Below are 57214 nucleotides of genomic sequence, written 5' to 3' on the forward strand. Positions count from 1 at the left end.
CACTCAACGCCTTCGACATCACCTTCGACGGCCGCCTCTCAGCAGCCCGGCAGTAACTCCAACAACCCCAGTTACACCGCTCGTTTGACAGACCCCTCAGATGCCGCTCTGATCGTTGCTGCGGGGTGATGCGGACACCGCCGCTCTGATGCAGGAACCGACGAGCGCTCTGCACCGGTGCCCCGAGCGCCCGCCCGATCAAGCTGAACGACTGCCCCTCGCGCCAGCGTCTCCAGATCTCATCCTGCTGAGCTGGCGAAAACCCGCAGTCATGCACCTGTGCCTCCACGATCACATGATCATCCATGGGTGGTGCGTTGATCACTTGAGGGTGCCATCCGCCGTCCGCGCACGCACGGCAACGGCGCACGGCATCACCAGCTCACTGAGGAGGAGCCGCTCCCAAGTAGCCGTTGCCCAGGGTGCACAGACTCCCGCAGGCGTTCCTCGGCGGGGTCGTAGCTTCGTACTCCCACAGCAGTCCCGGCACTCGGGCGGTTCCCCTTCCGGTGTCCCTCGTCGCGGTCGTCACCGTTCGGCCAGCAGGCCGGTGAGGACGCGGTCCGGGGTGAGGGGGAGTTCGCGGAAGCGGATGCCGGTGGCGTGGTGGACGGCGTTGCCGAGGGCGGCGGCGGTCCCGACGATGCCGATCTCGCCGATGCCCTTGCTGCCCATGGGGTTGAGGTGCGGGTCGTCTTCCTCGATCCAGTCGGCCTCGATGTCGGGGACGTCGGCGTGGGCGGGCACGTGGTAGGAGGCGAGGTCGGCCTCGGTGAAGTCGCCGAACGGGGCGTCCATGGTGCTGCCCTCGGTCAGGGCCATGCCCAGGCCCATGATCATGCCGCCGACGAACTGGGAGCGTGCGGTGCGGGCGTTGAGGATCCGCCCGGCGGCGAAGACGCCGAGCATCCTGCGGGCCCGTACCTCGCCGGTGACGGTGTCGACGGCGACCTCGGCGAAGTGGGCGCCGAAGGCGTGCCGGGCGTACGGGGAGTCGGTGTCCGCCCGGCCTGCGGTGTCGGAACGGACCAGGAGACCCTCGGCGGGCAGCGGACCCGGATGCTCGGCGAGCCGGGCCGCCAGGGCGGCGCACGCCTCGTGCACGGCCCAGCCCCATGAGGCGGTGCCGGAGGAGTCGCCGGCCAGCGATGCCGGGGGCAGGTCGCTGCGGCCCACCTCGGTGCGCACCCGGTCCAGGGGCGCGCCGAGGGTGTCGGCGGCGACCTGGGCGAGGACGGTGCGCGCGCCGGTGCCGATGTCGGCCGCGTTCACCCTGATGAGAAAGGTGCCGTCGGGCAGGGCCTGGGCGGTGGCGGTCGACGGCCGGATCAGGACCGGGTAGGTCGCCGCGGCCACTCCGGTGCCGATGAGCAGTGGGCCCTCGGTCCGGGAGCGCGGGCGCGGGTCGCGCCGGTCCCAGCCGAAGCGGCGGGCGCCCTCGCGCAGGCACTCGGCGAGGTGCCGGCTGCTGAACGGCTTGCCGCTGCCGGGTTCCCTCTCCGGCTCGTTGCGGATCCGCAGCTCGACAGGGTCCACGCCGAGGGCCCCGGCGAGTTCGTCGACCGCCGACTCCAGGGCGTACATGCCGGGGGCCTCGCCGGGGGCGCGCATCCAGGACGGGCTGGGGACGTCCAGCGGCACCACCCGGTGGGAGCTGAGCAGGTGCTGGGCGGTGTACATGACGCGGGACGGCACTGCGGCCTGCTCCACGAACTCCCTGACGTGCGAGGTGTGCGTGGTGACCTCGTGCAGCACCGCGGTGAGGTGTCCGTCGGCGGTGGCGCCGAGGCGCAGCCGGTGCAGGGTGGGGGCCCGGTGGCCGACGACGGTGGGCATGTACCGGCGGGGGTAGGCCACCGTGACCGGCCGGCCGGTGTGCCGTGCGGCCATGGCGGCGAGGACGACGTCGGGGCGCGGGGTGCCCTTGGAGCCGAAGCCGCCGCCGACGTGCTCGGCCACCACGGTGACGTGCTCCTCGGGCAGGTCGAAGAGACCGGCGAGCACGGACTGGACGGTCGTGCTGCCCTGGCTGGAGGTGTACACGGTCAGCCGGTCGCCGTCCCAGTGCGCGGTGCTCGCGTGCGGTTCCATGGGGTGGTTGTGCAGGGGCGGCACCCGGTACTCGGTGTCCAGGCGGACGTCGGCGTCGGCGAAGGCGCCGTACGGGTCGCCGTGTTCGAGGCGGCCCGGCTGAGCGCCCCCTTGGGGCTCGTAGGCGTCCGGGTGGTCGGGGCGGAGTACGACGTCGTGGTGCTCGGTGGCGTAGCCGACGCGGACGGCCCGGGCGGCGGCGCGGGCCGCCTCCAGGGTTTCGGCGACAGCCAGGGCTACGCACCAGCCCCGGTGCGGCACGTGGCGGTTCTGCAGGACGGCGAGGGTGGCGTCGTCCGTCTCGCCGAGGCGCGGGGCGTCGCCGGGGGTCAGCACGGCGAGGACGCCGGGCAGTGCGAGCGCGGCCGAGGTGTCCACGTCGGTGACCCGGCCCCGGGCCACGGCCGCCGGCACGGGCCAGGCGTGGACGCGGCCGGGCACCGGGTACTCGGCGGCGTAACGGGCGTTACCGGTGACCTTCTCCCGCCCTTCCCGTCGCCCGGCGGGCGCCCCGAGGGCGGTGCCCGGGCGCGGGGTGGGGTGGGGGTCCTGCTCCAGGGCGCCGGTACGGGGCTGCCGGCCCTCGCCGGACTCACCCCAGGCGGCGGAGGCGGCGCGGGTGACGAGGTCGTCGTGCGGCAGAGCAGCGCCGGCCCGCGGATCGTCCCGGGCCGGTCCGGTGGCGGCCATCGGATCGGCGTGCGGCAGACCGGTCCCGGGCAGCGGGCCGCCGTGCTCCAGTGGGTCGTTCGCCATCGGTTCTCCTGGGGTCGGCCGGGTCCGGAAGAGGTCAGGCCGTCGCGGGTGCGGGGGCGAGGCGGTTCAGGACGTCCAGGGCGAGGTTTCGGGCGAGGGGCACCTTGTAGGCGTTGTCGCGCAACGGCTCGGCGCGGTCCAGTTCCAGGGCCACGGCGCCCTCGAAGGCCTCGGGGGTCGCCGCCGCGCCCAGCAGCGCCGTCTCCGCATGGTGGGCTCGCCAGGGCCGGTGGGCGAGGCCGCCGAAGGCGAGCCCCACCTGGTCCACGACGCCGTCCGCGACCCGCAGGACGACGGCCACGGAGGCCAGGGCGAAGGCGTACGAGGCACGGTCGCGGGCCTTGCGGTAGGCGGAGGGCACACCGGCCCGGGCGGCCGGCAGCAGGATGCCGGTGATCAGCTCACCGGGGCGGATCTCGGTGTCCCGTTCCGGACGGGACCCGGGCAGCCGGTGGAAGTCGGCTACCGGGATGCTGCGCCGGCCCTCGGCGCCGTACAGCTCGACCCGGGCGTCGAGGGCCGCCAGGGCGACGGCCATGTCGGAGGGGTGGGTGGCGATGCAGTGCGGGGAGTGGCCCAGCACGGCGTGGTCGCGGTGCACGCCGTCGCGGGCGCCACAGCCGCTGCCCGGCTGCCGCTTGTTACAGGGTTTGTCGAGGTCCTGGAAGTAGGGGCAGCGGGTGCGCTGGAGCAGGTTGCCGCCGGTCGTGGCGGCGTTGCGGAGCTGTCCGGAGGCGCCCGCGAGGAGCGCCTGGGACAGCACCGGATAGCGGTCGCGGACCAGCGGGTGGGCGGCGAGATCGCTGTTGCGGACGGTGGCGCCTACGCGCAGCGCGCCGTCCGGCAGTTCCTCGACCGAATCCAGCGGCAGCCGGCCGACGTCGATGAGGACGCCAGGGGTCTCCACGCCGAGTTTCATGAGGTCGACGAGGTTGGTGCCGCCGGCGAGGTAGTGGGCGCCAGGGTGGGCCACGTAGGCCTCGACGGCCTCCTCGACGCCGGTGGGCCTGAGGTATTCGAAGCCTTTCACCCGATCACGTCCTCCACCGCCTCGACGATGCGCGGATAGGCGCCGCACCGGCACAGGTTGCCGCTGAGCCGCTCGCGGATCTCGGCCCCGTCCAGCGGCACGGGCCTGCCGGAGGGCTCCGCCGGGTCGGTGACGTGGGACGGGTGACCGGCAGCGGCCTCGGCGATCATGCCCACGGCGGAGCAGATCTGCCCGGGTGTGCAGTAGCCGCACTGGAAGGCGTCGCGTTCCAGGAAGGCCCGCTGGAGGGGGTGCGGGTGCTCGCCGTCGCCGCCGAGGCCCTCGATGGTGGTGACCTCGCTGCCGTCGAGGGTGACGGCGAGCAGCAGACAGCCGTTGACGCGGCGCCCGTCCACCAGGACGGTGCAGGCGCCGCACTGGCCGTGGTCGCAGCCCTTCTTGGACCCGGTGAGTCCCAGGTCCTGGCGGAGCAGGTCCAGCAGGACCCGTCGGTGGTCGACGAGCAGGGTATGGGGTTTGCCGTTGACCCGGAGGGTGATCTCCGAGTGCGGGTCGAGCGGTTTTTCGCTGGTCATGGCAGGGAGAGTCTTCCGGACGGGTCGTGGTGTCCGTGCACACGCGTATCCAGGCTGCGACGCCTCACACGTCCCGGCCACTCCAAGGCACCCCGCGGCCCCCGTCGCCGGGCCGGCCGGCCCGGCGACAGGAGCGGGAAGGGCTCGGTCATCGTCCAGCAGCGACGCGGCGGACTCGACCTCGTCCCTCGGCCCGATCTCCGTCTCCAGCGCCGCCACATCGTCGCCGCGTCCAGGTCGGAGCCGTGCTCGGTGACGAGGTTCAGCTGCTCGCTCCACAGCCGGTAGACCGCCGTGACCGTACGGGACGCCTTCGCCAGCCGCGGCTTCGCCGCCAGGCAGTCCTTGTCTGTGGCCCGCTCCGCCACGCTGATCAGCTTCACCTGCATCAGCAGCGTCAACAGCTCCAGCGCGTCATCGATCGCGGACGCCTCCAGATGCCGGACCACCGACGCCAGCAGCGCGGTGCGCTTTGGCTCCGGGGTGCGCTCCAGGTTCGGCGCCTTCCCCCAGCCCCGTACGGCCAGCGCCGCCAGCCGGTTCGGCGGGACCTTGTCGACCTTCACCCGGCCCAGGTGGAAGGAGGAGATCTCATCGACCCGTTCCATGGCCTTCGCCATGCCCGTGCTCGTCGTCCGCGTCGGAGGCCGGCGCAGCCGCTCCAGCTCCGAAATCCGACGGCCTTCCGGAACGTCCCGCAACGCCACCAGGTCGCCGGGCAAGGAGGCATCCGCGCGGCGCGCGGCCCTCGCCCCCGTGGCGCACAGCCGCTTCTCCGCCGTCCCGCGCCCTTCCGCCACCTGTCGGGCCAGCACCGGAGGGCGGTGGTTTTCCCGGCTGCGGCGGGTCCGGTGACGATCAGGGAGGGCCGTGCGGTGGTCTGTTGGTGGCGGCCGAGGATCATCAGGGTGCGGACCTGGGTGGCGAGCTGGCTGATGGTGGGGGTGCGGATGGTGACGAACGCGGAGTTGGTAGGCCAGGCGTTCTTCGCGGCTGCGGGGCGGGTTGGCTGGCCGGAGCGCAGCCGGCGGTGCCGCCAACAGGGTTGAACGGACAGGGTCGGGCGGCCAGCCGTGGAAGAACCGCGGCCCCGGCCGGTTGACTTCGGTCATGCGAGCCATCATCACCAACCGCTACGGCGGTCCGGAAACGCTTGAATTCGCGGAGACCGATGACCCCAAGGTCAGCCCGGACCAGGTACTCGTCCGGGTGAAGGCCGCTGGCGTCAACCCTGTCGACTGGAAGATCGTCGCCGGGCACCTCGACCCGATCATGTACGTCCACTTCCCGCTCGTGCCCGGCTGGGACGTCGCAGGCGTCGTGGAGGCCGTCGGCCTGGACACCCCCGAGTTCTCGGTCGGCGACGAGGTCTTCGGCTACGTCCGCAAGGATGAGGTGCAGCACGGCACCTACGCGGAGCTCGTCGCCGCGCCGGTGCGCACCCTCGCGCGCAAGCCCGCCTCGCTGGACTGGCGGCAGGCGGCCGGCGTGCCTCTAGCGGGGCTGATGGCCTTGCAGTCACTGCGCCGAGTAGGCGTCAGCAAGGGCGACACAGTCCTGGTGCACGCGGCAGCCGGCGGTGTGGGGTCATTCGCCGTCCAGATCGCCGTGGCCATGGGAGCCCGCGTGATCGGCACCGCCAGCGAGCGCAATCACGACTACCTGAGCTCCCTAGGCGCCGAACCGGTCGCCTACGGGGACGGCCACCGCCTGATCGACCGGGTGCGGCAGCTCGCGCCGGAGGGCGTCGACGCCGCGGTGGACAACGTCGGCGGTGACGCGGTCGCCGCCTCCCAGGACCTGCTGAAGGACTCCAGCCGACTGGCCTCGATCGTCGACCCCGGCGTGACACAGCGGGGCGGCCACCACGTCTGGGTGCGGCCCGACAGCGCGGACCTCGCCGAACTCGCCGAACTCGCCGATGCGGGCAAGCTCAAGGTCCACGTCGACCGGGCCCTGCCGCTGGCCGAGGCCGCTGAGGCGTTCCGCCTGAGTCAGAGCGGTAAGACTCGCGGCAAGCTGGTCCTCGAGGTCGGCTAGGGACATCCAGTGCGAAGGCACGCCGTGCGGACTACCGGCGGGCGCCGCGACGATGCCGTCCAAGGGCAATCTGTGCGCCGACCGAATGGCCCACGGAGAAGAGCCGGCTGCCGGCCGGAGGAGCCCGCCCGTGCGCCCGGCCCTGCCCCCAAGCTCCTGCGCCCTCCTCGACACGTGGAGGGCGCAGACTCATCAGTCGCTGTCTGCGATATCGGTCTCTGCGAGGAGGCGGGCCGCGAGGTCGTCGGCCCACCGCAGGGCCCAGGCGCGCAGTGCGGTGATGGTGGCAGGGTCGAGCCCGTAGGCGGCGAAGGCTTCGTCGTCGGTCCACTCGGCGCCCGTGAGGCTCGCCTGCAGATCCTCACGCTCGAAGCGGCCGCGGGCGTGACGGCGGCCAAACTCCACGAGCTCGACATTGCTCCAGCGGGGGGAGGCTGCATAGACATCGATCAGGTCACGGGGCGCCCCGCGGTCGGCGAGGGCACGGACCTTCGTGCCGATCACGTCCTCCTCCGCGAGGACAGGCCCATAGGGACTCTGGGTTACAGGCCGCGAAAAGATCTCCTTGAGGACATCGACTTCGCAGTCCTGCCCGGTGACCGGGTCGGTCACAGTGAAGCGGGCGGACAGCGGAGCCGTCTCGAGCGCGTGCACCGTCCAGCCCCGGGCTTCCAAGCCGGCGCGGAGCGTGGCCGGGATGTCGGCCATGGGCGCCGGGTTCTCGGTAGCGACATCGAGATCCTGACTGGGGCGGTTCACGAGGCGGTGCGCTCGCACGGCGTAGCCGCCGGTGAGAACCAGCAGATACTGGGAGCCGAGCGCGATCACATCCGCCAGGAGCCGCGTGTGCAGCTCCGGCATCTCCGTCACGCGGCCGCCCGGGCGCGGGCGGCGAGCTGGGGGACGAGATCGTGACTGCTCCTCGCACCCGCGGGGATGGTCCCGGGGCCGCCAGAAGGGCGGCTGACAGAGGCGTCTGCTCCCCGCCCCTGCGGGGATGGTCCCTCGGCCGGGCGGCCGGACGTGTTCCACCGGGCCTGCTCCCCGCACCCGCGGGGATGGTCCCAGCACAGGAATCACGGCGTGCATACCCACACCCTGCTCCCTGCACCTGCGGGCATGGTCCCAGCGACACCGCACCGGAGATGGGCCCGGACACCTGCTCCCCGCACCTGCGGGGATGACCCCTGCTGGAGCGTGAGCGCCAGCGTCTCGGTCCGCTGCTCCCTGCACCTGCGGGGATGGTCCCGTCTACGACCGGAATTTGCCCCACCCCTGAGCACCACGTGGGGAGATTCAAGGTTCAGGCAAGATTTTCGTGAAGCGTGACGGAGCATCATCTGCCTGGCATCGTCATCTATGTGTGACGAGTTTCTGGACATCGTGTTTCCGCACCTGAAGACGGTGCTGGTGGAGCGGGTGTTTGTCGAGGGTGGCCGGTGCACGTCGTCGCGCGTACTCGGGACGACCTCGTGGTGGATTGCCCCGGCTGCGGCACGGCCGCGCGTCGTGTCCATAGCCGCTACGAGCGGCATCTCGCCGACATCGGTCTCGCCGGGCGTCCAGTGGTCATTGATCTGTCAGTGCGCCGCCTGGTGTGCGACTGGCCAACCTGCCCCCGTCGTACCTTCGTTGAGCAGGTCGAGGGACTGACCATCCGCTACGGCCGGAGAACACCCCCATTGCACCGCCTGCTGGTGGCAATCGCGCTGGCCCTGGTCGGCCGGGCCGGAGCCCGGATGGCATCGGTGCTCGCGGTGCCAGTGAGCCGGGTGACACTGATCAGGATGCTGATGGCGCTGCCCGACCCGCCCGCCACTGGTTCGGCGTGCAGCCCACGGGCACTGGGCGTGGACGACTTCGCCTTTCGAAAGGGCCGGGCCTACGGCACCATCGTGGTCGACGTCGATACCTCGACGGTGATCGACCTGCTTCCCGACCGTTCGTCCGACACACTCGCCGCGTGGCTGACCGCGCACCCCGGCGCCGAGATCATCTGCCGTGACCGAGACAGCAGTTACAGCCGCGCCGCGACCAAAGCCTGCCCGGACGCGGTGCAAGTTGCCGATCGATGGCACCTACTCCAGAGCCTGTCCCGGGCGGTCGAGCAGGTCTGCCACCAGCACCGAGACTGCCTGAAGAAGCACGCCGAGCGGGGGCGCGACTGTCCCGCTCAGATGTCGGTGCTCGATGCCCTGCCGCCGACGCTGATGGTCCAGCGGGTCCTGAACCGGCACGTGGAGATCAACCGCATGGTTGCCACTGGCTGCCCAGTGAGCGAGATCGCCCGCCGCCTGGGCCTGGACCGCAAGACCGTCCGCCACTGCCGCGACACCGACCTCGATGCCCTGCTCGCCTCCGCCCGCGACCGCCGCAGCGTCCCCCTCAACCGCTTCAAGCCCTTTCTGCAGGCCGAGTTCGCCGCCGGCCGCACCATCGGCACCGAGCTGTTCCCACACCTTCGTACACAGGGCTACCGAGGAGGCTACTCCACCCTCACCCGCTACCTCCGCACCGTGCAAACCGGCACCGCACCGCCAGTCCCCGCCGAGATACCCAGCCCGCGCCGGATCACCGGATGGATCATGCAGGCCGCCGAAAACCTGTCGCCACGCGGCACCGAAGGGCTGGATGAGGTGCGACTCGCGTGCCCAGACATCACCGCAGCCTGCGACTACGCTCGCGCGTTCACCGACCTGCTCCGCCACCGTCGCGGCTTTCTGCTGAAGGCCTGGATACGCCAGGCAGAGCAAACCGCACCGCCGCCGATCAAGGGCTTCGCGGGATTCCTGCGCCAGGACCTCGATGCGGTACTGGCCGGAATGACCCTGGGCTACAGCTCCGGCGTCGTCGAAGGGCACGTCAACCGACTCAAGACGCTGAAGCGGCAGATGTTCAACCGGGCCGAACTCCCATTGCTGCGCAAGCGTGTTCTTCTACCCTGTCTCCCGGACTCTTGTCAGTAGCGTCGTCTACTGTCTCGCGCCATGGGCTACGACATCCACATCACCCGGCGTGAAGACTGGTGGGACGAAGACGGACCGGAGATCGCCACTCATGAATGGGAGGCACTCGTTGAGAGTGACGCCGACCTGTCCATGATTCCTCCACCGTCTGAATGGAGCGGGCCCTCTCAGCGGTCTGCAGTGATGACCACACATCCTGACGAAGAGCGGCTCGGAACCGCCTTGCACTGGGCGTCGGGAGAGATCAGCGCCAAGAACCCGAGCGACATTCTGATCGCGAAGATGCGCCAGGTCGCGAAAGCTTTCAATGCGCGGGTTCAGGGCGACGACGGCGAGTACTACGACGAGTGACATCCGGACGACGTCACAGCCCGTGAACCGTTCACGAAAATCTTGCCTGAACCAGATTCAAAGAGCGCCATCACTTCAGGGAGATCACGCCCGCAGGCGCGGGGGACAGGTGCTCACGACTGCCGTACTGCGGCAAGGTCTGCTGAGGGGAGAGCATGCCGGCGACGGTTTGGGCGGTGTCGTTCATGCAGGCCCCTCACTCTCTGGGTGCGCAGCTGACGCTCGCCGTCGGTTGCGCGCCCAGAGTCGATGGTCTGCGCAAGGGGTGTCCGGCACAAGCCGGGCTGCGTAATCGGCTGTGCAATGCTGTGACTTGCATGGTCGGGTCTTTGGTCGGGGTCTGCGCCATCGTGGTCGAGTTCATGGTCGGGGGTGAGGGCGATGGTCGACGACACCCTTGGCCGGGGTCCTGCGCAGACCTGCCGCGGGCGGTGCGCAATCGAAGGCGGGGCGGGCGGCCGGCGTGCGCACCAGCTGCCCGCGCCGCTCTTCGGCAGGGGCGGTGAGCGCCGCGCTTGAGCTGTTGTGCGCAGCTGTTGCCCACCGGTTGTGCAATCCGCTGCGCAGGACTGTGACCTGCCGTGGTCGGGGTCGGTGGTCGGGGTCTGGCTACGTAGGTCATATGCGAGAACGGTTGTTGGCGCTGCTCAGGAACACTTCGTGATCACTGTCCTCCGTGATGTCGGCGAGAAGTAGGGACACCCTTCACGGGAAGGAGCGGTCGGTGCAGGACATGTCAGAGCCAAGTGGCACTCTGGGCTCGTGTTGATCGATGGATACGAGAACGACCCCCTCGTTGCAGCGGAGGAGTTCCTGGCTCTGCCGGGGTTCTGGGCCGCCTACCTGCTGTGGATGTGCCAGACCGAGGAGAGCGACCCGGATCCGCTGTGGTTCGGTGTTGACGAGGCCGACACGGACGCAGCGTACGAGGCGCTCACCGACGAGGAACGCTGGCCAGTCTTCCGCATCCCGTTCGCCGACAACCACAGTGTGGTCATCGTGGGCCGCAACATCACCGATGACCTGGGGACCGAGTATTTCGTCTCCCACCCTGAGTGGGATCGGCACGGCTGCCTGGCCACCATCGACGGCCACCAAGCCGGCCCCGGACTGTCCTGGCGGGAGCTGACGCACATCGCCGGCACACCCGACCCCGAAGCTCCCGGGATCCACACGCCCCACGTCCGCCTGCTGCTCCTGCTTCCGACTCTCGGCGACAGCAACCTGCCCGCGGACGCGGCCGCGCTGGTCGGCGACGCGCTCGTCCAGGTGGGCATCGGCGAAGACATGGCGCCTGTACTGGCAGATGCCCTCCTGCGGGACCACCCCCTGTGGGAGCCGGCCGAGTGGGCCCTGCCCTCCTTCTCACCGCTTTCCGGTAGCCAGCAGCACTTTCCCGGCATCCTGCATTGCGACGAGCCCGGCAGCCCACGGTGCGGAATCCGCCTCGCCCAAGGAATCACCCGCGCGCAGAACGACCGGCTGGCCCGAGCACTCGGCACCTGGCCCACTCCATGACCACGTCGCCCCGAGCCTGCCAGCACAGGAACAGCCAGAGGCAAAGACCGGCGCGTTTCCAGAACTCGGCAACATGTCTCCTGGGTGTCTACGTGTCCCGGAGATGGAACCAGGGGACGTGCTGGTTGGGGGTCTGGACGGGCCGCCATACGGGTGCTGAGAGCCCGTTGTGCTCGGTTCCGCAGCCGCGGCCCGCCGCGCAGGACTCTCTGTCAGATGCTGATGCCGCGCTTCCCGGAGCGGCGGGTGGTAGGCGTCCTTGGGCAGAGTGATCACCCTGCGCTGTGTGAGACAGCGCTGTACGAACTCTGAGCGATTCATTCACCTGTACGCCATGGCCCCCTGCCGTGGAGGTGCCACACACCCAGTCCGCCAGGTCGATCGCATCCGGCGGGGCGTGAATGGTGGCTTCGGCCACCGATTCGGCGATGATGCGGTCGGTCATTTTCGATCTTCTTGGTCGTCAGGCGGAAAGCTTTTTGACGATCTCGTCGGTCGAGACGATGGCGCTCGCGTACTCGGGCATGTTGAACCGCAGTGACGCTTCCATTTCGGGGGCCCCGAAGCTGCCGATGGCGTCCTTCACCACCGTGACCTCGTAGCCGAGCTCGGCGGCGAAGCGGACGGTGGACTCGATGCAGGTGTTGGCGCGCATGCCGATCACGACAAGCTTGCGGACGGCCGTCTTCTTGAGCTGCAGGTCGAGGTCCGTGTTGGCGAATCCGCTGGAGAGCCAGTGCTCCTGTGCGACGATGTCGCCGGGGAGCGGCTTGAAATCGGGGTGGAAGGTTCCGCCCCAGGTACCGTCGGCGAACACGTGCGCCTTCGCGGCGGACGCCTGGACGGGGGGCATCGTCTTCCAGCGGCTGTACGGGTCGCTTTCACGCCACCGATGGTGCGGGGCGATGAAGACCTGCACGCCGGCCGCCCGCGCGGCGGCGAGGACCTGGCGCATGTGATCGACGACGTCGAGCGCTTCGAGAGTCGAGCGGCCGTAGTTGTAGAGCTTGCCGCCCTCCGACAGGAAGTCGTTGTACGGGTCGACGATCAGCAGCCCCGTCAGTTCGGGGTCGTAGTTCATCTCGGATGACATATCGATCACTTTCCATGGCTGTTCGAAGTTCTCGCGGACAGGGGTCGGGGATCAGCCGGAAGGGTGCCTTCGAGGCCGCTGTCGGCCTGGGAGCACCCTCGGCGCGGTACGCGGCCTTCGCATGGTCCGTCCGCGACGGGATGCCTCGTAGGCACCGCTTTCGCTGTGCGGAGTGTCTGTTGCCGGAGGGCCGGATGCGGTGCGGCGGGGGCAGGGGCGGGATGCGCCGTTGGTCGGATGGCGGGGTTAGGGTCGACGGCGGCAGATCGTCAGCAGCGGGAGACTTCATGTCGTCAGGGGATGCACGGCAGGACATCGGGCGCGTCAGGCCGAGCGGGCCCCGCCCGCTCGCGCCGATGCCCTTCGACGTCGAGGCCGTCTTTCCGGGGCTGGCCGGCACTGCCCGCGAGGTGACTCTCCTCTACCCCCGGGCAGGGCAGCCCGGCCCGGAGGAAAGCTCCATCGGTGGGCCGCTGATGTGGCCGGCCGACGAACCCTGGCCGATGTGCGCCGAGCCGGGCCACTCCAAGCCGCTCAGTGCACCCGTCGGCCCCGAGCCGGTCGCCATGGTTCCGGTGGTCCAGCTGTATGCACGGGATGTGCCCGGCCTAGTCTTCCCCGCCGGCACCGATCTGCTGCAGATCCTGTGGTGCCCGCTCGTGCACGAGGACGGCCCGTGCGCGGCCAACCCCCGACTTTATTGGCGCAGCACGGTGCTGACGGCCGCCGACGGCGCCGCCGGAGAGCCGCCCTGCCCGCACACCGCGGAGGAGGACTTCCTGCCGCGCCCGTGCACCGTGTCCCCGACCCCGGCCGTGGAGTACCCGAACTGGGATCTGCCGGAGGGACTCGGCGACCTGCTCGGCGAGCGGTTCGAGGCACTGCAGAGGGAACAGGGCTTTGACTACTTCGAGGTGGCCACCACGCAGCAGAGCAAGGTCGGCGGCTACCCGGGGTGGACCCAAAAGCCGGACTGGCCCGACTGCGCGGGCTGCGGCACCCGTATGGAACACCTGCTCAGCATCACCGCGACCGAACCGGGTGGCGGCCGGTGGCTCCCCCTGGACGACCAGGATCCCCGCCAGGACAAAGCCTCGACCCCCTCCTGGCAGGCCGAGGCCGACCCCGCTGCCCTCGACACGTTCGGGCACACCATGGACCTGGGCGACCTCGGCGGTATGTACTTCTTCGTCTGCCGCATCTGCCCCGACACCCCATTCACCCACCGCTACGACTGCTGAGCCCCACCCGGCCGGCCCGCGCTGGCGTCCCTACGAAACGGCCGACCACCGGAGCCTGAGGGGGCGGTGAGCGGCGGACAGTCTCGGCCACTGCACCGGTCTGCACACCGGCGCTGGTCAGTTGACGACTTGCACTTCGCGTAGAGGGACCTGGACCTGGTCGTGCGCGATAGATGCGCAATCGGTGCGCAGTCCCTCGCGCAGCTCTGTGACCTGGGTGGTCGGGCTCACGGTCGGGGTCCGGGCGGCGGCGGACGACACCCTTGGTCGGGCTGCTGCGCAGACGTGCTGCGGAGAGTGCACGCCGGCGACGGTGCGGACGGTGTCGCGCATGCAGGCCCCTCACTCCTTTGGTGCGCAGTCGGGTGCGCACGAAGGGGCGGTGGCTGCGCATTCGGTACGCGATTCGGCTACGCAGCGTCTGGCCTGCATGGTCCGACTCGTGGTCGGGGCGTGCGCAATCGTGGTCGGGACGCTGCGCTGGTCTGTGCGGCCCACGGTCACAGATGCGCGGAGTGCATCCAGCCGACTGTGCGGTCGGGGTCGCGCAGGGGCCGCCATACGGGTGCTGAGGGCCCGTCGCGCAGCAGGTCGGCCAGCGGGGCTGCCATGGCCGGAACCTGTCGCAGGAACGCCGCGACAGAGGGTTCCCCGGTGGCTGTGTGCAGGGCGGTGATGCGGGTCTCGATGCTGGTGGAGCCGGTGGTGTCCAGGACGAACAACAGCCGGGGGAAGAAGGGGTAGGTGCGCCGCCACGCCTCATGCCGTTCCTGGTGGAAGTCCGGTCGCCGGCTGGCCGGCTGGGGCGTGTCGGTGTGCAGGCGGGCGTAGGTGGCGAGTTTGGTGGCGAGGCGCTCCGGGCCCGTGGCGGCTCGGTCGATCTCCACGAACGCCTGCAGCATCGCGCCCGCGTCCCCGTCGCCGTCGGCGGGGCCGCGCTGGTAGTACATCAACGCGTCGGGGATGACGGTCTCTTCGCCCCCGACGGGGCGGTGGGCCTCCGGTATCCAGTCCAGCGGCTGGCATACGTCCCTGCGGCGGCGGGCGTCCTTCAGGAACGCGAGCCCGGTCTCGGTCACCGTCAGCGCGTGTCCGACCCGTAGCCGCGCGGCGGTCCGGTCGAGCACGGGCCTCGGCGGCCGCCCGCGCAGCTCCGGCCATTCGGAGGCGATCTGCGCCCCGTACTGGGTGGGAAACCATACCCTCAGTCGCCCGGCCTGCGGCAGAGTGATCCGCTCGAGCAGACCCTCGTCGCGCAGCTTGGCCAGTCGGCGCCTGGTCTGCTCGATCCGCACCTGTGGTGCGATCGCCAGATGCATCTGCTCGGTCGTGGCCATCCGGTACTGGACCAGCACGGCCAACGCCAGCCGGTCCCCGACTCCCGCGTTCACGTTCGTCATCGTCATGGTCGACTGGTCACGCCCCTTTGTCCGTACGAGAGCGGCACCGTTCTGTCCGGCGCCGCGCGTACGAACCACGGCAGCAGCCGGCCCCGACCAGAGGACCGACCACGAAGAAGCGACCACGGTCACGATGCGACAACGCCGCCCCCGACCAGGCTGGAATCCTCATCGACATCCCTCGTCGCTGCCTTGTCGGTCGCCTGCGCGGGGGTGGCAGGTTGGGAAGGGGTGATGGGTTCCTAAGCAGGGCAGGATGGCCGGGTGCGGGCATCGGGTGGGGGTATGGACGCTGTCGAAGGGGGATGCGGTGCGCGTTGATGTGTATATCGACGAGAAGCGCTCTGAGGGTGAACTGCGCTTGTTGTACGACTGGTTGGGGCAGGAGCCGGCGGTGCGCAGGGCGGCTGCGCTCACGCTGCGGGAGAGGTCGGCGCAGCCCGGATCGATGGGTGGCGTCCTCGATGTTCTGCAGCTGGTGACTGGCAACGGCTGGAGCGCCGCTTCGTTCGTGCTGTCCGTTGCCGCGTGGCGTCAGACCCGCCCGCGTGCGCCGCAGATCACGATCCGGCGAGGGGACACCGAGATCAGCATCAGCGACGGGACGGAGACCGAACTGCGCCATGTCCTTGCCGTGTTGGAGGGCCGGAGCGGCGCGGGGGAGTCGGACGGGCCGGAAGCGGGGCAGGGGCCGCGGCCGTGAGAGCGCTGCCCGACCCGGCCGCATCGCGGGCCGTTCTGATCGGGGTCAGCCGTTACACGGTGCTGGAGTCGCTGCCCGCCGTAGCGAACAACCTGCCTGCCCTTGCCCGGGCGTTGACCGGCCCCATCTCGTGGAACCTGCCTGCCGGACACTGCACCGTGGTCGCCGAGCCGGACACGCCCCGCGACATGTTGGACCCGGTCAAAGAGGCGGCTGAGGCCACCAGCGACACGCTGCTGGTGTACTTCGCAGGCCACGGCCTCCTCGACGGCCGCGGCGAACTCTTCTTCGGCCTGCCCCGCTCCGTCCAAGGTCGCAGCTACACCGGCGTCACCTACCAAGCGCTGCGCGAGATCATCACGGACTGCGCTGCTCGACGCTTCGTCGTCATCCTCGACTGCTGCATGAGTGGGCGGGCCCTGGGGATGATGGGCGGCGAAGACCTGCTGGCCGACCAGGCGGAGATCGACGGCAGCTACCTGTTGGCCGCCGCTCCTGAGAACGGACGGGCCCTCGCACCGCCGGGAGAGACCCATACCGCCTTCACCGGCGAACTGCTCAGCACCCTGCAGCACGGCATCCCTGGCCGGTCGCGCGAACTGGACCTCAACACTGTCTACCACCACCTTCGCAGCGAACTTGCCGCGAAGGGGCGGCCCACGCCGCAAAAGCGCGACCGCAACACTGTCGGCCGGCTCGTCCTGGCCGCCAATCAGGCCTACCGTCCAGCTACCGCCCCCGCTCGCCCGGCCGAGACGAACTGGCCCGACCCGGGCGACTGCCACACTCCGCTCGCCTTTCTTGAGGCACTTGCCGAGACGAGAGCGCACACCGGTCTGACCATCCAAGCCATCAGCCGGCGCGCCGACCCGCCGCTGGCACCCAAGACGGTCAGCCGGTTGCTCAACGCAACGACGTTGCCCGCGACCTGGAAGACCACCGGCCGCTACCTCGCCGCCTGCGGACTCACCCCCGACCAGCTCGACGTGTGGCATAGCGCCTGGCAACGCCTGCGCGTCCAGGAGCAGGAACCGGCACTGCCTGAGCCGCCCGCGTCGGCTGCCGAGCCGCCACGAAGGCTCTCTTTCTGGGACCGTCTGGCAGGACGCGAAGATGGCCCCAGACGGTACCGCGGAACATAGACGACAAGGCATCCCGCCTCGGTGCGGAGCAGGACGCCAAAAGGTCAGTGCCCGGAGGGCGACGAGACTGGCGAGACGGGCGCCGGCTGGTCGTTGCTGGAGTCGGGGGAGAAGAACCCCATCCAGGCCCCTACGACCAGCAGTCCCACGACCACGACTCCCGTTCCGGACTTCTTCGCCCGTGTCCCCTTGCCGTCCGACCGGTTCACCCAGTGACCCGCCCGGTAGTACTGGCCAGAACGACCCGCCACGTAACACCCCCGAGGTCCTTTTCCAACGGCAGGCCGTCCGCCGCAGTCACAGAGTGTGGCAGCACCCTTGGGGAAGAGGTGGAAGATGAACCCCAATTGGCTGATATGAGACATGACATAGAGTGACTATATGGATACGAGCCCGACACTCGCGAGGCGACAGACCGCTGTGGGGCTCATGGGGCATTTAAGGAGGCGGCCTTCGGGGGTGTGGAGCGGGCGGGCCACGGAGAGTTTGACGGCTTATCGGCATGCATGCCGCATGGACCGGGGCCCGTGTCGTGTGGGTACTGCCGGCCCGTCCGTCTGGTGCGTGAGTGTCGTTTTGGCCTGTGTCACAGTTCGGTCCATGGTTTCGGACTGCCGCCGGTCAGAGGCGTCCAGACGTCGCCGGTGGGTCCTTGGTGTTCGAGGTCGTCGAGGGTTGCCGCGCCGAGCGGTACCTGTCGTGCGAGTGTGGCCACGTGGGGGTGCTGGGCGGCCATGGCTTGCAGGTCGCTGATCCGGTTGTGCAGGACGTACCGGGTGGCTCCGGTGAGCACGGACAGGATGCGGGGGAAGACGGGGTGCCAGCGCAGCCAGGCGGCGCCGGGAGCGACCGGCTGCCGTGTGCGCTGCCGTCCCACCTGTTGCGGTTCGTAGGACCACAGTCGTGCATATTCGATCAGTTTCGCTGCGAGGCGTTCGCTGCTCATGGTCGTCCGGTCGACCTCGACGAACGCCCTGAGTTTCGTCCGTCGGTCCTCGCCGGTGAGTGTGTAGTTGGGCTTGATCCGCTTTGATGTACATCCGAGATCAGGTGTTCTGCCCCGGGAGGATGTCCATCATGGAGAGCATGGGGAAGAAGAAGCCTCGCCCTCGCCGATCGTTCACGCCGGAGTTCAAGGCCGAGATCGTCGAGTTGTGCCGGCACGGTGACCGTTCGGTCGGTCAGATTGAATCGTTCCGGGTTTGATCGAGACTCTAGGTTGTGACTGTGACCTGGGGTTTCGTGGTTGATCGGTAGTAATTGGTCTCGTATTCGGTGGGCGGGATGTGCCCGATCTCACCGTGCAGTCGGCGGTGGCAGTACCAGTCGATCCACTCAGCGGTGGCCAACTCGACCTCGGAGAGTGTCTTCCAGGGCCGACGGGGCTTGATCAACTCGGTCTTGAACAGGCCGATCGTGGACTCCATCAGGGCATTGTCATAGGCGTCGCCGACCGATCCGATCGACGCGGCGATGCCTGCCCGGTCGAGGTGCTCGGCGAGCGCGAACGATGTGTACTGCGACCCGGCATCGGAATGATGTATCAACTCGCCTTTCTGGTAGGGGTGTTGGTCTCGGTCGCGTTGCCGCAAGGCCATCTCGAGGGCGTCCAGGACGAGCCGTGTCTCCTTCGAGGTGGCTGCTGACCAGCCGACGATGCGGCGGGAGAAGGTGTCCACGACGAAGGCGACGTAGACGACGCCGGCGAACGTGGCGACGTGAGTGAAGTCGGCGACCCAGCAGCGGTTCGGGGCGGGGGCGACGAAGTCGCGGTCCACGAGGTCCGGGGCCCGCTCCGCGCTCGCGTCGGTGATGGTAGTGATCACCTTCTTGCCGCGGACCGCTCCGCTGATGCCGAGTTCACGCATGAGGCGCTCGACGGTGCAGCGAGCCACCGCGACATCCTGGCGGTTCAGGTGCCGCCAGATCTTCCGGGCGCCGTAGACACGGTAGTTGGCCTCGTACGCCTCTGCGATGAGGGTTTTCAGTTCGGCATCGCGGACGGTGCGGGCAGCGGGTGCGGCCTGGCGTTTGTGGTGGGCGTAGTAGGTGGACGGGGCGATCTTGCAGTCGTGGTCGGTAAGGACCCGGCAGATCGGCTCGACGCCGCCGAAGCGGTCCTTGTGCTCGTCGATGAACGCTACGAGCGTGTGTGTGGCCGGTCGAGCTCGGCCGCGAAGAAAGACGCCTTAGATTCAACCGGTCAGAGCAACAGTGCTGGTTGAGGACGATTTACGTGGCGAGAATGGGTCGGCCGGGGATGTCGGACGAGATGAAGGCCGACTTGTGGCGGCGGTGGAGGGCCGGGGAGTCGATCAGCGTCATCTCAAGGCAGATCGGCAAGCCGCCCGGCTCGGTGTTCACCGTCCTCAAGCATTACGGAGGGATCGCTCCCGAACCCCGCAAAGCGCGCGCCGGAAGCTTGACCATGGGCGAGCGGGAGGAGATCTCGCGCGGGCTTTGTGCCGGAGAGTCCTACCGGGCCATCGCCGGCCTCCTGGGGCGTGCGGTGTCGACGATCAGCCGTGAAGTCAGCAACAACGGCGGACGCGATGTTTACCGGGCGATCGCCGCGCAGGAACGGGCACTTGACCGCGCCCGGCGCCCGAAGCAGTGCCTGCTCGCCCGCAGGCCCGCGTTGAGGCAGACGGTGCTGACCCTGCTGAAGGAGGAGTGGTCGCCGGAACAGATCGTCGGCCACCTGCGTCTGTACCACGGTGGCGACCCGGCGATGGAGATCAGCCACGAGACGATCTACCGATCGGTCTACACCACCCGCTGGAAGGTGGTCCCCCGCGAGCTGTGCAAGCGCCTGCGAACCGGCCGCCCGATCCGGAAGAACAAGCGCCACACGGTGAAGAGACAGTGGCGCTCACAGATCATCGATGCCCGACCGATCGAGGAGCGGCCCCAGGCGGCGGGAGACCGCAGCGAGTTCGGGCATCTGGAAGGCGATCTGGTGATCGGCTCGAACAACAGCCAGGTCGCCACGCTGGTCGACCGGAAGTCACGGTTCCTCACGGTCGTGAAACTCGCCAGCCGCCACACCACCGTGGTCGTTCCCGCTCTGACCCAGACCTACGAACGCATGGATCCTCGACTGCGCAGCACGCTGACCTGGGATCGCGGCATGGAACTGGCAGCTCACAAGCGGTTCACCGATGACACCGGTGTCGACGTGTTCTTCGCAGCCCCGCGCAGCCCCTGGCAACGTGGCACCAACGAGAACACCAACAAGCTGCTCCGGCAGTACCTGCCCAAAGGCACGAACCTGTCGACGTTCAGCCAGGACGACCTTGACGCCATCGCGGCGAAGCTCAACAACCGTCCGCGCAAGTGTCTGGGATTCCGCACACCAGCCGAGAGTGTTGCCTTGACCGGTTGAATCTAAGGCCCGGCTGTTCGCCGAGGGCACGGCACGGCGGCTGATCGCCGTCCACCTCCCTGCTGCCCGGGCCTACATGCACCTCGACACCGTGCTGACGATGATCGACCGCGACACCTTCGTCATCTACCCGGGCCTGGCCGACTCCCTGCGCTCCTGGACACTCACGCCCAGCGGCACCCGCGAGTGCGGCTTCGACGTCGCCACTAACTCCGACCTCGCTACTGCCCTGGCCGAGTCCCTCGACCTCGACAAGGTCCGGATGCTCTCCGCCCCGCAGGACATCCGCAACGCCGAGCGCGAACAGTGGGACGACGGCAGCAACTTCCTCGCCCTCGCCCCCGGCGTGATCGTCGGCTACGAGCGCAACGTCGCCACCAACACCTACCTGCGCAAGCAGGGCATCGAGATCGTCACCATCGCCGGCGCCGAACTCGGCCGCGGCCGCGGCGGCCCGCGCTGCCCCATCGAACGCGACCCGGCCGCCTGAACCCCCAGGGGAACCACCATGACCATCGACCTGCGCGGCCGCTCCTACCTGAGTGAACTCGACTTCAGCGCAGCCGAGATCCACCACCTCCTCGACCTCGCCGCCACCCTGAAGGCCGCCAAGCGAGCCGACACCGAGCAGCCCCGGCTGACCGGCCGGAACCTCGCGCTGATCTTCGAGAAGACCTCCACCCGCACCCGCTGTGCCTTCGAGGTCGCAGCCGCCGACCAGGGTGCCGCCACCACCTACCTGGGCCCCGGCGACACCCACATCGGCGTCAAGGAGTCCATCGCCGACACCGCCCGCGTGCTGGGCCGCATGTTCGACGCCATCGAGTACCGCGGCTCCGCCCAGTCCCTCGTCGCCGCCCTCGCCACCCATTCCGGCGTTCCCGTATACAACGGGCTCACCGACACAGCGCACCCCACTCAGAGCCTGTGCGACGTGCTCACCATGCACGAGCACAGTCTCAAGCCCGTGCCCGACATCGCCTACTGCTACCTCGGCGACGCGCGCAACAACATGGGCAACTCGCTGCTGTCCATGGGTGCGCTCCTCGGCATGGACGTGCGCATCGCCGCCCCTGCCCCGCTGTGGCCCGACCCCGCGCTGGTCACCAAGTGCCGGGAGGTGGCCGAGCGTAGCGGTGCCCGAATCCTCCTCACCGAGGACGCCGAGACCGCCGTACGCGGCGCCGACTTCCTGCACACCGACGTCTGGGTGTCCATGGGCGAGCCCGCCGACACCTGGCGGGAGCGGATCGAACTGCTGCTGCCGTACCAGGTCAACGGCAAGACGCTCGTCGCCACCGGCAACCCGGACGTGAAGTTCATGCACTGCCTGCCGGCCCTGCACGACCGCCGCACCCGTCTCGGAGACGACCTCTTCGACCGCTATGGCCTGAACGGACTCGAAGTCGCCGACGACGTCTTCTCCTCGCCCGCGTCGATCGTCTTCGACCAGGCCGAGAACCGGCTGCACACCATCAAGGCCGTACTCGTCGCCACCCTGGAGGACTGAAGCCATGCGCATCGTCGTCGCTCTCGGCGGCAACGCCCTGCTCCATCGCGGCGAACGCCCCGACGCCGCCGTCCAGCAAGCAAACATCGACCGGGTCGCCACCGCGCTGGCCGCTCTGGCCCATGAGCACGAGATCGTCCTCACGCATGGCAACGGCCCGCAGATCGGCCTGCCCGCCGTGGAGAGTTCGAGCGACCCGGCCCTCAGCGCCCCCTACCCTCTTCATCTGCTTGGCGCGCAGACCCAGGGCATGATCGGCTCCCTGCTGGCCTGCACGCTGCACGACGCCCTGCCCGGCCGCCACATCGCCACCCTCGTCACCCACACCCTGGTACGGGCCGACGACCCGGCGTTCGGCTGGCCCACCAAGTTCGTCGGCCAGGTCCACCCGCGGGAGGCGGCCGGCGCCCTCGCCCGCAAGCGCGGCTGGCACATCGCGCAGGACACCACCGGCTGGCGCCGCGTCGTCCCCTCCCCGGTGCCGGAGCGCATCCTGGAGACCGACACCGTCCACGAGCTGCTGAACAGCGGCACCCTCGTGATCTACGCGGGAGGCGGAGGCGTCCCCGTCACGGCGGACAACGACACCGGCGCGCTGACCGGCGTCGAGGCCGTCGTCGACAAGGACCTCACGGCAGCTCTGCTCGCCGAAGATCTGAAGGCCGACTTCCTGCTCATCCTCACCGACGTCCCGTGCGTGTACGAGGACTATGGGACCCCCGCTCAGCAGCCCGTCCTCGACGCCACCCCCGCCGAACTGCGCCGCAAGGCCTTTCCCGAGGGCTCCATGGGGCCGAAGGCCGAAGCCGCCGCCCGGTTCGTCGAGCGGACCGGAGGGCTCGCAGCCATCGGGGCGCTGGACGCGGCGTACGAGATCGTGCACGGCCGCTCGGGCACCCTGATCCGCCCTGAACTCGCGGCCGGCTGACGGGCGGGAGTGGGCAGCGCCGGGGCCGGACGGCCCCAGCGCCGGGGCCGGACGGCCCGCCCGTGGGCGCTGTCCGGCACCTCCCCGTGACGATCACGAACGACAAGCATCGAAGTGCAGGACACGAACCGAGGAGAGGAACGGCGATGACCGCAACCGTGACAGTCGGCGACCAGGTCACCGCGGCCTGGCGAGGCTTCGCCGGAACCCGCTGGCGCGAGCTGATCGACGTGCGCGACTTCATCCAGGCCAACTACACCCCGTACGACGGTGACGCGTCCTTCCTGGCCGACGCCACGGACCGCACCCGCACCGTCTGGGACAAGGTCAGCTCGCTGTACCCCGAGGAGCGGTCGCGCGGGATCCTCGACGTGGACACCGTGACGCCGTCGACGATCACCTCGCACGCCCCCGGCTTCATCGACCGTGACCGGGAACTGATCGTCGGCCTCCAGACCGACGCCCCGCTCAAGCGCGCGATCATGCCGAACGGCGGTCTGCGCATGGTGGAGAACAGCCTGAAGGCGTACGGCTACGAGGCCGACCCGTTTGTGACGAAGGTCTTCGGGACCTACCGCAAGACCCACAACGACGGTGTCTTCGACGCGTACACGCCCGAGATGCGGACCGCTCGCAAGGTCGGCATCATCACGGGGCTGCCCGACGCCTACGGTCGCGGCCGGATCATCGGCGACTACCGTCGCGTCGCCCTGTACGGCACCGACCGGCTGATCGCGGCCAAGCGTGCCGAGCGGGCCCGGCTGGACGCCGAGCCGTCCACCGAGCACGTCATCCGCGACCGTGAGGAACTCGCCGAGCAGATCAAGGCCCTGGGGGAGCTGACCCGCATGGCGGCGACCTACGGCTTCGACGTCTCACGCCCCGCGGCCACCGCGCACGAGGCGGTGCAGTGGCTCTACCTCGGCTACCTCGCCGCGGTGAAGGAGCAGAACGGCGCCGCGATGTCGTTGGGACGCACCTCGACCTTCCTCGACGTCTACCTCCAGCGGGACCTGGACGAAGGGATCATCGACGAGTCCCGCGCCCAGGAGCTGATCGACGACTTCGTGATCAAGCTGCGGATCGTCCGGTTCCTACGGACGCCCGAGTACGACGCCCTGTTCTCCGGCGACCCCACGTGGGTCACCGAGTCGATCGGCGGCATCGGTAATGACGGCCGCCCCCTGGTCACCCGCACCTCCTTCCGCTTCCTGCAGACCCTCTACAACCTCGGCCCCGCCCCCGAACCCAACCTGACCGTGCTGTGGTCGCCCCGGCTGCCCGCCGGCTTCAAGGAGTTCTGCGCCCAGGTGTCCATCGACACCAGCGCCGTCCAGTACGAGTCCGACGAACTGCTGCGGCCCCGCAACGGCGACGACACCGCGATCGCCTGCTGCGTCTCCGCCATGGCGGTGGGCAAGGAGATGCAGTTCTTCGGCGCCCGCGTCAATCTGGCCAAGGCGCTGCTGTACGCCGTCAACGGCGGCCGGGACGAGATGACCGGCGACCAGGTCACCCCCGCGATGCCCCCGCTGACGGGCGAGTACCTGGACTACGAGGAACTGTCGGCGGCCTACGACCGCGTCCTGGACTGGCTCGCGGAGACGTACGTCAACACGCTCAACGTCATCCACTACATGCACGACAAGTACGCCTACGAGCGCATCGAGATGGCGCTGCACGACCACCCCGTCCACCGCTTCATGGCCTGCGGCATAGCGGGACTGTCCGTCGCGGCGGACAGCCTGTCCGCGGTGAAGCACGCCAGGGTGAAGGTCTTCAGGGACGCGACCGGGCTGGCCGTCGACTTCCTCGCCGAGGGCGAGTTCCCGGCGTACGGCAACAACGACGACCGTGCCGACAGCATCGCCGTCGGACTGGTGGAGTCCTTCATGGCCAAGGTCCGCCGGCACCCCGCCTACCGGGACGCCGAACACACGCAGTCGGTGCTGACCATCACCTCGAACGTCGTCTACGGCAAGCACACCGGCAACACCCCCGACGGGCGCCGGGCCGGACAGCCCTTCGCCCCGGGCGCCAACCCGATGAACGGCCGTGACCGCCACGGTGTGGCCGCCTCCGCGCTCTCGGTCGCCAAACTGCCGTACGGGCAGGCCCGCGACGGCATCTCGCTGACCACGACCATCACCCCGGAGGGACTGGGGCACGCCCCCCAGGAGCGCGCGGGGCACCTGGTGGGCATCCTCGACGCCTACATGGCCGCCGGCGGCTTTCACATGAACGTGAATGTCCTCGACCGGGCCACCCTCGAGGACGCGATGGAGCACCCGGAGAAGTACCCGGAGCTGACCATCCGGGTCTCGGGGTATGCCGTGAACTTCGTTCGTCTGACCCGCGAGCAGCAGCTCGACGTGATCAGCCGTACCTTCCACGGATCGCTGTGACGACCGTGGCGACCGGCCGGATCCACTCCTGGGACCTGTCCACCGGCGTGGACGGTCCCGGGACCCGGTTCGTCCTCTTCACCAGCGGCTGCCCCCTGCGCTGCCTGTACTGCGCCAACCCCGACACGTGGCACATGCGCGACGGCCGGGAGACGACGGTGGACGAGGTGATGGCGGAGATCGAGAAGTACCGGGCCTTCGTCACCACGGCTGGGGGAGGGGTGACGATCACCGGGGGAGAGCCGCTGCTCCAGTCGGCCTTCACCGGTGAGGTGTTGCGCCGCTGCAAGGAGGCCGGACTGCACACGGCCCTCGACACCTCCGGCTTCCTCGGCGCGCGTGCCACCGACCAACTCCTCGCCGACACGGACCTGGTCCTGCTGGACATCAAGTCCTTCGACATCGGCACCTACCGGAAACTGACCGGCGGCCGCCTCGCCCCCACCCTCAGCTTCGCGACCCGCCTCGACCGCCTCGGCGTCCCGATGCGGATCCGCTATGTGCTGGTCCCCGGCTGGACCGACGATCCGCGGTCGGTGGATGCCCTGGCCGGCTTCGTCGCGGGGCTCGGCACGGTCGAGCGCGTCGACGTCCTGCCCTTCCACAAGCTCGGCGCCTCCAAGTATGAGGCCCTCGGCATTCCTTTCCCGCTGCGCGACACCCCAGTCCCCGACCCGGCTCTGACCGCGAGCGTCCGCGCACGCTTCCGGGAACACGGAGTGCCCGCCTACTGACCGCCGAGCCACGCGCGGTACGCCGTCACGGCCGTCGGCAGCGTCGGGAAGATCCGTTCCGTGCCCACCGAGTCCACCAGGCCGTACGCCTTTAGGTCGTCCAGCAGGTCCTGCTTCACACGGGCGAGGGCGAACACGACGCCTCGGTAGGTCAGTTCGCGGCGCAGTTCGTCGACCGCGTCGAGGACGGTGATGTCGACCTCGACGTTGGCTTCGGTGTCGAGGACGAATCAGCGGACCGGGTCGCTCTGTTCGTCGACGGTGGCCAGGGCGCGACGCCGGAAGTCCTCCGCGTCGGCGAAGAACAGCGGGGAGTCGTAGCGGTGGACGAGCAGGCCGGGGATGGTCCGGGCCTGTGGGTAGTCGTCGACGTCGTGCATGCGGGCCACATCGGGGACCAGCCCCTCCACGGCGTCGTGCGGACGCGCCACCCGGGTCGGCAGCTCGGCCACCGACAGGCCGACGGCCACGATCACGCCGTAGAGGATGTCCAGAGTGAGCACCCCGGTGAGGCAGCCGAGCGCCAGAAGCAGTTCCCGGCGGCGGAAGGACGTCAGTCGGCGGAAGCCGGCGAGGTCGATCATGCGGACCGCGGCGTAGACGACAAGCGCGCCGAGCACGGCGGACGGCGTGCGCGTCAGCAACGGGCTGAGGAACAGCAGCACCGCCAGGACCACCGCCCCCGCCACCAGGGAGTACGCCTGGCTGCGGGCGCCCGCCGAGGACGCGAGGGCGGTGCGGCTGGCGCTGCTGCTCACCTGCCCGTCGAGGTCGAAGACCACGATGGCGGCAGTGTCCAGGACGACCGTCACCAGCGGACCGGGCACGGCTCGGACGTACCGGGCCATCAGGAGGAAGAACACCAGTGTGACCATGGAGAACACGACGGTGACCAGGTGCGCGTCCGTCAGATGGGTGCCGAAGAACCACAGTTGGGGGAAGAACTCCGAGCCGGTCGGCGGTGCCCCGGTGAGCTTGGGCAGCTGGTCCGCCATCATGATGAGCTCCACGTCCGCGAGATAGCCGATCAGGACGGGACAGCAGGGCCGCGAGGAAGCCCAGCCGTACCGCGCGGGCGACCAGGCAGAGCAGTCCGACGGTGACCGCGAGGGCAGCCGTCGGTGACGCGTAGCGTCCGGAGTCCTCGGCGGCGAGCGGCGCGACCACGGTGGCCGTGATGAGGGCGGTCGTGTGGACTCGGGGCCGACCGACAGCAGCCGCGAGGAACCGAACAGGGCTTACATCGCGAGGGCCGGCAGGATCGCCGCCCAGAGACCGGCGACCGGCGGCAGCCCGGCCACCCTCGCGTAGGCCATGACCTGCGGTACGAGGTACGCGGCCACGGTCACCCCGGCGAGCAGTTCACCCGTGAGCCACACACGCCGGTAGCCGAGGAGGGCGACGAGACCGGGCACCAGTCGGAGCCACTGGGGGACGTGTTCGTCCGAGCCCTGGGACATGTACCGCCTGCCGTCGTCTGACCTCATGATCTACCGCTCGTGAGCGCCACGGCGAGAGCCCGCGTGCCCGGCGTGCCGTACCCGTCCCAACGGCCTCTGAGAGCAGGGCCGTTAGGCCCTGGGTCTGCGGACCTTCGGCATCCGTTGCCAACCGGCGTGGGCGGCCAGAGTGAGTGGTGTCAGGCACCGACCCGACCGCCCTCGAAGGGAACCATGACCATGGCCGTGCACGAGCACCCGCACCGGAGCTCCGGCTTCCACCTGCCGTCGCTGCGCAGGAACCGAACCGCCTCCGCATCCGAGTCGGCGGTGTCGGCAGGCACCGGCACGCACACCGCGCGGGCCTACACCTTCGCGTCCCTGCGCCTGCTCACGGGGTTCGTCTTCCTATGGGCGTTCCTCGACAAGACCTTCGGCTTCGGCTATGCCACCCCCTCCGGCAAGGGCTGGATCGACGGCGGCTCGCCGACGAAGGGCTTCCTCGGCTCCGTCGCCGTCGGACCGATGGAGTCCACCTTCCACTCCTGGGCTGGCGATCCCTGGGCGAACTGGCTGTTCATGCTCGGTCTGCTCGGAATCGGCCTCGCCCTCGTCGCCGGCGTCGCGCTGCGGATCACTGCCGTCGCCGGCACCGCGATGATGGCGCTGATGTGGATCGCCGAGTGGCCGCCCGCCAAGCACCTCTCCGACGGCTCGGCGAGCATGTCGGCCAACCCGTTCGTCGACTACCACCTGATCTACGCCGTCGCCCTGATCGTTCTGGCCGCTGTCGCCGCCGGCGACACCCTGGGCGCGGGCCGGCTCTGGGCCAAGCTGCCCTTCGTCCGCGACCACAGCTGGCTGCGCTGAGTACCGACGGCGCGGTGGGCCCGTCACCCGGCCCGCCGCGCCGAGCCGTGCAGGGGGTCGGCCTGCCCCGATCCGGGACCAGTGGCCCCTGCACGAGGAGCCGCCCGAAGACGACCCTGTAATCGGATCCCTCGCCCCAGGAGGTGGAGATCATGCTCCGTGTCATCACCGTAGGTCTGGACGGCTCGCGTGAGAGCCGGGCCGCCGCAGAATGGGCGGCTCGCGAAGCCGGGCTGCGCGACCTGCCCCTGAAGATCGTCCATGTCTGGGAGCCGGTCCCGGAGCCGATGGCTCAGGCGCCTCTCCTGGGGGCCGAGGCCCAGCAGCACTGGACCGAGCGGATCCCGCGCGAGGCCGCGGCGGGCATCGGCCTGCGCCACCCCGGCGTCGAGGTGATCAGGGAGCAGCTTTCAGGACACCCCGGTGACGTCCTCGCCGAGGCGGCCAAGAGCGCCGAACTCCTCGTTCTGGGCTCGCGAGGCCTCAGCGGCATCGGCGGGTTCATGGTCGGCTCGATCGGCCTGTCCGTCGTCGCGCACGCCGACCGCCCCGTCGTGCTGGTCCGCGCGCTGGAAGTGGCCGCCGACGAGCACGAGCCGGATCCGGCGGGCCTCCCCTCCGCGGCGACCCCGTTCCTGCCCGTGGTCCTCGGACTCGACGTCGAGCACCCGGACGAGACGCTGATCGAGTTCGCCTTCGCGGCGGCGCTGGTCCGCGAAACGTCCCTGCGGGTCGTCCACGGCTGGAACCCGCCGCCCTACTACGCCTACGGCGCGTCCGCCAACCCCGCGCTGCACGAAGGACTGGCTCTCGGCGACGCCGAGGCGCTGGCCAAGGTACTGCGGCCCTGGCGGCAGAAGTACCCCGACGTGGACGTCGTCGAGGAGTCCCGCTACGGCAGCGCGGCCGTCCACGTCGTGGAAGCCTCCCACGAGGCCTCCCTCGTCGTCGTGGGCCGGCGTATCCGCCGCAGCCCGTTCGGGGCCCACATCGGACACGTCACGCATGCCGTCCTGCACCACTCCGTCGCCCCCGTCGCCGTCGTCCCCCACAGCTGACCCACCCCCCGATCCCCGATCACTCCTGAGGAGAAGAACCATGAAGGCAGCGGTCGTACGAGCGTTCGGCGAGCCCCTGGTCATCGAGGAGCGCCCCGACCCGGAGCCCGGCCCCGGCCAGGTCCGCCTCCGGGTGGAGGCGTCCGGGCTGTGCCACACCGACATCCACGCGGCGTACGGCGACTGGCCGGTCAAGCCGAGCCCGCCGTTCGTTCCCGGACATGAGGGCGTGGGCCTGGTGGAGGCGCTCGGCGCGGGCGTCACCCACCTGTCGGTGGGGCAGCGGGTCGCCGTGCCCTGGCTCGGCAAGGCGTGCGGGCGGTGCGAGCACTGTCTGTCCGGCTGGGAGACGCTGTGCGAGCAGCAGATCAACACCGGCTACGGCTGCGACGGCGGGTACGCCGAGAAGATGCTGGCCTGGGCCGACTTCGCCCAGCCCGTGCCCGAGGGGATCACCGCCCTGGAGGCCGCCCCGCTGACCTGCGCGGGCGTGACGACGTACAAGGCGCTCAAGGTCGCTGACGTCAAGCCCGGCCAGCTCGTCGCGATCTCCGGCATCGGCGGGCTCGGCCACCTCGCCGTGCAGTACGCGAAGATCGCCGGAGCCACCGTCGCCGCGATCGACGTCACCGACGAGAAGCTCCAACTGGCCGCCGAACTCGGCGCGGACATCGTCATCGACGCCCGCAAGGAGAACGTCGGCGAGGTGCTCAAGCAGCACGGCGGCGCCCACGCCGCCATCGCGCTCGCGGTGAACGACGCGGCCTTCGAAGCCGTCAACTCCGGCCTGCGGCGCGGCGGCAAGCTCGTCATGGTGGCCCTGCCCGCGCACGGCACGGTCCGGGTCCCCATCTTCGACACCGTCCTGAACGGCACCTCGGTGATCGGCTCGATCGTCGGCACCCGGCAGGACCTGGCCGAGGTTTTCCAACTGCACGCGGCCGGCCGCACCAAGGTCATCTACGAGGCCCGCCCCCTCACCTCCGTCAACGACTCCATCGCCGAGGTGCTGCACGGCGAGGTCAAGGCCCGGATCGTCTTCGACTTCGGCACGGGACGGTGAGCACGATGGTCCTCCCGATCGTCGTCGGCGTCGACGGATCCGAACCCAGCCTGCGGGCCGTCGACTGGGCGGCCGACGAGGCCGCCCTGCGTGGGCTCCCGCTGCGGCTGGTGTACGCCTCCCTCTGGGAGCGGTACGAGGGCGAGTCCCTCGCCGAGGGCCTCGGCAAGCCGTCCGAGCAGGTCATGGCCGAGGACATCGTACGGACCGCCGCGCAGCGGGCCCGCCTGCGCCGGCCAGACGTCGCGGTCTCCACCGACGTACTGCCGGAGGAGCCCGAGTACGCGCTCGTCCACGAGGGACACACTGCCTCCGCGCTGGTGCTCGGCACCCGCGGCCGCAGCGGCTTCGTCGAGATGCTGCTCGGATCTGTCAGCCTGACCGTCGCCGCCCACGCGGACTGCCCGGTGATCGTGCTGCGCGGCAGCCACGACAACCAGATCCGGGCAGGTGCGCGCGGCCGGATCGTGGTAGGCATCGGTGAGAAGGCGGCGGACTCCGCCGCCCTGCGCTTCGCCGTCGAGGAGGCGAAACTGCGCCACGCGACGCTGGACGCCGTACGGGCCTGGCGGTGCCCCGCGCACGAGACCACCGACCACCCTCTGCTCGCCGGTGAACCCGCGCGTCTGCACGAGCAGCATGCCACCGAGGTCCTGGACAAGGCGCTGAAGGACGCACCCGCGGACGTGGACCTGCGCCGGCGTACGGTCGAGGGTCCCGCCCGCAGGGTCCTCATGGACGCCTCGCACGAGGCGGACCTGCTGGTGGTCGGTGCCCGGCGCAATCCCGGGCACCTCGGACTCCAGCTGGGGCGCGTCGCCCACGCGGTGCTGCACCACTCCGCCTGCGCCGTCGCGGTCGTACCCGAGCAGGTGTGAGCGAAGTGGCCGGCTGCTCGGAGGCTCGCCGCGTGGTCGGGGACGGAGGTCTGCAGATCCCGCGGCGGGCGCTGGCAGCCGGTCGACTCGGTGTGCTTCGGCAGTTCGAGGACGGGCGGAGGGACGTCGTGGTACGGCACGGAGTCCAGCAGATGAGCGATCGTGTTCAGCCGCGCCCGGCGTTTGTCGTCGCTCTCGACGACGTACCAGGGCGCCTCGGCGACGTCGGTGCGCACCAGCATCTCGTCCTCGGTCCGGGAGTACGCCTCTCAGCGGGTGAGCGACTCCAGATCCATCGGCGGGAGCTTCCGGTGCCGCAGCGGATGCTCAAGGCGGCGCCGGAAGCGTTCCTGCTGCTCGGCGTCGCTCACCGAGAACCAGTATTTGCGCAAGCTGACGCCGGCCGCGACCAGCATCTGCTCGAAGATCGGGCACTGTCGCAGGAAGAGCCGGTACTCCTCCTGGGTACAGAAGCCCGTCACCTGCTCGACCCCGGCCCGGTTGTTCCGCCCCTCGAAGACGACCACCAGCCGGGTGCCCGGCGCCCGCACCCACTCCTGCAGCTTCACCAATTCGGTCTGCAGGCGGAGCAGTTCCTTCTCGTACGTCTTGCGCGACAGCTGCGTCACCTTCCTGCCGGCCTTGCCGCCTCCACCGCCCGATGACTTCCGGAGTCCCTCATGCCCAAGGTCGAACACCTGGACGCCCCCGTACTTTCCGACGAGGAGCTGCGCACCCTGGACGCGCACTGGCGGGCCGCCAACTACCTGGCCGCCGGGCAGATCTACCTGATGTCCAACCCGCTGCTGACCGAGCCCCTGAGGCCCGAACACATCAAGCCGCGTCTGCTCGGCCACTGGGGCACCTCACCCGGCCTCAACCTCGTGTACACCCACCTCAACCGGGTGATCAAGGCGCGCGGTATCGACGCCCTGTGCGTATGGGGACCGGGCCACGGAGGGCCCTCCGTCCTGGCCAACTCCTGGCTGGAGGGAAGCTACAGCGACACCTACCCGGACGTGCCGCGGGACGGGGAGGGCATGGCGCGGCTGTTCCGGCAGTTCTCCTTCCCCGGCGGGGTGCCCAGCCATGTGGCGCCGGAGACGCCCGGCTCGATCCACGAGGGCGGTGAGCTCGGCTACTCGCTGGCTCACGCGTACGGCGCCGCGCTGGACAACCCGAGCCTGCTGGTCACCTGTGTGATCGGCGACGGTGAGGCGGAGACCGGTCCGCTGGCCGCGTCCTGGCACTCCAACAAGTTCCTCGACCCGGTGCACGACGGTGCGGTCCTGCCGATCCTGCATCTCAACGGCTACAAGATCGCCAACCCGACGGTGCTTTCGCGCCTCCCGGAGTCCGAACTCGACGACCTGCTGCGTGGATACGGCCACGATCCCATCCACGTGACCGGCGACGATCCGCTCCAGGTGCACCGGGTCATGGCGGCGGCGATGGACGACGCCCTGGACCGCATCGCCGTGATGCAGCGGACCGCCCGAGAGGACGGCGTCACCGAGCGCGTGCACTGGCCGATGATCGTGCTGCGCACCCCGAAGGGCTGGACCGGCCCCGCCGAGGTGGACGGCGAGCCTGTCGAGGGCACCTGGCGAGCACATCAGGTACCGCTGGCCGGCGTTCGTGAGAACCCCGAGCACCTCCGTCAGCTGGAGGCGTGGCTGCGCTCGTACAAGCCTCAGGAGCTCTTCGGCCCCGACGGCCGTCCCGTGGCCGACGTCCTTGCCTGCGTCCCCGACGGCGCCAAGCGGCTCGGTGCCTCCCTGCACGCCAACGGCGGGCTGCTCGTGCGCGACCTGCCCCTCGCACCGCTCGACGACTTCGCCGTACCCGTCGACAAGCCGGGCACCACACTGCACGAGCCGACCCGCGTCCTGGGAGACCTCCTGGCCCGGGTCATGAAGGACACGGGCGCACGCCGTGACTTCCGCCTCGTCGGCCCCGACGAGACCGCGTCGAACCGGCTCCAGGCCGTCCTCGACGTCAGTGGAAAGGCATGGCAGGCAGAACGCCTGCCGGTCGACGAGCACCTCGAACACCACGGCCGGGTGATGGAGATCCTCTCCGAACACACCTGCCAGGGCTGGCTGGAAGGCTACACCCTCACCGGCCGGCACGGTCTGTTCTCCTGCTACGAGGCGTTCGTGCACATCGTCGACTCCATGGTCAACCAGCACATCAAGTGGCTGAAGACGTCGAGGGAGTTGCCGTGGCGCGCGCCCATCGCCTCCCTCAACTACCTTCTGACCTCGCATGTGTGGCGCCAGGACCACAACGGCTTCTCCCACCAGGACCCCGGATTCGTCGACCACGTCCTCAACAAGAGCCCGGAAGTCGTGCGGGTCTACCTCCCGCCGGACGCCAACACCCTGCTGTCGGTGGCGGACCACGTGCTGCGCAGCCGCGACTACGTCAACGTCGTCGTCGCGGGCAAGCAGCCCTGCTTCGACTGGCTCTCCATGGACCAGGCCCGCGCGCACTGCGCCAGGGGCGCCGGGATCTGGGAGTGGGCCGGAACGGAGAACGGCGGGGAGCCGGACGTCGTCCTCGCCTGCGCCGGTGACGTGCCCACCCAGGAGGTGCTGGCCGCCGCGCAGTTGCTGCGTCGGCACCTGCCCGAGCTCGCCGTCCGCGTGGTCAACGTGGTCGACATGACGCGGCTGCTGCCGCGCGAGGAACACCCGCACGGGATGAGCGACTTCGAGTACGACGGCCTGTTCACCACCGACAAGCCGGTGATCTTCGCGTACCACGGCTATCCGTGGCTGATCCACCGGCTCGCCTACCGTCGCACCGGCCACAAGAACCTGCACGTGCGCGGCTACAAGGAGTCGGGTACGACGACCACGCCGTTCGACATGGTCGTCCGCAACGACCTCGACCGCTACCGGCTGGTCATGGACGTCATCGACCGGGTGCCCGGCCTCGCGGTGCGCGCCGCCGCCGTACGCCAGCGGATGGCCGACGCCCGCACCCACCACCAGGCCTGGATCCGCGAGCACGGCACCGACCTGCCCGAGGTCGCCGACTGGACCTGGAACCCCTGATTCGCCCCTCGCTCCCGGAAGGAACTCACTGCCATGACCGTACGCGTCGGCATCAACGGCTTCGGCCGCATCGGCCGCACCTACCTGCGCGCCGCCCTCGACCGCGCAGAGGAGGGCACCCAGGACGTCGAGGTGGTCGCCATCAACGACATCACCTCACCCGCCACCCTGGCCCACCTGCTGGAGTACGACTCGACGTTCGGCCGTATCGGGCGAGATGTCCAGCACGACGACAGCTCCATCACGGTCGACGGACGGCGCATCGCCGTCACCGCCGAGCGTGACCCGTCCGCCCTGCACTGGGCCGACTACGGCGCCGGCGTCGTGATCGAGTCCACCGGGCGTTTCCGCGACCGCGACTCTGCGGCCCTGCACCTGAAGAGCGGAGCGCACACCGTGCTGCTGTCGGCGCCCGGCAAGGACGTGGACGCCACCATCGTGATGGGCGTCAACGACCGGACCTACGACCGCCACCACGACCGCATCGTCTCCGCCGCCTCCTGCACCACCAACTGCGTCGCCCCGATGGTCAAGGTCCTCGACGATGCCTTCGGCATCGAACGCGGAGTGATGACCACCATCCACGGCTACACCAACGACCAGTCCCTGCTCGACGGCCCGCACAAGGACCTGCGCCGCGCCCGCTCGGCCGCCCTCAGCATCATCCCCACCAGTACCGGAGCCGCCCGCGCCGTGGGCCTGGTGATGCCGGAGATGGCCGACGCGCTGGACGGGATCGCGGTCCGGGTGCCCGTGGAGGACGGCTCGCTCACCGACCTCGCCGTCGTCCTCACCCGCGAGGCGAGTGCGGACGAGATCAATGCCGCGTTCGTGGCGGCCGCAGACGGCCCGCTCAACGGCATCCTGCGTGTCTCGAAGGCCCCGATCGTCTCCCGCGACGTCATCGGCGACCCCTCCTCCTGCATCTTCGACCCGGCGCTCACCCAGGCCAACGGCACGCTGGCCAAGGTCTTCGGCTGGTACGACAACGAATGGGGGTACACCAACCGCCTCCTGGACCTGACGGCGCTGGTCGCGGACGACTGACGCGTCCCGACCGCTCGTCGTCACGGCGGAAGCGGGGCCGGTCGGCGGCCACAGGAGGGCCGACCGGCCCCGGGGCGGCCCCGTACAGCCCATGGGCTCCCCCTCCGCTCCGCCGGACGATCGAAGTATCGAAAGCCATGGAGGAGACCTGCGATGACGGACGACCTGATCGACCGCCCCTCGGTCCACGCCCTGCTCGCGGACGGCACCACCGTGTGCATACGGCCGGTGCTGCCGAGTGACCACGACCAACTCCAGGGGCTCTACGAGGAGATGTCGCCGGAGAACCTCCGCCTGCGGTTCTTCGCCGCAAGCCGGCGCTCGGCCGTCATGGCCGCCGACCGGGCCTGCGCGCCGGCCCGCCCGGGCTACCGGGCCCTGCTGGCGGAGACGGACGGCCGGGTGATCGGACTCGCCGAGTACGACACCGGCGGGGAGAAGGACGATGCGGAGATCTCCATCGCCGTCGCCGACGGCCTGCACCACCGCGGCGTGGGCACCCTGCTCGTCGAGCACCTGGTCTCGGCCGCGCGGACGGAGGGCATCACCACCTTCACGGCCGATGCGCTCGGCGAGAACCACGAGGTGCTCCGCCTCTTCGCCGACCTGGGCCTGCGCACCTCCCGCCGCTTCGAGGGGCCGGAGGTCCGCTGCACCGTCCACCTCGACCAGGACGACACCTACCTGTCGGCCGTCGAGGCCCGGGGCAGCTCCGCCGACGTGGCCAGCCTCCTGCCCCTGCTGCGTCCTGACGCCGTCGCCGTGGTTGGCGCCGGACGCACGCCCGGTTCGGTCGGCCGGGCGATCCTGCACCACCTGCGCTCGGGCGGCTTCACCCGGCGCCTCTTCGCCGTGAACCCCGGCGTCACGTCGATTCTCGGAGTGCCGTCCCACCCGTCCGTCGCGGCCCTGCCCAAGACGCCCGACCTCGTGATCGTCGCCGTACCGGCCGCCGCGGTCCCGGCCGTCGCCGACGAGTGCGGCAGGGCGGGAGCGCGTGCCCTCGTCGTCGTCACCGCAGGCCTCGACCACATCCAGGCCGAGGCCCTGCTGACCGCCTGCCGCACCTACGGCATGCGCCTCGTCGGCCCCAACTGCCTGGGCATCTCGAACACCGACCCGGAGCTGAGCCTCGACGCCACCTTTGCCGCCGAGCACCCGCGCCCCGGGACGGCCGGCGTCGCCGTACAGTCCGGCGGGGTCGGCATCGCGCTGCTCGACGGACTGTCCCGGTTGGGCATCGGCGTGTCGTCCTTCGCCTCCCTCGGCGACAAGTACGACGTCAGCGGCAACGACATGCTCCAGTGGTGGGAGAGTGAGGGCCGCACCGAACTCGCCCTGCTGCACCTGGAGTCATTCGGCAACCCGCGCGCCTTCTCCCGCACCGCCCGGCGCGTCACGCGCCGCATCCCGGTGCTGACCGTCGACGCGGGCCGCACCGAGGCGGGCCGCAAGGCGGCCGCCTCGCACACCGCGGCCGCCGCCACCCGCACCATGACCCGCGGCGCGCTGTTCACCCAGGCCGGCATCACCGCGACCCGCTCGGTCGGCGAACTCCTCGAAACAGCAGCCCTCCTCCATTCCCAGCCGCTGCCGGAGGGCAGCCGCGTCGCGATCGTCACCAACGCGGGCGGCGTCGGTGTGCTCACCGCCGACGCCTGCGCGGAGGCGGGACTCGCCCTTCCCCCGCTCACCCCCGCCATGACCGACGAACTGCTCGCGGTGCTGCCGGACGGTGCCGCCATCGGCAACCCGGTCGACGCCACCGCCGCAGTGTCCGAGGAACAGCTCACGGAGTGCGTGGACCGCCTCACCCGGTGCCCCGGCATCGACGCCGTGATCGTGGCCCTCGTGCCCACGGCGGTCGCGGCGGCCACCGGTGACGACCTGGTCCGGGCCGTCACCGCGGCTCCCGGGCGGCGGGCGCGGCCCGTGCTCGCCGTACGTCTGGAGCAGGACGCGTCCGTCCGGCTGCTGCCCGCCGCCGACGGCGGCACGATCCCCTCGTACGCCGAACCCCAGGCGGCGGCCCGTGCGATGGCCCACGCCGCCCGGCGTGCTGCCTGGCTCGCCCGGCCCGTCGGTGTAGTCCCCGGACTCGACGACGTCGAGGCCCAGCGGGCCCGAACGGTCGTGGAGGAGTACCTGGCCGGGAACCCCGACGGCGGCTGGCTCGACCCACGGATCTGCGCCGATCTGCTGACCTGCTACGGCATCCCGCAGATCCCGTGGGTCTGGGCCGAGAGCGAGGACGACGCCGTCCTCGCCGCCGAGCGGTTGCGCGGCGACGACGGCCGCGTGGTGATGAAGGCCCACTGGCCCGGGCTGCTGCACAAGTCCCAACAGCGGGCCGTCCATCTTGACCTGCGCGGCGACGCCCAGATCCGGGCCGCCTTCCGCGACCTGGAGACCCGCTTCGCCGGGCTCATGACCGGCGTGCTCCTGCAGCCTCTCGCCGCCCGTGGCACCGAACTGTTCGCCGGTGTCGTCCAGGACGAGGTCTTCGGGCCGCTTGTCCTGTTCGGGCTCGGCGGTACCGCGACCGAAGTCCTCGCCGACCACGCGGCCCGCCTCGCCCCGCTGACCGACCGCGACGTCCACGAACTGATCACCTCGCCGCGGTGCGCCCCGCTGCTGCTGGGCGCGAACGGAAACACCCCCGTCGACCTCGGGGAACTGGAACAGCTGCTCCTGCGGTTGTCCCGGATGGCGGCGGACCTGCCGCAACTCGCCGAGGCCGACTTCAACCCCGTCCTGGCGACACCGGGCGGCGTCACCGTGCTCGACGCACGGGTACGACTGCTGCCACGCCGCCCCCAGGACCCGTACCTGCGCCGACTGCGCTGAGGAGGAAACGGCCATGAGGCACGACAAGGTCGGCACTGTGATGACCACGGACGTCGTCCGCGCCCAGTACGGCACACCGTTCAAGGAGGTGGCCCGGCTGCTCGCCACCCACCGGATCAGCGGACTGCCGGTGCTGGACGAGGACGACAAGGTCATCGGCGTCCTGTCCGAGACGGACCTGGTGATGCACCAGGCGACCACCCCCGACCCGTACGAGACCAAGCATCGCGCGAGGCTCGGCGAGCTGACGCCCGGCGCCAAACGCCGGACCGCGAAGGGCAAGGCCCGTACGGCCGGAGAGCTGATGACGCGGCCACCCGTGACCGTGCACGCCGACGACACCATCGTCCAGGCCGCCCGCACCATGGCGCAACGGCGCGTGGAACGGCTCCCCGTCCTGGACGAGGAGGACCGGCTCGTAGGGATCGTCACGCGCCGCGACCTCCTCCAGGTCTTCCTGCGGCCCGACCAGGACATTCGCAACGAGGTGATCGAGGAAGTCCTGGTGCGCGTGCTGTGGTTGCCGCCGCGCAGTGTCGAGGTCTCCGTGACGGAGGGCGTCGTCACGCTCACCGGACACATGGAGCGCAAGAGCGAGACGGAGATCGCTCTGTCCATGACCCGCCGGATCGACGGCGTGGTCGACGTGGTCGGCAAGCTCACCTACCGACTGGACGACGCACGCCTGCGCACCGAGCAACAGGCACAGGCGGCGCGCGGCGTGGCCGACGACTGGCTGCGCCGGCTGTGAGAGGAGGTGGACCACCATGACCGACACCGTGTTGGTCACCTACGGAACGACGAACGGATCCACGGCGGAGATCGCCCAAGCCGTCACCGACATCCTGCGCCAGGCCGGACTGGCCGTCGAGTCGCGTCCGGTCCGGTCCGCGACGAACGTGGCGCGCTACGACGCCGTCGTGGTCGGCGGCGGACTCTACGCGGGGCGCTGGCACAAGGACGCGCGGCGGTTCGTCCGCCGCAACCGAGTCCTCCTCGCGGAGCGCCCCGTGTGGTTCTTCAGCAGCGGACCGCTCGACCCCTCCGCCTCCGAGCGGGACATCCCGCCCGTGCGCGGCGTGCAGCGGGACATGACCCGGCTGGACGTCCGGGACCACGTCACCTTCGGCGGATGCCTGGAGGAAGGTGCCAAGGGATGGGTGGCCGGGATGATCCTCCGCTCCGGCAAGGGGGGCGACTTCCGCGACTTCGACGCGATCGAGGCATGGGCGGGAGACATCGCAGGCGCACTGACGCACGCGTAGCAGAAGGAGAGGGGCTGTTCGGGCCCTTCAGACGGCCCCGGCGCCCGGCCAGAGCCGGGCCCCGGGGCCGAGCTCATGGCGCCGTCCGGTCCGGTACCACGGCAACGGGGCAGGAGGCCTCGCGCAGGAGGGCCCGCACGACCTTGCTCCACTCATGACCGGGCTTGCTGCCCACCACGACCAGCGTGGCGCTCTCGGCATGGTGCAGGAGCGCTTGAGGTGGAGTGAGGAGCACGACGTCTTCGAGCACCGGCACCTCCGGGTACTTCTCGCGCCATGGCCGCAGCACGTCGGCCAGGAGCTGCACCTCGTGGTCCTCCCAGGTCGCACGCTCTCTCTCCGGCACACCGAAAGGCCACTCGGCGGCACAGGCCGGAAGCGACCAGGCATGCACGACGTGGAGGAGCGCAGCTCGCACCCGCGCGCTGTCGAAGGCGAAGTCGATCGTCCCGCCGGAAGGGTTTCGGGCGTCCGTTCCGAGAAGGACTCTTCCGGAACGGTGCACGGGCGCGGTTCCGTCCGGGACGAGAACCAGCGGACGGTCGGCCGCCGGAACTCGGGAGCCGACCGGCCGGCCGGTGGGGTCGGCCTCGTGAGGGACGCCGTACACGATCATTTTCGCCTGGCTCGGGTCTGGAGGTGAGCCGATGACCACACGCATCGGCAGACCGTGCAGTTGCGCCTCCCTCCTGGCCCAGTCGACCGCGGAACGGCTCCGCGCCGACGTGTCGGCACAGGCGAGAATCACTCGTTCCATCGCGGTCGGCCTTTCCGGCGCGGCGGGACACGCACCTTCGCAGCCAAGCCTGTCGCGCACCGTCGCGATATGGCAGGGGCCGAACGGCCCGTCCGGGTCATGGGCACGCCGGAAGGCTCCAAGCCGCTCTACGGTCTGGAGCCCGGAGTCCGTCGTACGTTCAACCGGTCTTGTGGCCCCATCGTGGTCCCACCTGATCCCATTCCCTGCCCCACTCGTCGACGCGGCGTCGGTCGAGCCGCCACCGGGCGAGCGCCCCGGCACCGAACACCAGGCCGGCAAGTCCGGCCGCGGCCGCGGTGCCCAGGACGCCCGACTCGATCGCCGCCTCCGTGGAGCTCGGCGGCGCGGTGGTGAGACGGCCTTGGCCGTCCTGCCAGACCGTGACCCTGGATCCGGCCTTGAGGCCGGTGTCCACCAAGGTCCGGCCCGTGCGGGTCGAGCTGTCGGATGCCGTCCAGCGAACTGTGCTCATCCGGCGATCGGAGCTGATACCGGCCGCGGTGGAGGTGAGCGGGACGTCGCTCAGGAGCATGGCACGGACGGACTGCCGCTCGGCTCGCTGCCGTGCGAACACGTCATCCGCGGCATGAGCGGTCACCAGTCCGACGACGGCGCCGCCCACGGCGAAGACCGTCCACACGGCCAGCACGATCCAGGCCTCGACGATGTCGTCGCGTCGCCGCAGAGGGTTGCTGCGCCACCTCCACAACCGCTTCTTCGCGTACTTGCCACTGGGCATCGGTCCGCACCTCCTCGTCGTCGTGGTGACACTTCCGAAGGTGACAGTCGAGGCCGTGCTGCGGCAGGGGCCGATCAGGCGCCGCCGCAGGGCCGCCCGGTACCAACCAGCACGGTCGGGAAGGGTAGTTGAGCCCAAGAGGTCACGAGGCCCCTCCGGAGCCCTGCCCAGGCCTTTCGACCCCTGTCGGGGGCAAGGCGTGGCGCCCATGCTCGTAGAACAGAGCCAGTTGTCCGACGTCTCTATGTGAGGAGGACATCATGGAGAGCACAACGTTTGGTGCCGCGCTCGTGGCGACCTGTGTCGCTGCCGCAGTCGCAGCGCCCTCGATCCACAACACCCAGCCATGGCGCTTCGGGCTGGACTCCGAGACAGTGACGTTCGAGGTGCGTGCCGATCCCGACAGGGGCCTGCGGCACGTGGACCCCTCGGGTCGGGCCCTGCTCCTTTCCGTCGGGGCTTGCGTGTTCAACCTGCGAGTTGCGCTGGCCCACTTCGGTTGGTCACCTGTCACACGTCTGCTGCCCCGCCCCGACGACCCCGATCTGCTCGCCACCGTGCGACCCTCGGGGCTCACTGCCCGGGAGGGCGAGGAACGGAACGCGGATCTCTACGAGGCGATCTGGCGCAGACACAGCAGCCGTTTCCCTTTCACGCGTCGGCCACTTTCCGCGGCTGTGCGCGAAGAACTCGGTGCGGCGGCCCAAGCGGAAGGCGCATCGCTGCGCTTCTCCGAAGGGGTGAACGTGACCCACATGCTGCGGCTGACCGCCGAAGCCGAACGACGCAACCGCCTCGACGTGCGCCGGGCGGCCGAGGGCCGCCGCTGGGTGCACCGGGACCTGGAACCGGCGCCCGACACAGGTCTGCCGCGAACGGCGCTGGGATCGCAGGACGCCTGGGAGAGGCTCCCGCTGCGCGACTTCACGGCACAGCGGCATCCCGAACGTCTGCTTGCGCGGCCCTTCGAGGCGAACCCCGTCATCGCCCTGCTGACCACCGAGCATGACCGCCGAGTCGACTGGCTGCGCGCCGGACAGGCTCTTGAACACGTGTGGCTCGTCGCGACGGCGCACGGGCTGCGCGCGTCTCTGATGCATCAGGCAGCCGAATGGGCAGACCTGCGTGACGCGCTGGCCGCCCCCGGCACCGCGCATCCGCACCTGCTCATGCGCCTCGGATACGGCCCGCAGGGACCGGCCACCCCACGCCGCACGCCAGGTCAGGACCCGCGGTAGGCTGCGCTGGCGCGCACCGGACCCGTCTTCGCGCCGACTCAGCCGGCCGAAGCGAAGATGAGCCAGGCAGTCGATGCACCGGCCAAGCCCTCGGGCCACTTGGGGTGGTTGTCGAAGGAGCCGGTCAGGCCCGTGCAGCGGGGGATGCGCAGGGATCGAGTGCTGTCCGTGACCAGTCGCAGTCGGCCGCGTCTGGCCCGCGCACGGTTCGGCGCGCGACACAGTACGCCCAGCCCGGCGCGGTCGACGAAGGAAACGGGACGCAGGCTGAGCACCAGATCAGGGCGCGGGCCGGCGGTGACTGCGTCCAGGTATGTCGCCAGTGTGGGTACGGTCAGGCTGAACTACAGCGTCGTCGAGGACACGACCGTCTTCCGCGCCGCGCACGAGGGGTGGAGCAGGTCCCTTCTCAGGAGGCCGGGGACCGATGGTCCCTGGCCGGGGACACCCGTGCCGCTTGACGATGGACCGTGCCAGTACCGCGATGTCAGGTGAGAGACGAGAAGGCAGATGGACGCCAACGACGGATTCCGCGAACCCGATCGGCAGGAGTGCCTGCGTCTGCTGCCCACCGTGCCTGTGGGGCGCATCGTGTACACGTGGCAGGCGTTGCCTGCTGTTCTGCCGGTCAACTTCTGCCTGGACGGCGACGGCGACGGCGCGGTGCTGGTGCGCACCTAGGATTCCTCCGAACTCGTGAGCGCGATCGACGGAGCCGCGGTCGCCTTCGAGGCCGACGAGATCGACGCCGCCGCCCACTCCGGCTGGAGCGTCGTGGTCATGGGGTCGGCGACCCTCGTGAGGGACCCCGCCGAGCACGCACGGCTGCTGCGGACCGGGCCGCGCTCCTGGGCTCCGGCGTCGCAGGAGGTCTTCCTGCGCATCGACCCCGAGGTGGTCAGCGGACGCGGTCTCGTCGGCGGTCGCACCCTGTACGGAGTGGACCTTCCCTCCTGATCGCCATGCCTTCGCGCAATCCGAACGGCCTTTGAAACAAGGGCCGTTCGGCCATTCCGCGGGTTCTCCCGGCTGCTGCCCGGGGCGGTGGCGCACGAGGAGCATCGTCCGTGGAGGCCGGTGTGTGCGTCGAGCACCGCTTCCACCGAACGGTCACTCGAAGAAGGGGCAGGTGCGGCCATGACATCACGTCACATAGTCGTCGGAGTGGACGGCTCTCTCATCTCCGTAAGGGCGTTGGACTGGGCCGCGGCCGAGGCCGTACGGCATGGCAGCGCGCTGCGTGTGCTGTCCGCGGTTCCGGACCGCGACGAGGCCGCACCGGTCCTGGGCTACGCCGTGTCACGCACACATGCGCGGCATCCGGAGCTGCCCGTGGAGACCGTTGTGGCGGAGGGCGGTGCGGTGCGTGCGTTGATGCACGAGAGCGCGGACGCGGACCTCACCGTCGTGGGAACACGCGGCCTGGGCGCGTTGGTCGGCCCGGCGTTCGGTTCGGTGAGCCTGAGGCTGGCCGGACTCGTGCAAGGACCGCTCCTGGTCGTCCGTGGGGACCACGCGTGTGACGACGGCCGGGACGTGCTGCTCGGCCTGGCGGACGACACGGACGAGCAGGCGGTGGCGTACGCCTTCCAGGAGGCCGAGCGGCGCGATGCGAGGCTCCGTGTCGTGCACTGCCCGAGTCATCGGCACATCACCCCCGCATTCCCCTCCCTGGTGGCGGCGAGCAGTCCGGGCCAGGAACGGCCGGCCAGGGAAGCCCGAGCGGAGGAGGCCGTGGCGCGCTACGCCCTCACTCAGATGCAGGACCAGCACCCCGACGTCATGGTGGAAACGTTCGCGGTCCGTGCGACTCCCGCGGGCGAACTGCTGGCAGCGACCCAGGAGGCTGCCGTCGTCGTCATCGGCGCCCACCGCCGGGCGAGCCTGCTCGGCCCGCGCCTGGGTCCGGTCGCCCACACACTGTTGCACCGGGCGCACTGCCCGGTGGTCGTCGTGCCACACGGATGACCGGCCCGCTGCCACGTCATCACGCACGTTCCGGAAAGAGGCTCGCTCATGGCGCGTACCGTCACCGTCGGTCCGGACGGCTCGAACGAAGGCCTGGACGCGTCGGAATGGGCCGCCCGTGAGGCCGCCATGCACGAGATTCGTCTCCGAGTCGTGCATGCGGGGGAGCAACAACCCCACGAATAGGTGCCGTTCGTCGGCGAACTGATTCCGCCGCCGGGAGTGGACCGGTCCGCCCGGCTGCCGATCGAGGTAAGCGTTCGGCTGGCCCCCGCCGCCTCGGCGTACGGGTGAGTGCGAAGCGGATCGCCGGCCAACCGGTGCCGACCCTGGTCGCATCGGCCCGGCGGCCCACACCGTCCTGCAGCACGCGGTCGCGCCGGTCGCCGTGGTCCCCGACTGAAGTCGTTCAGGCCGACGGGGACGGACCGTTGACTGTGAGGCGGACCCCGGTGATCAGATCGGGACTGATGCGAACGGCATGATCCATCCTCTGCGGTACCCACGGACGCAACAACGCCCGATACCGAGCCAATTCCCGCGGGTCCGTGACCAGCCGCGCAAAGCCCGTGACGACGACGCTCCACCCCAGGTGGGTGTCGGGGTCGATGTCGTCGGCCTCGTAGGCGACGACGGCCCCCTCACCTCCGGTCTGCCGGGTGTACCGGGCCAGGGTGGCGTCACCGTGGGTGCGGATGACGATGTCGCCGTTGATCAGGACGTGGTTGACCGGGCGGACGGTCGGCAGCGCGTGCCGGGTGAAGACGATCCGTCCCAGGGACACGCTGCCCAGCAGTCGCAGCGCCTCGCCGCCGTCCAGCTCGACACTCCTGCGTGCCTCCGACGTGTCTGACCGGCCGTCGTCGTCGGCAATGGCAGGTGTCCTTATCGTCGGGTCACTCACGGTTCTCCGTCTCCCGCGTCCACACGTGGGCCTGACCGGATCATTCGAACCGCGTGGGAGCCTCTCGCGCCAGGGCCGTTCGGCCCAGGTCGGCGTCCGGAGGTCCCTGCCTTGCACGACTGATGGCGTGGCGGCGTGAACGGAGCGACGCCGCAGGGGATCGGTGCCGCTCCTGGCCCCACTGAGCGACTCTGTCGGGGATCTTGTGGATCGGGCTCACTTGCCTTGCCGCCACCAGCATTCCCAGGTCAGGCCGCGTGAGTCGAGGTAACTCTGGAAGACCGTGGGGTGCCGAGGTCCCTGGCGGCGTGGTGGCGTGCGTGAAGCAAGGCGCTCAAGGTTGATGGCGATGCCGGTCAGCACGTGTTGGATGTGAGTCTTGCGAAGACCGTGGTAGCGGCTGCGCCGTGCTTGGTGCCCATTGACGAATTCGCAGATGGTTCCCTCGATGCCGGACCGGATGGAGTAGAGCCGTCTCCGCTGGAGGTCTTGCTGCTCGGTGCGGTTGCGGATCTGAAGTTCGTGCAGGTGACGGGGGAGGAAGTTCACGGTGCGGGCCGAGGTCCCCCGCGTGCAGGAGGACCGGTCGGGGCACGGGTTGCACTGTTGTGGGTGGAACCGGGCGACGGTACAGGGAGCCATAGCGGGCGGTGTGATCCAGGTCTTTGTGATCTGTCCGTTGGGGCAGATGACGTGGCGCCGGTCGAAGTCGATGGTGAAGTCGTCCCGGGTGAAACCGGACTGTTCCTTCCTCTGCCATGCCCCGCTGGCCTTGACCGGCCCGACAAGCTGGATCTGATGGTGGACTGCGGAGCTTTCCAGCAGGGCGACGGAGAGGTAGCCGCCGTCGACCAGGTGTTCCCGGGGCAGCAGCCGGCGCTGGCGGAGCCGGGTGTGGATGCCGGGCAGGGCCTGCGTGTCCCTGATCGGGCTGGTGGTGGCGATGTCCGTGATCAGGTTGGCGTTCTCGTCGGAGTCGCAGGTCTCGGTGACGTGGACCAGGTAGCCGCTCCACCTGGTGTTGCCGCGGATGGCCCGGCGGGTCTGGCAGTCGTAGGGCGAGACCCGCCGGGCCCCCTTGGGCTGTCCGTCCTTCTCGGTGCGTGGCCGCAGGACACCGCGGGCGTCGACGAGGAAGTTCTGCACGAGGATCTGCCGTAGGGCCTCCATGCGGGGGCCGCGCCGGTGGGACGGCAAGCACGCAAGGAGCCGATGGGCGTCCGCTCCGGCCTGCTTGAGACGGGTGACGGGGTGCGTGGGCTGACTGGGCAGACGGACAAGCCGCCCGTAACGGGTGGCCCGGTCGGCATCCACCAGCCCATCCAGGATCTCGGGGACGTCCCGGGCGGCCTCCTCCAACGCAGCACGGACCGCTTCGAGGACCATCTCCAGGCGGGTGGAGTCCCGCGCGGCAGCCAAGACCTGCGTGGAGTCGGTGCGCTGTCGGCCGCGTTCGGTGACCAGGCCAGCCTTGCGCATCCGCTCCAGTGCCAGGGACAGCAGCCTGTCCGCGCGGTCGTCCTCGCCCAGACGGTCCCGGAAGTCGCTCAGCACACTGTGGTGGAAACCGGGATCGTCCAACTCCAGGGCCAGGGCGTACTTGAAGTCGATGCGGCACCGGACCGCCTCCGCCGCCTGCCGGTCGGACAGGTTGAGCAGGAACTGCAGCACGCACACCATGGCCAGTTGAGCAGGAGAGAGACCGGGGCGGCCATCGCGTGGGTACCAGGAGACGAAGTCCTGGTCGCTCCACAGCCCGTCAAGGTGGTCGCGCACCCACATCGCCGTTGTGCCGCGAGGGTTGCTGGCCCGTGCCATCCGAGCCGTGAGCTCCGGCACCATCGCACCGGACCGGGGAAGAACGGACACTGATCACCTCGGGAGGCCAGGACTACGCGACCATCCGAAGTGTCCTGAACCGCCGATGGCGCCCTCCCGGGAATCTCAAGATCCCCGACAGAGTCGCTCAGGGACTCTGCTGCTGGATTCGGGGCCGGTGATCAGGCTGCGAGTTGGTGACTGAGCCAGGTGAGTCGGCTGTTCCGTGGGTGTCGGGACTGGCCGGTCCAGTGGGCGTCGAGCCGGATGACGTTGATCGCGGTGGCGGAGTAGGCGTGCTGGAGGCTGGTCTTGGGCAGGCCGCGGTAGTGGGCCCGGCGCAGGTCGGTAACGTCGAGGGCCTGGTTGATGGTGTCCTCGACCCTGGCCCGGAGGGTGTACTGGCTTGCCGGGTGTGGGTGTGTCCAGTCGACGGGACAGAGCCGGTCACCGTAGAGCCTCCACCGGCATCGCAGCGTCCCGGCTCCGGATCTGTCCGACATCCACTCACGACGGAGCGTCCGAGCTACGCTGGACGACGTGGCCCGAGGCCGGACAACTCTGCGCCCGTTGTACGGGCTGAAACGGTGGATCTATCGGGGTGACCGGCCCGACGCGGTCGCCCGTCTGCTCAACGCCTTCTGGCGGTGGCGCTACGGTACGGCGCGCGCGCCGCAGGACCACGGAGTCACTCTCATTGTCCGCGGCAGGGCCAGCGGCAGGATGATCGCTTTCCCGGTGGTCCCCGTGGCCCATGAGGGCAAGTGGTACGTGGTGTCGATGTTGGGCACTCACGCCAACTGGGTACGCAATGTGCACGCCTCGGGCGGCGAGGCCGTCATCCGGCATGGACGGGACCACGACGTCACCCTCCGGGAGGTCCCGGCCTCGTCCCGCGCCCAGATCTTACGCGCCTACCTCAACGCAGCTCCCGGCGCCCGGCCGCACGCACCCGTCGACCGGACCGCGCCACTGGAAGACTTCGAGCGGATCGCACCCGATTACCCGGTCTTCCACGTCATCGGCCTGCTCGGGCCGGAGGCATCGGGAATGGCAGTCGGATCCTGACGGTGGACGACCTTGAGTGAGGCGACGTCGGTGATCACCGGCGGTGCATGGTCTCCAGCGCGGCGGCCAGTACATGGGGGTCGTGGTGGCCCTTGTAGACCGCGGGCGGCTGCTTGTCCAGCTTCAGGAGTTGCGCCACCGCCGCCCAGGCGGTGCGTACGGAGTACTCGACGGTGAAGACGACGTCGTCGGGCACCTCGGCGAACTGTCCGACGAAGGCGAGGTTCACCGATCCCTCGGGCACCACCCGGGGCCGGTCGCCGCGGCGACGGGTCAAGAACTGGCTGGTGATGTACGGCATCACGCAGGGCACGACGGTGGAGGTCGCGAGAATGCGGGCCGCCGTGCGCGCGTCGAACGGGAGGTGGTGCAGGATCTCTTCGAGGATCTCGCGGCCGGTGCACGTGGTCATCGGCTTGGGCGTCTGGTTGCCGGTGCGGTCGGGGAACAGGCCGTAGCCCCACCAGACGCCGACGCCCTCGGGCTGGTCGCGGTAGACGGGCTGGCGGTTGGCGACGAGGGTGAGCAGCCAGTTGGACTCGGTGAAGGTCATCAGGCCGCCCTTGCCTGTCGGCCGGCCGCTGAACTCCTCCAGCGCCTTCAGGAAGGCGGGGTCCTTCGTGGTGACCGTGAAGGACTCCCAGCGGGACTCCTTCACGTGTTTGTCGAAGACGGCCGGGTCGCCGAAGTTTTCGCGGCCGCGGGCCAGTCGGTGCCACAGCAGCCAGGCGTCCGAGCGCTGCGGGGCAGGCGGGGGCGCGGAGGTGTGCGAGCCGAGGCTGGAAGCGTCGGTCATGGAGCCGTTGGTGACGAACACCAGGTCCTCGGGTGTGACGGCGATCTTCTCGTCTCGGCCGCCCCGGCTCAGGTGGATGGTCTCGACCGTGCCGCTCCCGATGCCCGGGGTGAACCCGAGGTCGGTGACGCGGCAGCCGGTGTGGACGGTGACGCCGCGCTCGCGGAGCCAGGCGGTCAGGGGCCGGATGATGGAGTCGTACTGGTTGTATCGGGTCCGGTGGATACCCGACATGGCGGCGAACTCGGAGAACAGGTGGACGAAGCGCCTGAGGTAGCGGCGGAACTCGATGGCGCTGTGCCAGGGCTGGAAGGCGAACGTGGTGCACCACATGAACCAGAAGTTGGTGGTGAAGAAGTGTTCGCCGAAGCAGTCGGTGATCCGCTTGCCGTCCAGGTGCCCTTCGGGGGTGGCCAGGCAGCGGACCAGCTCCAGCCGGTCGTGCTCGGAGAATCCCATCGAGGTGGTGTCGATGATCTTGCCGTCTCCGTCGACGAGGCGGGCGATGTCGTCCCACGCGAAGTCCTCGTGTCCGGCCAGGATCTCCTCGGTCACGGAGACAGCGGGGTCGTCGAGGGTGGGGATGCCGGACAGCAGGTCGTAGGTGCAGCGGAACTCGGCCTCGAACATCCGCCCGCCGCGCATCGTGTAACCGGCGTCCGGCGTGCCGCCCGCGTCCAGACTGCCGCCGAGGGTCCGCTGCTCCTCGAAGAGGTGGATGTCGGATCCCTCGAAGCCGCCGTCACGGATCAGGAACGTCGCCGCGGCCAGCGCCGCGATCCCACTGCCCACCAGATATGCCTTCGCCATCACACAACTCCTCGTTCTCGAAGCCCGTTCGGGAGGCGTGGGTCCACGGTGTCCTGCGGCCCGGGGTCACGTCAGTGGGCCATTGGTCACCTCACTGGTCCGGGCGGCCCTTGAAGGGGGCCCGGCGGCCCGGCCGCTGGACTGTGACCGGCCGGGCCTACTGCCACTGCTGCGTCACGTCGTGCCGGAACCGTCTGCCGTGGCGCCGGGTCCTGCACCGGGAACCGGTTGTCCGCCTCCGCCGCGCCACGGCGGGGCCGTCGTCCGGTTCCCGGCGTCCCGGGCGTGCGCGGCCTTGTCGGTCTGGCGGCGTAGCCGGTCCTGGAGCCGGTCGACGGCCTCCGTGCCCGTCGCCTCCTCGGCGAACGCGACCACTTGACGACCGCCGATGCGCAGGTCGGCCGTGGCCGACCACCGGTGGCCGGCGTGGCCGGCGGCCGCTCGCACGAGGTGCACCTCGCCACTGACGGTGGGCAGGCCGGGCCGGCCCACGAAGGCGTCGATCTTCGTACGGGCGTAGGCCAGGGTCTCCTGGTCCACGGCGCCTTCGGAGCGCAGCCGGACGAGGGGGATCTCCTGGGTGTGGTCGGTGGTCATATGTGATCCTTCCTCGGGTTGTCAGGGGATACGGCGCGGTTCACGCCGAGGTGTCGGGCAGCCACAGGTCGGGTCCGAAGACCTCGTAGCGAATACGTCGCGCGGGGACCCCGGCGCCGAGCAGTTGTCCGCGCACCCCTTGCATGAAGGGCAGCGGGCCGCAGAGGAACACCGTGGCATTGTCGGGGAGTTCGGTTGCGTTCAGGTCCATCAGGCCGGTGTGCGCGGTGGGTTCCTCCGAACCGGGGCGCTCGTACCAGAAGACGGCGCGAGCGCTCGGCAGTTGCCCGACCAGGTCGCGCGTCTCGGCACGCAGGGCATGGTCGCCGGGGGAGCGGTCGGCGTGCAGGACCAGGACCGGACGGATCGAGCGGAGGGCGGCCAGGCGGGCCAGGATGCCGGTCATGGGGGTGCAGCCGATGCCGGCCGAGATCAGCACGACGGGGGTGGTGGCATCCACCGGGTCATCGAGGAAGACGTCGCCGAACGGCGCGGACAGCAGCAGTTCGTCCCCGGCACCGACGTGGTCGTACAGCAAGGTGGAGACCTCGCCGTCCGGCCCTTCGGCGTCCCCCTTGCGCCGCTTCACGGTGATCCGCCGCAGTTCTCCGCCGGGGTCCGAGGAAAGGCTGTACTGGCGCAGCTGGTGCACGCCGTCGGCCATGCGTACGCGGACGCTCACGTACTGGCCCGCGCGGGCATGCGGCGGGCGTTCGCCGTCTGCCGGGCGGAGCAGGAAGGACACGACGTCGGGGGTCTCGGTACGACGTTCGACGACCGTCCAGGGCCGCCAGATCCCGCCGGGCTGGACATCCGCGTCCTGGTAGAGCAGGGCCTCCCGGCTGATCAGGGCGCCGGCCATCAGCCAGTAGACCTCGTCCCAGGCGGCCGCCACCTCCGGCGTGACTGCGTCGCCGAGGACCTCGATCATCGCGCCGAACAGGTACTTGTGCACGATCGTGTACTGGTCGTCGGTGACACCTACTGCGGCGTGCTTGTGGGCGATCCGGGACAGCAGCGCGTCCGGCCGCGCGGTGGGATTCTCCAGCAGCGCGCCGGCGAATCCGGCGATCGACCCGGCGAGGGCTCGGCGTTGGGCGCCGCTTGCCTGGTTGCCCCGGTTGAACATCCCGTCGAGCAGTTCCGGCCGGTCGTGGAACATCGTGGCGTAGAAGCGGGTGGTGATCTCGTCGAGCGCTCCGGCCACGACGGGCAGGGTGGCCCGTACGAGGGCGGCGGATTCCGCGGACAGCATGGAACCTCCCGGGAAGGGCGGATGAAGGGGAAGGAAGTCGCATCGACTTGGGGCGGCGGTCTCCTGTGCAGCAGTCACCGGGCCACGTCTCGGCGCAGTTCGGCGGCGGGGCCGAAGAGGGGCCGAAGGGCACCATCACCTGGGGCGTACCGACCCACAGGGCTTGTTCGACCAGGGCCGGACGGTGGTGCGGTCGTGGCCCCGCGGACCGCTGCCCACCGCCGTCGTCGAAACCCGACCGGCGCCGAGGCACCGGCCCGAGAGCTATGGCCGTTCAGCCCGCTCGGCTTCCGGGCGGCCGTAGAAGGCAGTCCGCATCAACTCCCGCATGTCGTCGAGCATCGGCATCCGCGGGTTGGCGGGCGCGCACTGGTCCTCGTAGGCGTTCAGGGCCTGTTGGGGCAGGGCGTCGAGGAAGGCGCGCTCATCGACGCCGAGGGCCTGGAACGTCGCCTCGATGCCCACGGCGTCGCGGAGCCGCTCCACTGCCGAAGCGAGCGACTCGACACCCTCGGCCGGGGTGGTGGCGGGCAGGCTCAGGGCGCGGGCGATGTCCTGGAAGCGTTCGGGGGCGCGGTAGCTCTCGTACTTGGGCCAGCCGGTGAGCTTCGTGGGGACGGTGCCGTTGTAGCGGATGACGTGCGGCAGGAGAACGGCGTTGGTGCGGCCGTGCGCGATGTGGAAGGTGGCGCCGAGGGTGTGGGACATGGCGTGGACGATGCCGAGGAAGGCGTTGCCGAAGGCCATGCCGGCGATGGTGCCGGCGTTGTGCATCTTCTCCTGGGCCTTCGGCCGGGCCGCGCGGTCGTTCACCGCGGCCTCGATGTTGTCGAAGATCAGCCGGATCGCGTGCAGGGCGAGGCCGTCGGTGAAGTCGTTGGCGTAGACGGACACGTATGCCTCGATGGCGTGGGTGAGAGCGTCGAAGCCGCTGTCGGCGGCCAGCGAGCGGGGCAGCTCGGTGGTGAGCAGCGGGTCGACGATCGCGACGCTCGGGGTGAGCGCGTAGTCGGCCAGCGGGTACTTCTTGCCGGTGGCGGGGTCGGAGATGACGGCGAACGGGGTCACTTCGGCGCCGGTGCCGGAGGTGGTGGGGATGCACACCAAGCGGGCGAGTTTGCCGAGGACGGGGAAGCGGAAGGCGCGTTTGCGGATGTCGGAGAACTTGTGCCGCATGTCGGCGAAGTCGACATCCTTGCCCTCGGCCTGCTGTTCGTACAGCAGCCACATCACCTTGGCCGCGTCCATGGGGGAGCCGCCGCCGAGGGCGATGATGGTGTCCGGGCGGAAGCCGCCCATGAGGTGGGCGCCGCGTCGGACCGAGTCGATGCTGGGCTCGGGTTCGACGTTGTCGATGACCTGGATGGTGACCGGTTCACGACGGCGCCGCAGGACGCGCTCGACCCGGTCGACGAGGCCGAGGCGGGTCATTGTCGCGTCGGTGACGACGGTGACGCGGTGGACGTCCGGCATGGAGGTGAGGTAGCGGATGGACTGCGGCTCGAAGTAGATCTTCGGCGGGACCTTGAACCATTGCAGGTTGTTGCGGCGCACCGAGACCCTCTTGACGTTCAGCAGCTGGGCGGCGGAGACGTTGTTGGACACCGAGGTGCTGCCCCAGGAGCCGCAGCCCAGTGTCAGCGACGGCAGCAGGCTGTTGTAGATGCCGCCGATGGCGCCCTGCGAGGACGGGGCGTTGACGATGATCCGTACGGCCTTGATGCGCCGGCCGTACGCCTCCGCCAGCTCCATGTCCCCGGTGTGGATGACGGCGCTGTGGCCCTGTCCGTGGAAGGCGACCATGTCGGCGGCCAGGTCGAAGCCCTGCTCTTCGGAACCGGCCCGCAGGACGGCGAGGACCGGGCAGAGCTTCTCGCGGGTGAGGGGCTCGTCGGGGCCGACCCGGTCTGCCTCGACCAGGATGAGGGAGGTGTCGGCGGGCACGGAGAAGCCCGCCTGTTCGGCGATCCACGCCGGGCTCTGCCCGACGGCCGCGGAGTTGACCTTGGGCTCGCAGCCCCCGCCTGCGGTGCCGACGGGGAACAGGAAGGTCTCCAGCTTCGCCTTCTCCTCGGCGGTGGCCAAGTGGGCGTGCAGGGTGCGGAATTCGGCGAGGACGGCGTCGTAGATCTCCTCGTCCAGGATGACGGCCTGTTCGGAGGCACAGATCATGCCGTTGTCGAACGACTTGGACAGCACCAGATCGTTGACGGCCCGGCGGACGTCGGCACTGCGGTGGACGTAGGCGGGAACGTTGCCGGCGCCGACGCCCAGGGCGGGCTTGCCGGCCGAATAGGAAGCCTTGACCATCGCGTTGCCGCCGGTGGCGAGGATCAGCGAGACACCTGGGTGCCGCATCAGGGCACCGGTCGCCTCGACGGACGGTGTCTCGATCCACTGCACGCAGTGTTCCGGCGCCCCTGCGGCGACCGCCGCGTCGCGCACGATGCGGGCGGCCTGGGTGCTGCAGCGCTGGGCGGAGGGATGGAAGGCGAACACGACCGGGTTGCGGGTCTTCAGCGCCATCAGCGCCTTGAAGATCGTGGTGGAGGTCGGGTTGGTGACGGGCGTGATCGCGCACACCACGCCTACCGGTTCGGCCACCTCGGTCATGTCGTCGATGTCGTCGCGGGCGATCACGCCGACCGTCTTCATCGGGCCCATGCTGTGGGTGACGTACTCGCAGGCGAACATGTTCTTGGCCGCCTTGTCCTCGAAGACACCGCGCCCGGTCTCTTCCACCGCGAGCCGCGCGAGCTCGGTGTGCGCGTCCAGGGCGGCCACCGAGGCCTTCTTCACGATGTGGTCGACGTGCTCCTGATCGAGCGCCTCGTAGTCGGCGAGCGCCTTGAGTCCATTCGTCACCAGGCGGTCCACCGCGACGGCGGTGTCGGACGGTGCGTCGGCGAGGTCGGTGGTCGCGCTGCGGTCGTCGTGGCGGGTCATGGGGGCGAGCCTCCGTCGTCGAGAGGGTGGCGCCGCACGGGTGGCGGCGCGGAGAGGGGGCGGGCCTTGCGTGGGACCGGTACCGCTCCCACCAGCAGCGTCTCTCGTCAGCGGGGTCCCGCCCCAGGTCCCGTTGGTCCCTTTGAAGGGCTGATCGGCCCCGGAGTCGACGGGCCGGGTGTCCGGCCGGACAGACCCTGGCCGTGTGGGAGACCAGGGGCCGGAGGATTCCCGGAGGGGAGGGTGTCGTCGATCTGGTGGGTCAGGCTGTTGACGACGCCGACCACCCCGTCGACCCGGTACGTCAGCCGGATCGCGAGCGGAATGTCGCTGCGGTGCCGCACGGTCCCTTCCAGCGTGGCCATGCCGTCCCGGACCGAGACGGCCACGCTGTGGGCGGGCAGCCCGAGGGCGCGGGTCAGCACCTCTTCGTGGACCTCCTGGTGGATCTCGTCGTCCGTGCGCAGGAAGACCCGCAGCAGATCGCGTCGGGTGGCGATGCCGATCAGCCGGTCCTCCTCGTCCACGACCGGCAGGCGCTCGACGCCGTGACGCTCCATCACGCGCGCGGCGTCCGCGATCCGTTGTTCCGGGTGCACGGTGATCGCGGGCGTCGACATCAGCTCCCGCGCCGTGACGGTGCGTGCGACGGCCTCGGCCCGATCGGCGGAGCGGCCCAGCGGGGGCATCCGGAGCCGCCGTGCCCGCCCGCCCCTGGGCCGGCCTGCCTGGCGGCGTATCAGATCGGTCCCGGAGATCACCCCCACGACCTTGTCGTCGCCGTCCACGACGGGCAGACCGCTGATCCGGTGCCGGTCCAGCAGCCGTACCACGTCCTTGAACGACGTCTCCGGGTGCGCCTCGACGACGTCGACGGTCATCACCTCACTGACGATGCGGGCCATGGCACTCACTTCCTTTCTCGTCGTACCTCGGCATGAGTACGGGCCGAGAGCCGTGTCGGGGGAACCGTCCCGCCCACCCCTCGACGGGGGGCGGGACGACCAGCAAGGGCACCGGGCCCGGGCGGCGTCCTTTCGGGCTCCGCGGTCCCGCTCACCTGCTGTCGCTCGTCCCCACCTCCGGGAGCGCGGCTCGTCCGGCCTCCAGACGGGCGACCGGGACGCGGAACGGCGAGCAGGAGACGTAGTCCAGTCCGGCCGCGTGGAAGAAGCGGACGGATTCGGGGTCTCCGCCGTGCTCGCCGCAGACCCCGATCTTCAGATCGGGACGGGTGGCGCGGCCCTCGTCGACCGCGAGGCGGACCAGCCGGCCCACTCCGTCACGGTCCAGGGTCTCGAAGGGCGAGGTGGCGAAGATGCCCTTGTCGAGGTAGGCCGAGAAGAACGCCGCCTCGACATCGTCGCGGGAGAAGCCCCAGGTGGTCTGGGTGAGGTCGTTGGTGCCGAAGGAGAAGAATTCCGCTTCCTTGGCGATCCGGCCGGCCGTGAGCGCGGCCCGGGGCAGTTCGATCATGGTGCCGACCGGGCACCGCACGGACATGCCGGACTCCTCGGAGACCTCGGCCAGGACCCGCTCCACCTCGGCCCGCTCGATGCGCAGTTCCTCGACGGCGCCGACCAGCGGCACCATGATCTCCGCCTCGGGGGAGCCCCCGGCCCTCGTGCGTTCCACCACCGCCTCCGCGATCGCCCGCACCTGCATGGCCACCAGCCCCGGAACGACCAGGCCCAGTCGGACGCCGCGCAGTCCGAGCATCGGGTTCTCCTCGTGCATGCGGTTGACGGCGGCGAGCAGCTCGGTGTCGTGTGGGTCGGGCACGGCGCCCCGGGCCTCGGCGCCGGCGAGGCGCACGGCGAGCTCGGTGCGGTCCGGCAGGAACTCGTGCAGGGGCGGGTCGATGAGCCGGATCGTCACCGGCAGACCGTCCATCGCCGCCAGGATGCCGATGAAGTCCTGCCGCTGGAGCGGCAGCAGCGCGCCGAGCGCCTCCTCGCGCTCGCCGTCGTTGCGGGCCAGGATCATCGCCTCGACCAGCTTGCGGCGCTCGCCGAGGAACATGTGCTCGGTGCGGCACAGCCCGACGCCCTGCGCGCCGAACCGCCGCGCCCGGGCGGCGTCCTCGGGCGTGTCGGCGTTCGCCCGCACCTCCAGCCGTCGCACGCCGTCGGCCCGGTCCATGGCGCGGGCCACGGCCTCGACCAGCCCGGCCGGCCGTTCGCCCGTCTCGAAGTAGCACATGACCGGGGAGTCGACCAGAGGAGCGGCACCCAGATACACGGCCCCCTCCGAACCGTCGACGGAGACCACCGTTCCCTCCTCGACGACGGTGTCGGCCACGGTGAAGCGGCGCGCCTCGGTGTCCACGGTGAGTTCTTCGGCACCGCACACGCACACCCTGCCCATGCCACGGGCGACCACGGCCGCGTGGCTGGTCTTGCCGCCGCGGCTGGTCAGCACCGCCTGCGCGGCGATCATGCCCGGCAGGTCGTCGGGGGTGGTCTCCTGGCGTACGAGCACGACCTTCTCGCCCGTGGCGGCCCGGCGGACGGCTTCGGCCGAGTCGAACACCGCCGCGCCCACGGCCGCACCCGGCGAGGCCGGGAGGCCGTGTGCGAGCGCCTCGCCGACGGCCGAGGTGTCGAAGCGGGGGAACATCAGCCGGGCGAGGCCGTCCCCGTCGACGCGGGCCAGGCCCTCGTCGGGGGTGATCAGATTCTCGTCGGCCAGTTCGGCGGCGATGGCGAACGCGGCCTCGGCGGTGCGCTTGCCCACCCGGGTCTGGAGCATCCACAGCCGGCCGCGCTCGATGGTGAACTCGATGTCGCACAGATCGCGGTAGTGGGTCTCCAACGTCCGCATGTTCTGCAGTAGTTGCGCGTACGAGGTCGGGTCCACCTCCTCCAGGTCGGTCAGCGGGACGGTGTTGCGGATCCCGGCGACGACGTCCTCGCCCTGAGCGTTCGCCAGGTAGTCGCCGTACAGACCGGGCCGGC

Annotated in this window: 46 protein-coding genes and 7 pseudogenes (1 of these 53 cut by a window edge); 27 read left to right on the forward strand and 26 right to left on the reverse strand. The window is 70.1% G+C overall.

Going from position 1 to position 57214, the window contains the following annotated elements; all coding sequences use genetic code 11:
- The 5 genes and pseudogenes from ACWC24_RS34620 to ACWC24_RS34640 form a co-directional block, all read right to left on the reverse strand.
- Nucleotides 1–307: pseudogene (locus tag ACWC24_RS34620) on the reverse strand (hypothetical protein); the annotation flags it as partial.
- Nucleotides 308–528: 221 nt separating this feature from the next.
- Entirely contained in the window at nucleotides 529–2847 is a 2319-nt protein-coding gene (locus ACWC24_RS34625; protein WP_450666864.1) for a xanthine dehydrogenase family protein molybdopterin-binding subunit, read from the reverse strand.
- A 34-nt stretch (nucleotides 2848–2881) separates the two neighbouring features.
- Nucleotides 2882–3877 (reverse strand): FAD binding domain-containing protein, encoded by a 996-nt coding sequence (locus tag ACWC24_RS34630; RefSeq protein WP_450666865.1) that lies wholly within the window; start codon nucleotides 3875–3877, stop codon nucleotides 2882–2884.
- Nucleotides 3874–4413 carry a (2Fe-2S)-binding protein gene (locus ACWC24_RS34635; RefSeq protein ID WP_450666866.1) on the reverse strand — a complete coding sequence of 180 codons (540 nt, stop codon included), beginning with the start codon at nucleotides 4411–4413 and terminating at the stop codon, nucleotides 3874–3876. The genes ACWC24_RS34630 and ACWC24_RS34635 overlap by 4 nt, the downstream gene beginning before the upstream one ends.
- A complete protein-coding gene (locus ACWC24_RS34640; RefSeq protein WP_450666867.1) occupies nucleotides 4410–5033 on the reverse strand; it encodes a hypothetical protein in 624 nt (207 codons plus the stop codon). The genes ACWC24_RS34635 and ACWC24_RS34640 overlap by 4 nt, the downstream gene beginning before the upstream one ends.
- Before the next feature lie 490 nt (nucleotides 5034–5523).
- On the opposite strand from ACWC24_RS34640, the gene ACWC24_RS34645 reads away from it, so the two are divergent.
- Nucleotides 5524–6453, forward strand: a complete 930-nt coding sequence (locus ACWC24_RS34645; protein ID WP_450666868.1) for an NADP-dependent oxidoreductase — start codon at nucleotides 5524–5526, stop codon at nucleotides 6451–6453.
- A gap of 192 nt (nucleotides 6454–6645) precedes the next feature.
- Here the strand turns inward: ACWC24_RS34645 and ACWC24_RS34650 are convergent, their stop codons facing one another.
- Nucleotides 6646–7314: a nucleotidyl transferase AbiEii/AbiGii toxin family protein gene (locus ACWC24_RS34650; RefSeq protein ID WP_450666869.1), complete on the reverse strand. Its 669-nt coding sequence runs from the start codon at nucleotides 7312–7314 to the stop codon at nucleotides 6646–6648.
- 578 nt (nucleotides 7315–7892) lie between these two features.
- Here ACWC24_RS34650 and ACWC24_RS34655 point away from each other — a divergent pair.
- From ACWC24_RS34655 to ACWC24_RS34665, 3 genes are all read left to right on the forward strand, one after another.
- Nucleotides 7893–9419 (forward strand): ISL3 family transposase, encoded by a 1527-nt coding sequence (locus ACWC24_RS34655; RefSeq protein ID WP_450666870.1) that lies wholly within the window; start codon nucleotides 7893–7895, stop codon nucleotides 9417–9419.
- Between the two features lie 21 nt (nucleotides 9420–9440).
- On the forward strand, nucleotides 9441–9770 hold the full coding sequence (locus ACWC24_RS34660; RefSeq protein ID WP_450666871.1) for a hypothetical protein: 330 nt from the start codon (nucleotides 9441–9443) through the stop codon (nucleotides 9768–9770).
- Between the two features lie 762 nt (nucleotides 9771–10532).
- Nucleotides 10533–11288, forward strand: a complete 756-nt coding sequence (locus ACWC24_RS34665) for a hypothetical protein (RefSeq protein WP_450666872.1) — start codon at nucleotides 10533–10535, stop codon at nucleotides 11286–11288.
- 463 nt (nucleotides 11289–11751) lie between these two features.
- Here ACWC24_RS34665 and ACWC24_RS34670 read toward each other — a convergent pair whose 3' ends face one another.
- Entirely contained in the window at nucleotides 11752–12381 is a 630-nt protein-coding gene (locus ACWC24_RS34670; RefSeq protein ID WP_450666873.1) for an isochorismatase family cysteine hydrolase, read from the reverse strand.
- A gap of 287 nt (nucleotides 12382–12668) precedes the next feature.
- On the opposite strand from ACWC24_RS34670, the gene ACWC24_RS34675 reads away from it, so the two are divergent.
- Entirely contained in the window at nucleotides 12669–13622 is a 954-nt protein-coding gene (locus tag ACWC24_RS34675; protein ID WP_450666874.1) for a hypothetical protein, read from the forward strand.
- 117 nt (nucleotides 13623–13739) lie between these two features.
- Here ACWC24_RS34675 and ACWC24_RS34680 read toward each other — a convergent pair whose 3' ends face one another.
- Both ACWC24_RS34680 and ACWC24_RS34685 read right to left on the reverse strand, forming a co-directional pair.
- A complete protein-coding gene (locus tag ACWC24_RS34680; protein WP_450666875.1) occupies nucleotides 13740–13955 on the reverse strand; it encodes a hypothetical protein in 216 nt (71 codons plus the stop codon).
- Nucleotides 13956–14122: 167 nt separating this feature from the next.
- The gene (locus ACWC24_RS34685; protein WP_450666876.1) at nucleotides 14123–15028 is read right to left on the reverse strand and encodes a replication-relaxation family protein; all 906 of its coding nucleotides are present in this window, start codon (nucleotides 15026–15028) and stop codon (nucleotides 14123–14125) included.
- A 304-nt stretch (nucleotides 15029–15332) separates the two neighbouring features.
- On the opposite strand from ACWC24_RS34685, the gene ACWC24_RS34690 reads away from it, so the two are divergent.
- Both ACWC24_RS34690 and ACWC24_RS34695 read left to right on the forward strand, forming a co-directional pair.
- Nucleotides 15333–15725 carry an effector-associated constant component EACC1 gene (locus ACWC24_RS34690; protein WP_450666877.1) on the forward strand — a complete coding sequence of 131 codons (393 nt, stop codon included), beginning with the start codon at nucleotides 15333–15335 and terminating at the stop codon, nucleotides 15723–15725.
- The gene (locus ACWC24_RS34695) at nucleotides 15722–16867 is read left to right on the forward strand and encodes a caspase family protein (protein WP_450666878.1); all 1146 of its coding nucleotides are present in this window, start codon (nucleotides 15722–15724) and stop codon (nucleotides 16865–16867) included. Before ACWC24_RS34690 ends, ACWC24_RS34695 begins: the two co-directional genes overlap by 4 nt.
- A gap of 44 nt (nucleotides 16868–16911) precedes the next feature.
- Here the strand turns inward: ACWC24_RS34695 and ACWC24_RS34700 are convergent, their stop codons facing one another.
- The 3 genes and pseudogenes from ACWC24_RS34700 to ACWC24_RS34710 all read right to left on the reverse strand — a co-directional run.
- The gene (locus ACWC24_RS34700; RefSeq protein ID WP_450666879.1) at nucleotides 16912–17118 is read right to left on the reverse strand and encodes a hypothetical protein; all 207 of its coding nucleotides are present in this window, start codon (nucleotides 17116–17118) and stop codon (nucleotides 16912–16914) included.
- Nucleotides 17119–17453: 335 nt separating this feature from the next.
- Nucleotides 17454–17882, reverse strand: a pseudogene (locus tag ACWC24_RS34705) (replication-relaxation family protein); the annotation flags it as partial.
- 199 nt (nucleotides 17883–18081) lie between these two features.
- Nucleotides 18082–19011 (reverse strand): annotated as a pseudogene (locus tag ACWC24_RS34710) (IS3 family transposase); the annotation flags it as partial.
- Between the two features lie 116 nt (nucleotides 19012–19127).
- Between ACWC24_RS34710 and ACWC24_RS34715 the strand changes: the two are divergent.
- From ACWC24_RS34715 to pflA, 6 genes and pseudogenes are all read left to right on the forward strand, one after another.
- A complete protein-coding gene (locus tag ACWC24_RS34715) occupies nucleotides 19128–20252 on the forward strand; it encodes an IS30 family transposase (protein WP_450666880.1) in 1125 nt (374 codons plus the stop codon).
- A 7-nt stretch (nucleotides 20253–20259) separates the two neighbouring features.
- Nucleotides 20260–20742 (forward strand): annotated as a pseudogene (locus tag ACWC24_RS34720) (arginine deiminase family protein); the annotation flags it as partial.
- Nucleotides 20743–20760: 18 nt separating this feature from the next.
- The gene (gene argF / locus ACWC24_RS34725) at nucleotides 20761–21762 is read left to right on the forward strand and encodes an ornithine carbamoyltransferase (RefSeq protein ID WP_450666881.1); all 1002 of its coding nucleotides are present in this window, start codon (nucleotides 20761–20763) and stop codon (nucleotides 21760–21762) included.
- Between the two features lie 4 nt (nucleotides 21763–21766).
- Nucleotides 21767–22690: a carbamate kinase gene (locus tag ACWC24_RS34730; RefSeq protein ID WP_450666882.1), complete on the forward strand. Its 924-nt coding sequence runs from the start codon at nucleotides 21767–21769 to the stop codon at nucleotides 22688–22690.
- A gap of 146 nt (nucleotides 22691–22836) precedes the next feature.
- Complete coding sequence (gene pflB, locus ACWC24_RS34735) at nucleotides 22837–25095, forward strand: formate C-acetyltransferase (protein WP_450666883.1); 2259 nt, start codon at nucleotides 22837–22839, stop codon at nucleotides 25093–25095.
- The gene (pflA, locus tag ACWC24_RS34740; protein WP_450666921.1) at nucleotides 25086–25829 is read left to right on the forward strand and encodes a pyruvate formate-lyase-activating protein; all 744 of its coding nucleotides are present in this window, start codon (nucleotides 25086–25088) and stop codon (nucleotides 25827–25829) included. Before pflB ends, pflA begins: the two co-directional genes overlap by 10 nt.
- On the opposite strand, the pseudogene ACWC24_RS34745 reads toward pflA, so the two are convergent.
- Nucleotides 25823–27289 (reverse strand): annotated as a pseudogene (locus ACWC24_RS34745) (SulP family inorganic anion transporter). The gene pflA and the pseudogene ACWC24_RS34745 overlap by 7 nt on opposite strands.
- Before the next feature lie 219 nt (nucleotides 27290–27508).
- On the opposite strand from ACWC24_RS34745, the gene ACWC24_RS34750 reads away from it, so the two are divergent.
- The 4 genes from ACWC24_RS34750 (at nucleotide 27509) to ACWC24_RS34765 (ending at nucleotide 31137) form a co-directional block, all read left to right on the forward strand.
- Entirely contained in the window at nucleotides 27509–28138 is a 630-nt protein-coding gene (locus ACWC24_RS34750) for a hypothetical protein (protein WP_450666922.1), read from the forward strand.
- Nucleotides 28139–28290: 152 nt separating this feature from the next.
- A complete protein-coding gene (locus ACWC24_RS34755; protein WP_450666884.1) occupies nucleotides 28291–29196 on the forward strand; it encodes a universal stress protein in 906 nt (301 codons plus the stop codon).
- Between the two features lie 40 nt (nucleotides 29197–29236).
- Complete coding sequence (locus tag ACWC24_RS34760; protein WP_450666885.1) at nucleotides 29237–30259, forward strand: zinc-dependent alcohol dehydrogenase; 1023 nt, start codon at nucleotides 29237–29239, stop codon at nucleotides 30257–30259.
- 5 nt (nucleotides 30260–30264) lie between these two features.
- On the forward strand, nucleotides 30265–31137 hold the full coding sequence (locus ACWC24_RS34765) for a universal stress protein (protein WP_450666886.1): 873 nt from the start codon (nucleotides 30265–30267) through the stop codon (nucleotides 31135–31137).
- Between the two features lie 20 nt (nucleotides 31138–31157).
- Here ACWC24_RS34765 and ACWC24_RS34770 read toward each other — a convergent pair.
- Nucleotides 31158–31766, reverse strand: a pseudogene (locus tag ACWC24_RS34770) (polyphosphate kinase 2); the annotation flags it as partial.
- 51 nt (nucleotides 31767–31817) lie between these two features.
- On the opposite strand from ACWC24_RS34770, the gene ACWC24_RS34775 reads away from it, so the two are divergent.
- From ACWC24_RS34775 to ACWC24_RS34795, 5 genes are all read left to right on the forward strand, one after another.
- Nucleotides 31818–34199, forward strand: a complete 2382-nt coding sequence (locus ACWC24_RS34775) for a phosphoketolase family protein (RefSeq protein WP_450666887.1) — start codon at nucleotides 31818–31820, stop codon at nucleotides 34197–34199.
- 33 nt (nucleotides 34200–34232) lie between these two features.
- Nucleotides 34233–35246 carry a type I glyceraldehyde-3-phosphate dehydrogenase gene (gene gap, locus ACWC24_RS34780; RefSeq protein ID WP_450666888.1) on the forward strand — a complete coding sequence of 338 codons (1014 nt, stop codon included), beginning with the start codon at nucleotides 34233–34235 and terminating at the stop codon, nucleotides 35244–35246.
- Between the two features lie 153 nt (nucleotides 35247–35399).
- Nucleotides 35400–38093 (forward strand): bifunctional acetate--CoA ligase family protein/GNAT family N-acetyltransferase, encoded by a 2694-nt coding sequence (locus ACWC24_RS34785; protein ID WP_450666889.1) that lies wholly within the window; start codon nucleotides 35400–35402, stop codon nucleotides 38091–38093.
- Between the two features lie 13 nt (nucleotides 38094–38106).
- Nucleotides 38107–38844, forward strand: a complete 738-nt coding sequence (locus ACWC24_RS34790; protein WP_450666890.1) for a CBS domain-containing protein — start codon at nucleotides 38107–38109, stop codon at nucleotides 38842–38844.
- A 16-nt stretch (nucleotides 38845–38860) separates the two neighbouring features.
- A complete protein-coding gene (locus ACWC24_RS34795) occupies nucleotides 38861–39358 on the forward strand; it encodes a flavodoxin domain-containing protein (protein ID WP_450666891.1) in 498 nt (165 codons plus the stop codon).
- A gap of 73 nt (nucleotides 39359–39431) precedes the next feature.
- On the opposite strand, the gene ACWC24_RS34800 is transcribed toward ACWC24_RS34795, so the two are convergent.
- Nucleotides 39432–40115 carry a universal stress protein gene (locus ACWC24_RS34800; protein WP_450666892.1) on the reverse strand — a complete coding sequence of 228 codons (684 nt, stop codon included), beginning with the start codon at nucleotides 40113–40115 and terminating at the stop codon, nucleotides 39432–39434.
- 160 nt (nucleotides 40116–40275) lie between these two features.
- The gene (locus ACWC24_RS34805) at nucleotides 40276–40857 is read right to left on the reverse strand and encodes an Rv1733c family protein (RefSeq protein ID WP_450666893.1); all 582 of its coding nucleotides are present in this window, start codon (nucleotides 40855–40857) and stop codon (nucleotides 40276–40278) included.
- A gap of 260 nt (nucleotides 40858–41117) precedes the next feature.
- On the opposite strand from ACWC24_RS34805, the gene ACWC24_RS34810 reads away from it, so the two are divergent.
- Entirely contained in the window at nucleotides 41118–42095 is a 978-nt protein-coding gene (locus ACWC24_RS34810; protein WP_450666894.1) for an Acg family FMN-binding oxidoreductase, read from the forward strand.
- A 38-nt stretch (nucleotides 42096–42133) separates the two neighbouring features.
- On the opposite strand, the gene ACWC24_RS34815 is transcribed toward ACWC24_RS34810, so the two are convergent.
- Nucleotides 42134–42433 (reverse strand): STAS domain-containing protein, encoded by a 300-nt coding sequence (locus ACWC24_RS34815; RefSeq protein ID WP_450666923.1) that lies wholly within the window; start codon nucleotides 42431–42433, stop codon nucleotides 42134–42136.
- 172 nt (nucleotides 42434–42605) lie between these two features.
- Between ACWC24_RS34815 and ACWC24_RS34820 the strand changes: the two are divergent.
- From ACWC24_RS34820 to ACWC24_RS34830, 3 genes and pseudogenes are all read left to right on the forward strand, one after another.
- Nucleotides 42606–43052: pseudogene (locus ACWC24_RS34820) on the forward strand (pyridoxamine 5'-phosphate oxidase family protein).
- A 180-nt stretch (nucleotides 43053–43232) separates the two neighbouring features.
- Complete coding sequence (locus ACWC24_RS34825; protein WP_450666895.1) at nucleotides 43233–44063, forward strand: universal stress protein; 831 nt, start codon at nucleotides 43233–43235, stop codon at nucleotides 44061–44063.
- A 48-nt stretch (nucleotides 44064–44111) separates the two neighbouring features.
- Complete coding sequence (locus ACWC24_RS34830) at nucleotides 44112–44249, forward strand: universal stress protein (RefSeq protein ID WP_450666896.1); 138 nt, start codon at nucleotides 44112–44114, stop codon at nucleotides 44247–44249.
- A 223-nt stretch (nucleotides 44250–44472) separates the two neighbouring features.
- On the opposite strand, the gene ACWC24_RS34835 is transcribed toward ACWC24_RS34830, so the two are convergent.
- The 3 genes from ACWC24_RS34835 to ACWC24_RS34845 all read right to left on the reverse strand — a co-directional run bounded on the left by ACWC24_RS34835 (nucleotide 44473) and on the right by ACWC24_RS34845 (nucleotide 47288).
- Nucleotides 44473–44937 (reverse strand): pyridoxamine 5'-phosphate oxidase family protein, encoded by a 465-nt coding sequence (locus tag ACWC24_RS34835; RefSeq protein WP_450666924.1) that lies wholly within the window; start codon nucleotides 44935–44937, stop codon nucleotides 44473–44475.
- A 246-nt stretch (nucleotides 44938–45183) separates the two neighbouring features.
- Entirely contained in the window at nucleotides 45184–46809 is a 1626-nt protein-coding gene (locus ACWC24_RS34840; protein WP_450666925.1) for an IS1182 family transposase, read from the reverse strand.
- Nucleotides 46810–46967: 158 nt separating this feature from the next.
- Complete coding sequence (locus tag ACWC24_RS34845; protein WP_450666897.1) at nucleotides 46968–47288, reverse strand: transposase; 321 nt, start codon at nucleotides 47286–47288, stop codon at nucleotides 46968–46970.
- Between the two features lie 37 nt (nucleotides 47289–47325).
- Here ACWC24_RS34845 and ACWC24_RS34850 point away from each other — a divergent pair, with 37 nt between their 5' ends.
- A complete protein-coding gene (locus ACWC24_RS34850) occupies nucleotides 47326–47853 on the forward strand; it encodes a nitroreductase/quinone reductase family protein (RefSeq protein WP_450666898.1) in 528 nt (175 codons plus the stop codon).
- Between the two features lie 34 nt (nucleotides 47854–47887).
- On the opposite strand, the gene ACWC24_RS34855 is transcribed toward ACWC24_RS34850, so the two are convergent.
- The 6 genes from ACWC24_RS34855 to ppdK form a co-directional block, all read right to left on the reverse strand.
- Complete coding sequence (locus tag ACWC24_RS34855) at nucleotides 47888–49462, reverse strand: oleate hydratase (RefSeq protein WP_450666899.1); 1575 nt, start codon at nucleotides 49460–49462, stop codon at nucleotides 47888–47890.
- Between the two features lie 171 nt (nucleotides 49463–49633).
- On the reverse strand, nucleotides 49634–50056 hold the full coding sequence (locus ACWC24_RS34860) for a hypothetical protein (RefSeq protein ID WP_450666900.1): 423 nt from the start codon (nucleotides 50054–50056) through the stop codon (nucleotides 49634–49636).
- Nucleotides 50057–50096: 40 nt separating this feature from the next.
- Nucleotides 50097–51311 (reverse strand): globin domain-containing protein, encoded by a 1215-nt coding sequence (locus ACWC24_RS34865; RefSeq protein ID WP_450666901.1) that lies wholly within the window; start codon nucleotides 51309–51311, stop codon nucleotides 50097–50099.
- Between the two features lie 264 nt (nucleotides 51312–51575).
- On the reverse strand, nucleotides 51576–54257 hold the full coding sequence (gene adhE, locus ACWC24_RS34870) for a bifunctional acetaldehyde-CoA/alcohol dehydrogenase (RefSeq protein ID WP_450666902.1): 2682 nt from the start codon (nucleotides 54255–54257) through the stop codon (nucleotides 51576–51578).
- A 107-nt stretch (nucleotides 54258–54364) separates the two neighbouring features.
- On the reverse strand, nucleotides 54365–55162 hold the full coding sequence (locus ACWC24_RS34875) for a CBS domain-containing protein (RefSeq protein ID WP_450666903.1): 798 nt from the start codon (nucleotides 55160–55162) through the stop codon (nucleotides 54365–54367).
- Nucleotides 55163–55313: 151 nt separating this feature from the next.
- Nucleotides 55314–57214: the 3' portion of a pyruvate, phosphate dikinase gene (ppdK, locus tag ACWC24_RS34880; RefSeq protein ID WP_450666904.1), read on the reverse strand. It continues 784 nt past the right edge of the window; only the last 1901 of its 2685 coding nucleotides appear in the window; its start codon lies beyond the right edge, outside the window; the stop codon is at nucleotides 55314–55316.

The sequence above is a fragment of the Streptomyces sp. NPDC001443 genome, from assembly GCF_053597355.1.

What these genes read in the sequence shown, in the direction of transcription:
- ACWC24_RS34790 (WP_450666890.1), top strand. Translation starts at nt 38,107, where the DNA reads ATGAGGCACGACAAGGTCGGCACTGTGATGACCACGGACGTCGTCCGC.
- ACWC24_RS34750 (WP_450666922.1), top strand. Translation starts at nt 27,509, where the DNA reads ATGGCCGTGCACGAGCACCCGCACCGGAGCTCCGGCTTCCACCTGCCG.
- ACWC24_RS34860 (WP_450666900.1), bottom strand. Translation starts at nt 50,056, where the DNA reads ATGACCACCGACCACACCCAGGAGATCCCCCTCGTCCGGCTGCGCTCC.
- ACWC24_RS34645 (WP_450666868.1), top strand. Translation starts at nt 5,524, where the DNA reads ATGCGAGCCATCATCACCAACCGCTACGGCGGTCCGGAAACGCTTGAA.
- ACWC24_RS34660 (WP_450666871.1), top strand. Translation starts at nt 9,441, where the DNA reads ATGGGCTACGACATCCACATCACCCGGCGTGAAGACTGGTGGGACGAA.
- ACWC24_RS34650 (WP_450666869.1), bottom strand. Translation starts at nt 7,314, where the DNA reads ATGCCGGAGCTGCACACGCGGCTCCTGGCGGATGTGATCGCGCTCGGC.
- ACWC24_RS34640 (WP_450666867.1), bottom strand. Translation starts at nt 5,033, where the DNA reads ATGGCGAAGGCCATGGAACGGGTCGATGAGATCTCCTCCTTCCACCTG.
- ACWC24_RS34800 (WP_450666892.1), bottom strand. Translation starts at nt 40,115, where the DNA reads ATGGAACGAGTGATTCTCGCCTGTGCCGACACGTCGGCGCGGAGCCGT.
- ACWC24_RS34715 (WP_450666880.1), top strand. Translation starts at nt 19,128, where the DNA reads ATGTCGGACGAGATGAAGGCCGACTTGTGGCGGCGGTGGAGGGCCGGG.
- ACWC24_RS34730 (WP_450666882.1), top strand. Translation starts at nt 21,767, where the DNA reads ATGCGCATCGTCGTCGCTCTCGGCGGCAACGCCCTGCTCCATCGCGGC.
- ACWC24_RS34670 (WP_450666873.1), bottom strand. Translation starts at nt 12,381, where the DNA reads ATGTCATCCGAGATGAACTACGACCCCGAACTGACGGGGCTGCTGATC.
- ACWC24_RS34830 (WP_450666896.1), top strand. Translation starts at nt 44,112, where the DNA reads ATGGCGCGTACCGTCACCGTCGGTCCGGACGGCTCGAACGAAGGCCTG.
- ACWC24_RS34635 (WP_450666866.1), bottom strand. Translation starts at nt 4,413, where the DNA reads ATGACCAGCGAAAAACCGCTCGACCCGCACTCGGAGATCACCCTCCGG.
- ACWC24_RS34760 (WP_450666885.1), top strand. Translation starts at nt 29,237, where the DNA reads ATGAAGGCAGCGGTCGTACGAGCGTTCGGCGAGCCCCTGGTCATCGAG.
- ACWC24_RS34795 (WP_450666891.1), top strand. Translation starts at nt 38,861, where the DNA reads ATGACCGACACCGTGTTGGTCACCTACGGAACGACGAACGGATCCACG.
- ACWC24_RS34840 (WP_450666925.1), bottom strand. Translation starts at nt 46,809, where the DNA reads ATGGTGCCGGAGCTCACGGCTCGGATGGCACGGGCCAGCAACCCTCGC.
- gap (WP_450666888.1), top strand. Translation starts at nt 34,233, where the DNA reads ATGACCGTACGCGTCGGCATCAACGGCTTCGGCCGCATCGGCCGCACC.
- ACWC24_RS34775 (WP_450666887.1), top strand. Translation starts at nt 31,818, where the DNA reads ATGCCCAAGGTCGAACACCTGGACGCCCCCGTACTTTCCGACGAGGAG.
- ACWC24_RS34805 (WP_450666893.1), bottom strand. Translation starts at nt 40,857, where the DNA reads ATGCCCAGTGGCAAGTACGCGAAGAAGCGGTTGTGGAGGTGGCGCAGC.
- ACWC24_RS34675 (WP_450666874.1), top strand. Translation starts at nt 12,669, where the DNA reads ATGTCGTCAGGGGATGCACGGCAGGACATCGGGCGCGTCAGGCCGAGC.
- ACWC24_RS34625 (WP_450666864.1), bottom strand. Translation starts at nt 2,847, where the DNA reads ATGGCGAACGACCCACTGGAGCACGGCGGCCCGCTGCCCGGGACCGGT.
- argF (WP_450666881.1), top strand. Translation starts at nt 20,761, where the DNA reads ATGACCATCGACCTGCGCGGCCGCTCCTACCTGAGTGAACTCGACTTC.
- ACWC24_RS34875 (WP_450666903.1), bottom strand. Translation starts at nt 55,162, where the DNA reads ATGGCCCGCATCGTCAGTGAGGTGATGACCGTCGACGTCGTCGAGGCG.
- ACWC24_RS34785 (WP_450666889.1), top strand. Translation starts at nt 35,400, where the DNA reads ATGACGGACGACCTGATCGACCGCCCCTCGGTCCACGCCCTGCTCGCG.
- ACWC24_RS34845 (WP_450666897.1), bottom strand. Translation starts at nt 47,288, where the DNA reads ATGTCGGACAGATCCGGAGCCGGGACGCTGCGATGCCGGTGGAGGCTC.
- ACWC24_RS34765 (WP_450666886.1), top strand. Translation starts at nt 30,265, where the DNA reads ATGGTCCTCCCGATCGTCGTCGGCGTCGACGGATCCGAACCCAGCCTG.
- pflB (WP_450666883.1), top strand. Translation starts at nt 22,837, where the DNA reads ATGACCGCAACCGTGACAGTCGGCGACCAGGTCACCGCGGCCTGGCGA.
- ACWC24_RS34810 (WP_450666894.1), top strand. Translation starts at nt 41,118, where the DNA reads ATGGAGAGCACAACGTTTGGTGCCGCGCTCGTGGCGACCTGTGTCGCT.
- ACWC24_RS34865 (WP_450666901.1), bottom strand. Translation starts at nt 51,311, where the DNA reads ATGCTGTCCGCGGAATCCGCCGCCCTCGTACGGGCCACCCTGCCCGTC.
- ACWC24_RS34825 (WP_450666895.1), top strand. Translation starts at nt 43,233, where the DNA reads ATGACATCACGTCACATAGTCGTCGGAGTGGACGGCTCTCTCATCTCC.
- adhE (WP_450666902.1), bottom strand. Translation starts at nt 54,257, where the DNA reads ATGACCCGCCACGACGACCGCAGCGCGACCACCGACCTCGCCGACGCA.
- ACWC24_RS34680 (WP_450666875.1), bottom strand. Translation starts at nt 13,955, where the DNA reads ATGCGCGACACCGTCCGCACCGTCGCCGGCGTGCACTCTCCGCAGCAC.
- ACWC24_RS34685 (WP_450666876.1), bottom strand. Translation starts at nt 15,028, where the DNA reads ATGACGATGACGAACGTGAACGCGGGAGTCGGGGACCGGCTGGCGTTG.
- ACWC24_RS34755 (WP_450666884.1), top strand. Translation starts at nt 28,291, where the DNA reads ATGCTCCGTGTCATCACCGTAGGTCTGGACGGCTCGCGTGAGAGCCGG.